General features: G+C 64.0%; 52 protein-coding genes (2 of these 52 running past the window's edge). 26 read left to right on the forward strand and 26 right to left on the reverse strand.

All coding sequences use genetic code 11. From position 1 onward, the window contains the following. The 4 genes in view from ACSQ3E_RS04065 to ACSQ3E_RS04080 are tightly spaced (at most 2 nt apart) and all read left to right on the forward strand, a layout consistent with a single transcriptional unit that may run on beyond the window. On the forward strand, positions 1-303 hold the 3' end of the coding sequence (locus ACSQ3E_RS04065; RefSeq protein ID WP_436121706.1) for an alpha-D-ribose 1-methylphosphonate 5-phosphate C-P-lyase PhnJ. 579 nt of this gene lie to the left of the window's left edge; only the last 303 of its 882 coding nucleotides appear in the window; the start codon falls outside the window, past its left edge; it ends in the stop codon at positions 301-303. Next, positions 300-1,076, forward strand: a complete 777-nt coding sequence (gene phnK / locus ACSQ3E_RS04070; protein WP_108607205.1) for a phosphonate C-P lyase system protein PhnK — start codon at positions 300-302, stop codon at positions 1,074-1,076. The genes ACSQ3E_RS04065 and phnK overlap by 4 nt, the downstream gene beginning before the upstream one ends. Positions 1,077-1,078: 2 nt before the next feature. Beyond that, positions 1,079-1,786, forward strand: a complete 708-nt coding sequence (gene phnL, locus ACSQ3E_RS04075) for a phosphonate C-P lyase system protein PhnL (protein ID WP_436121707.1) — start codon at positions 1,079-1,081, stop codon at positions 1,784-1,786. After that, positions 1,783-2,400: a DapH/DapD/GlmU-related protein gene (locus ACSQ3E_RS04080; RefSeq protein ID WP_436121708.1), complete on the forward strand. Its 618-nt coding sequence runs from the start codon at positions 1,783-1,785 to the stop codon at positions 2,398-2,400. The genes phnL and ACSQ3E_RS04080 overlap by 4 nt, the downstream gene beginning before the upstream one ends. A 7-nt stretch (positions 2,401-2,407) precedes the next feature. Here the strand turns inward: ACSQ3E_RS04080 and gltS are convergent, their stop codons facing one another. From gltS to ACSQ3E_RS04095, 3 genes are all read right to left on the reverse strand, one after another. After that, entirely contained in the window at positions 2,408-3,613 is a 1,206-nt protein-coding gene (gene gltS / locus ACSQ3E_RS04085) for a sodium/glutamate symporter (RefSeq protein WP_436121709.1), read from the reverse strand. Positions 3,614-3,894: 281 nt separating this feature from the next. Then, positions 3,895-4,944, reverse strand: coding sequence for a Tim44 domain-containing protein (locus ACSQ3E_RS04090; protein WP_436121710.1), 1,050 nt, complete (start codon positions 4,942-4,944; stop codon positions 3,895-3,897). A gap of 263 nt (positions 4,945-5,207) precedes the next feature. After that, on the reverse strand, positions 5,208-5,621 hold the full coding sequence (locus ACSQ3E_RS04095) for a GFA family protein (RefSeq protein ID WP_436121711.1): 414 nt from the start codon (positions 5,619-5,621) through the stop codon (positions 5,208-5,210). A 228-nt stretch (positions 5,622-5,849) separates the two neighbouring features. Here ACSQ3E_RS04095 and ACSQ3E_RS04100 point away from each other — a divergent pair, with 228 nt between their 5' ends. Next, entirely contained in the window at positions 5,850-6,188 is a 339-nt protein-coding gene (locus ACSQ3E_RS04100; protein ID WP_436121712.1) for a winged helix-turn-helix transcriptional regulator, read from the forward strand. A gap of 59 nt (positions 6,189-6,247) precedes the next feature. On the opposite strand, the gene ACSQ3E_RS04105 is transcribed toward ACSQ3E_RS04100, so the two are convergent. After that, positions 6,248-6,592 (reverse strand): GFA family protein, encoded by a 345-nt coding sequence (locus ACSQ3E_RS04105; RefSeq protein WP_395450396.1) that lies wholly within the window; start codon positions 6,590-6,592, stop codon positions 6,248-6,250. Positions 6,593-6,876: 284 nt separating this feature from the next. Between ACSQ3E_RS04105 and phnC the strand changes: the two genes are divergently transcribed. The 6 genes from phnC (at position 6,877) to ACSQ3E_RS04135 (ending at position 13,084) form a co-directional block, all read left to right on the forward strand. After that, positions 6,877-7,719, forward strand: coding sequence for a phosphonate ABC transporter ATP-binding protein (gene phnC / locus ACSQ3E_RS04110; protein ID WP_436121713.1), 843 nt, complete (start codon positions 6,877-6,879; stop codon positions 7,717-7,719). A 92-nt stretch (positions 7,720-7,811) separates the two neighbouring features. Beyond that, positions 7,812-8,723 carry a phosphonate ABC transporter substrate-binding protein gene (gene phnD / locus ACSQ3E_RS04115; protein ID WP_436121714.1) on the forward strand — a complete coding sequence of 304 codons (912 nt, stop codon included), beginning with the start codon at positions 7,812-7,814 and terminating at the stop codon, positions 8,721-8,723. 74 nt (positions 8,724-8,797) lie between these two features. Further along, a complete protein-coding gene (phnE, locus tag ACSQ3E_RS04120) occupies positions 8,798-9,751 on the forward strand; it encodes a phosphonate ABC transporter, permease protein PhnE (protein WP_436121715.1) in 954 nt (317 codons plus the stop codon). A gap of 2 nt (positions 9,752-9,753) precedes the next feature. Beyond that, a complete protein-coding gene (gene phnE / locus ACSQ3E_RS04125) occupies positions 9,754-11,139 on the forward strand; it encodes a phosphonate ABC transporter, permease protein PhnE (protein WP_310322051.1) in 1,386 nt (461 codons plus the stop codon). 99 nt (positions 11,140-11,238) lie between these two features. Beyond that, a complete protein-coding gene (locus ACSQ3E_RS04130) occupies positions 11,239-11,946 on the forward strand; it encodes a DUF1045 domain-containing protein (protein WP_436121716.1) in 708 nt (235 codons plus the stop codon). 1 nt (position 11,947) lies between these two features. Then, the gene (locus ACSQ3E_RS04135; RefSeq protein ID WP_436121717.1) at positions 11,948-13,084 is read left to right on the forward strand and encodes an alpha-D-ribose 1-methylphosphonate 5-triphosphate diphosphatase; all 1,137 of its coding nucleotides are present in this window, start codon (positions 11,948-11,950) and stop codon (positions 13,082-13,084) included. A gap of 47 nt (positions 13,085-13,131) precedes the next feature. Here ACSQ3E_RS04135 and ACSQ3E_RS04140 read toward each other — a convergent pair whose 3' ends face one another. Further along, positions 13,132-13,755: a helix-turn-helix domain-containing protein gene (locus tag ACSQ3E_RS04140; RefSeq protein ID WP_310322056.1), complete on the reverse strand. Its 624-nt coding sequence runs from the start codon at positions 13,753-13,755 to the stop codon at positions 13,132-13,134. Between the two features lie 120 nt (positions 13,756-13,875). Here ACSQ3E_RS04140 and ACSQ3E_RS04145 point away from each other — a divergent pair, with 120 nt between their 5' ends. The 3 genes from ACSQ3E_RS04145 to ACSQ3E_RS04155 all read left to right on the forward strand — a co-directional run bounded on the left by ACSQ3E_RS04145 (position 13,876) and on the right by ACSQ3E_RS04155 (position 17,822). After that, entirely contained in the window at positions 13,876-15,009 is a 1,134-nt protein-coding gene (locus ACSQ3E_RS04145) for an NAD(P)/FAD-dependent oxidoreductase (protein ID WP_436121718.1), read from the forward strand. Positions 15,010-15,092: 83 nt separating this feature from the next. Further along, positions 15,093-16,691: an ABC transporter substrate-binding protein gene (locus tag ACSQ3E_RS04150; protein WP_436121719.1), complete on the forward strand. Its 1,599-nt coding sequence runs from the start codon at positions 15,093-15,095 to the stop codon at positions 16,689-16,691. 27 nt (positions 16,692-16,718) lie between these two features. Then, on the forward strand, positions 16,719-17,822 hold the full coding sequence (locus tag ACSQ3E_RS04155) for a serine hydrolase domain-containing protein (RefSeq protein WP_436121720.1): 1,104 nt from the start codon (positions 16,719-16,721) through the stop codon (positions 17,820-17,822). 58 nt (positions 17,823-17,880) lie between these two features. Here ACSQ3E_RS04155 and ACSQ3E_RS04160 read toward each other — a convergent pair whose 3' ends face one another. Further along, a complete protein-coding gene (locus ACSQ3E_RS04160) occupies positions 17,881-18,489 on the reverse strand; it encodes a DUF6969 family protein (RefSeq protein WP_436121721.1) in 609 nt (202 codons plus the stop codon). A 21-nt stretch (positions 18,490-18,510) separates the two neighbouring features. Here ACSQ3E_RS04160 and ACSQ3E_RS04165 point away from each other — a divergent pair, with 21 nt between their 5' ends. Next, the gene (locus ACSQ3E_RS04165) at positions 18,511-18,831 is read left to right on the forward strand and encodes a hypothetical protein (RefSeq protein WP_436121722.1); all 321 of its coding nucleotides are present in this window, start codon (positions 18,511-18,513) and stop codon (positions 18,829-18,831) included. A 67-nt stretch (positions 18,832-18,898) separates the two neighbouring features. Here ACSQ3E_RS04165 and ACSQ3E_RS04170 read toward each other — a convergent pair whose 3' ends face one another. Both ACSQ3E_RS04170 and ACSQ3E_RS04175 read right to left on the reverse strand, forming a co-directional pair. Beyond that, positions 18,899-20,110, reverse strand: a complete 1,212-nt coding sequence (locus ACSQ3E_RS04170; protein WP_436121723.1) for a YeeE/YedE family protein — start codon at positions 20,108-20,110, stop codon at positions 18,899-18,901. Positions 20,111-20,220: 110 nt separating this feature from the next. Next, positions 20,221-21,144, reverse strand: coding sequence for a sulfurtransferase (locus ACSQ3E_RS04175; RefSeq protein ID WP_436121724.1), 924 nt, complete (start codon positions 21,142-21,144; stop codon positions 20,221-20,223). Positions 21,145-21,431: 287 nt separating this feature from the next. On the opposite strand from ACSQ3E_RS04175, the gene ACSQ3E_RS04180 reads away from it, so the two are divergent. Further along, on the forward strand, positions 21,432-23,018 hold the full coding sequence (locus tag ACSQ3E_RS04180; protein ID WP_436121725.1) for an ABC transporter substrate-binding protein: 1,587 nt from the start codon (positions 21,432-21,434) through the stop codon (positions 23,016-23,018). Positions 23,019-23,120: 102 nt separating this feature from the next. Here the strand turns inward: ACSQ3E_RS04180 and ACSQ3E_RS04185 are convergent, their stop codons facing one another. Continuing rightward, positions 23,121-23,618 (reverse strand): hypothetical protein, encoded by a 498-nt coding sequence (locus tag ACSQ3E_RS04185; RefSeq protein WP_436121726.1) that lies wholly within the window; start codon positions 23,616-23,618, stop codon positions 23,121-23,123. Between the two features lie 186 nt (positions 23,619-23,804). On the opposite strand from ACSQ3E_RS04185, the gene ACSQ3E_RS04190 reads away from it, so the two are divergent. Next, positions 23,805-24,362: a transglutaminase-like cysteine peptidase gene (locus tag ACSQ3E_RS04190; protein WP_310322075.1), complete on the forward strand. Its 558-nt coding sequence runs from the start codon at positions 23,805-23,807 to the stop codon at positions 24,360-24,362. A gap of 16 nt (positions 24,363-24,378) precedes the next feature. Here the strand turns inward: ACSQ3E_RS04190 and ACSQ3E_RS04195 are convergent, their stop codons facing one another. Then, positions 24,379-24,861, reverse strand: a complete 483-nt coding sequence (locus tag ACSQ3E_RS04195; RefSeq protein WP_310322076.1) for a hypothetical protein — start codon at positions 24,859-24,861, stop codon at positions 24,379-24,381. Positions 24,862-24,868: 7 nt separating this feature from the next. Continuing rightward, a complete protein-coding gene (locus ACSQ3E_RS04200; protein ID WP_310322077.1) occupies positions 24,869-25,690 on the reverse strand; it encodes a helix-turn-helix transcriptional regulator in 822 nt (273 codons plus the stop codon). 720 nt (positions 25,691-26,410) lie between these two features. Between ACSQ3E_RS04200 and ACSQ3E_RS04205 the strand changes: the two genes are divergently transcribed. The 5 genes from ACSQ3E_RS04205 to ACSQ3E_RS04225 all read left to right on the forward strand — a co-directional run bounded on the left by ACSQ3E_RS04205 (position 26,411) and on the right by ACSQ3E_RS04225 (position 36,013). Next, complete coding sequence (locus ACSQ3E_RS04205; RefSeq protein WP_310322078.1) at positions 26,411-28,228, forward strand: hypothetical protein; 1,818 nt, start codon at positions 26,411-26,413, stop codon at positions 28,226-28,228. Positions 28,229-28,368: 140 nt separating this feature from the next. Beyond that, on the forward strand, positions 28,369-30,399 hold the full coding sequence (locus tag ACSQ3E_RS04210; protein ID WP_436121727.1) for a type I secretion protein: 2,031 nt from the start codon (positions 28,369-28,371) through the stop codon (positions 30,397-30,399). Positions 30,400-30,845: 446 nt separating this feature from the next. After that, a complete protein-coding gene (locus tag ACSQ3E_RS04215) occupies positions 30,846-32,993 on the forward strand; it encodes a type I secretion system permease/ATPase (RefSeq protein WP_436121972.1) in 2,148 nt (715 codons plus the stop codon). Between the two features lie 15 nt (positions 32,994-33,008). Further along, on the forward strand, positions 33,009-34,352 hold the full coding sequence (locus ACSQ3E_RS04220) for an HlyD family type I secretion periplasmic adaptor subunit (RefSeq protein WP_310322081.1): 1,344 nt from the start codon (positions 33,009-33,011) through the stop codon (positions 34,350-34,352). 38 nt (positions 34,353-34,390) lie between these two features. Then, positions 34,391-36,013: a GNAT family N-acetyltransferase gene (locus ACSQ3E_RS04225; RefSeq protein ID WP_436121728.1), complete on the forward strand. Its 1,623-nt coding sequence runs from the start codon at positions 34,391-34,393 to the stop codon at positions 36,011-36,013. A gap of 37 nt (positions 36,014-36,050) precedes the next feature. Here ACSQ3E_RS04225 and ACSQ3E_RS04230 read toward each other — a convergent pair whose 3' ends face one another. The 12 genes from ACSQ3E_RS04230 to ACSQ3E_RS04285 all read right to left on the reverse strand — a co-directional run bounded on the left by ACSQ3E_RS04230 (position 36,051) and on the right by ACSQ3E_RS04285 (position 50,225). Further along, the gene (locus ACSQ3E_RS04230; RefSeq protein WP_436121729.1) at positions 36,051-36,857 is read right to left on the reverse strand and encodes a 3-methyl-2-oxobutanoate hydroxymethyltransferase; all 807 of its coding nucleotides are present in this window, start codon (positions 36,855-36,857) and stop codon (positions 36,051-36,053) included. Between the two features lie 44 nt (positions 36,858-36,901). Continuing rightward, positions 36,902-37,714, reverse strand: coding sequence for a 5-deoxy-glucuronate isomerase (gene iolB / locus ACSQ3E_RS04235; RefSeq protein ID WP_436121730.1), 813 nt, complete (start codon positions 37,712-37,714; stop codon positions 36,902-36,904). A 4-nt stretch (positions 37,715-37,718) separates the two neighbouring features. Next, positions 37,719-37,922 (reverse strand): DUF3329 domain-containing protein, encoded by a 204-nt coding sequence (locus tag ACSQ3E_RS04240; RefSeq protein ID WP_310322085.1) that lies wholly within the window; start codon positions 37,920-37,922, stop codon positions 37,719-37,721. Positions 37,923-37,982: 60 nt separating this feature from the next. Continuing rightward, on the reverse strand, positions 37,983-38,900 hold the full coding sequence (gene iolE / locus ACSQ3E_RS04245; protein WP_436121731.1) for a myo-inosose-2 dehydratase: 918 nt from the start codon (positions 38,898-38,900) through the stop codon (positions 37,983-37,985). 257 nt (positions 38,901-39,157) lie between these two features. Further along, the gene (iolD, locus tag ACSQ3E_RS04250; protein ID WP_436121732.1) at positions 39,158-41,008 is read right to left on the reverse strand and encodes a 3D-(3,5/4)-trihydroxycyclohexane-1,2-dione acylhydrolase (decyclizing); all 1,851 of its coding nucleotides are present in this window, start codon (positions 41,006-41,008) and stop codon (positions 39,158-39,160) included. A gap of 61 nt (positions 41,009-41,069) precedes the next feature. Beyond that, on the reverse strand, positions 41,070-42,998 hold the full coding sequence (locus ACSQ3E_RS04255; protein ID WP_436121733.1) for a bifunctional 5-dehydro-2-deoxygluconokinase/5-dehydro-2-deoxyphosphogluconate aldolase: 1,929 nt from the start codon (positions 42,996-42,998) through the stop codon (positions 41,070-41,072). A 171-nt stretch (positions 42,999-43,169) separates the two neighbouring features. Continuing rightward, positions 43,170-44,159: an inositol 2-dehydrogenase gene (gene iolG / locus ACSQ3E_RS04260; RefSeq protein WP_310322091.1), complete on the reverse strand. Its 990-nt coding sequence runs from the start codon at positions 44,157-44,159 to the stop codon at positions 43,170-43,172. A gap of 100 nt (positions 44,160-44,259) precedes the next feature. Next, positions 44,260-45,303: an ABC transporter permease gene (locus ACSQ3E_RS04265; protein ID WP_310322093.1), complete on the reverse strand. Its 1,044-nt coding sequence runs from the start codon at positions 45,301-45,303 to the stop codon at positions 44,260-44,262. Between the two features lie 31 nt (positions 45,304-45,334). After that, complete coding sequence (locus ACSQ3E_RS04270) at positions 45,335-46,873, reverse strand: sugar ABC transporter ATP-binding protein (RefSeq protein ID WP_436121734.1); 1,539 nt, start codon at positions 46,871-46,873, stop codon at positions 45,335-45,337. 96 nt (positions 46,874-46,969) lie between these two features. Next, positions 46,970-47,908 (reverse strand): substrate-binding domain-containing protein, encoded by a 939-nt coding sequence (locus ACSQ3E_RS04275; protein WP_436121735.1) that lies wholly within the window; start codon positions 47,906-47,908, stop codon positions 46,970-46,972. 321 nt (positions 47,909-48,229) lie between these two features. Then, positions 48,230-49,045, reverse strand: a complete 816-nt coding sequence (locus ACSQ3E_RS04280) for a TIM barrel protein (protein ID WP_436121736.1) — start codon at positions 49,043-49,045, stop codon at positions 48,230-48,232. Between the two features lie 148 nt (positions 49,046-49,193). Beyond that, positions 49,194-50,225, reverse strand: coding sequence for a LacI family DNA-binding transcriptional regulator (locus tag ACSQ3E_RS04285; protein WP_436121737.1), 1,032 nt, complete (start codon positions 50,223-50,225; stop codon positions 49,194-49,196). A gap of 161 nt (positions 50,226-50,386) precedes the next feature. Between ACSQ3E_RS04285 and ACSQ3E_RS04290 the strand changes: the two genes are divergently transcribed. From ACSQ3E_RS04290 to ACSQ3E_RS04305, 4 genes are all read left to right on the forward strand, one after another. Then, complete coding sequence (locus ACSQ3E_RS04290) at positions 50,387-51,475, forward strand: fatty acid desaturase family protein (RefSeq protein WP_436121738.1); 1,089 nt, start codon at positions 50,387-50,389, stop codon at positions 51,473-51,475. Positions 51,476-51,502: 27 nt separating this feature from the next. Beyond that, positions 51,503-51,817 (forward strand): MocE family 2Fe-2S type ferredoxin, encoded by a 315-nt coding sequence (locus ACSQ3E_RS04295; protein ID WP_436121739.1) that lies wholly within the window; start codon positions 51,503-51,505, stop codon positions 51,815-51,817. Positions 51,818-51,822: 5 nt separating this feature from the next. Next, positions 51,823-53,055, forward strand: coding sequence for an NAD(P)/FAD-dependent oxidoreductase (locus tag ACSQ3E_RS04300; RefSeq protein WP_436121740.1), 1,233 nt, complete (start codon positions 51,823-51,825; stop codon positions 53,053-53,055). Positions 53,056-53,173: 118 nt separating this feature from the next. Next, on the forward strand, positions 53,174-54,193 hold the full coding sequence (locus ACSQ3E_RS04305; protein ID WP_436121741.1) for an aldose epimerase family protein: 1,020 nt from the start codon (positions 53,174-53,176) through the stop codon (positions 54,191-54,193). Positions 54,194-54,195: 2 nt separating this feature from the next. Here the strand turns inward: ACSQ3E_RS04305 and ACSQ3E_RS04310 are convergent, their stop codons facing one another. The 3 genes from ACSQ3E_RS04310 to mmsB form a co-directional block, all read right to left on the reverse strand. Further along, positions 54,196-54,951, reverse strand: a complete 756-nt coding sequence (locus tag ACSQ3E_RS04310; RefSeq protein WP_436121742.1) for an SDR family NAD(P)-dependent oxidoreductase — start codon at positions 54,949-54,951, stop codon at positions 54,196-54,198. 22 nt (positions 54,952-54,973) lie between these two features. Further along, positions 54,974-55,969: an AraD1 family protein gene (gene araD1 / locus ACSQ3E_RS04315; RefSeq protein ID WP_436121743.1), complete on the reverse strand. Its 996-nt coding sequence runs from the start codon at positions 55,967-55,969 to the stop codon at positions 54,974-54,976. A 158-nt stretch (positions 55,970-56,127) separates the two neighbouring features. Beyond that, positions 56,128-56,415: the 3' portion of a multiple monosaccharide ABC transporter permease gene (gene mmsB / locus ACSQ3E_RS04320; protein WP_310322116.1), read on the reverse strand. Its footprint extends 927 nt past the window's final position; 288 of the gene's 1,215 nt are visible here — the last part of the coding sequence; its start codon lies beyond the right edge, outside the window; it ends in the stop codon at positions 56,128-56,130.

Raw genomic sequence — 56,415 nt, forward strand, 5'->3', positions numbered from 1 at the left:
CCGAAGATGCACATGTCGCCCGCGCTCCAGCTGTTCGGCGCCGGGCGCGAGAAGCGCATCTATGCCGTGCCGCCCTTCACCAAGGTGGTCAGCCTCGATTTCGAGGACCATCCGTTCGAGATCCAGACCTTCGACCAGCCCTGCGCGCTGTGCGGGGCCGAGCAAGTCTATCTCGACGAGGTCATCCTCGACGACAAGGGCGGGCACATGTTCGTCTGTTCCGACACCGACCATTGCGAGACGCGCCAGGCCTGCGGCCATCGCGGCCACCTCTCGCCCGATATCCTGGAGCCTGCCCAATGACCGACGAACCGCTTCTGCGCGTCACAGCACTATCCAAATATTACGGCTCGCGCATCGGCTGCGAGGACATCTCCTTCGACCTGTGGCCCGGCGAGGTGCTGGCCATCGTCGGTGAATCCGGCTCAGGCAAGACCACCTTGCTCAACTGCCTGTCGACGCGCCTGTTGCCGACGTCGGGCACCGCCAGCTACCGCATGCGCGATAACCAATGGCGCGACCTCTACCGCATGAGCGAGGCCGAGCGCCGCTTCCTGATGCGCACCGACTGGGGTTTTGTCCATCAGAACCCGGCCGACGGCCTGCGCATGACGGTATCCGCCGGCGCCAATGTCGGCGAACGACTGATGGCCATCGGCGACCGCCACTATGGCAACATCCGCGCCACCGCAGTCGACTGGCTCGGCCGCGTCGAGATCGACGAGGAGCGCATCGACGACGAGCCCCGCGCCTTCTCCGGCGGCATGCGCCAGCGCCTGCAGATCGCCCGCAACCTCGTCACCGGCCCGCGCCTGGTGTTCATGGACGAGCCGACCGGCGGCCTCGACGTGTCGGTACAAGCGCGCCTGCTCGACCTTTTGCGCGGGCTGGTCACCGACCTTGGGCTCGCGGCCATCGTCGTCACCCACGACCTCGCCGTGGCGCGGCTTCTATCGCAGCGCATGATGGTGATGAAGGACGGCCACGTCGTCGAAGCCGGTCTCACCGACCGCGTGCTCGACGATCCGCGCGCGCCCTACACCCAGCTTCTCGTCTCTTCGATTCTTCAGGTGTAACCATGGCCACTCCCCTCATCGTCTCGGAGGTCTCCAAGGCCTTCACCATGCACCTGCGCGGCGGCATCCGCCTGCCGGTGGTCGCCAATGTCTCGTTCTCGGTCAGGGCTGGCGAATGCGCCGTGCTCGGCGGCCCCTCGGGCGCCGGCAAGAGCTCGATCCTGAAGATGGTCTACGGCAATTACGGCGTCGACCAGGGCCAGATCATCGTCGATCACCACGGCCAGCTTGTCGACCTCGCCACCGCCAACCCGCGTACTGTGCTTTCGGTGCGCCGCGACACCATCGGCTATGTCAGCCAGTTCCTGCGCACCGTGCCGCGCGTCTCGGCACTTGATGTCGTCGCCGAGCCGCTGGTCGCCCGCGGCACCGAACGCTCCGAGGCCCATGCCCGCGCCTCGGAACTGCTCGGCCGGCTCAACCTGCCGGAGCGCCTGTGGAGCCTGCCGCCCGCCACCTTCTCCGGGGGCGAGCAGCAGCGCGTCAACATCGCCCGCGGCTTCATCACCGACCATCCGGTGCTGCTGCTCGACGAGCCGACGGCCTCGCTCGACGCCACCAACCGTGAAGTGGTGATCGGCCTGATCGAGGAGAAGAAGCTGAAGGGAGTTGCCCTGCTCGGCATCTTCCACGACGCCGACGTGCGCGAGGCGGTCGCCGATCGCATCATCGACGTCACCACATTTGCCGCCGGAAAGGCTGCCGCATGAGCCGCAAGCTGTCCGAACAGCCCTGGATCCATCCCAGCGCCGAGGTGACACAATCGACGCTTGGCCGCTGGACCGAGGTTTCAGAGCGCACCCGCATCAGCGAAAGTTCGCTCGGCGACTACTCCTACGTCATGCAGGACTGCAGCCTGTGGTGCACGACGGTCGGCAAATTCTCCAACATCGCGGCCGCCGTGCGCTGCAACGCCACCAACCACCCAACCTGGCGGCCGACGCTGCACCACTTCACCTACCGCGCCTCCGACTACTGGGAGGACGCGACACACGAGACCGAGTTCTTCGAGTGGCGCCGCTCCAACGCGGTGACCATCGGCCACGATACCTGGCTCGGCCACGGCTCGACGGTGCTGCCGGGCGTTACCGTCGGCGACGGTGCGGCGGTCGGCTCAGGCGCGGTCGTCACCAAGGACGTCGCGCCCTACACCATCGTTGCCGGCGTACCGGCCAAGCCGCTGCGCGAGCGCTTCGACCGCAAGACGGCGGACCGCTTCCAGGCGCTTGCCTGGTGGGACTGGGATCACGCCAAACTACGCGTCGCCCTCGACGACTTCCGCAACCTCTCGGCGGAAGAGTTCCTGGAAAAGCACGGAGGCTGAGGAGCCCTCACCCCGCCAGGAAGAACTGGATCGCGATCATGTTGACCAGGTCGACGAAGAACGCCGAGACCAGCGGCAGGATGACGAAGGCGTTCGGTGACGGTCCATAGTGCTTGGTCACCGCCGTCATCGACGCAATGGCGGTGGGCGTTGCGCCGAGCGAAAGGCCGGTGAAGCCGGCGCTCAGCACCGCCGCCTGATAGTCCCTGCCCAAAAGCGGAAACAGCACGACCAGGATGAAGACCACCGCGAGCATCGCCTGCATGGCGACGACGACCAGCAGCGGGCCGGCAACCCCGGCAAGTGTCCAGAGCTGCATGCTCATCAGCGACATGGCGAGGAAGGCCGAGAGCGAATAGTCCGAGATCAGCGACATTGCCGGCGAGCGCGCCGGCCATGGCATGCGCGGAAAGATGTAGGGGATCGTGTTCGACAATACGACACCCATGATCAGGCAAGGCACGAACAACGGCAGCTTCACACCCATCGCCGTGATCGGTCCGTGAACCAGATAGCCAAGCACCACGGCGACGTTGACCAAAAGAAGCGCCTGCATGAAGTTCGACTTGTCGATCGGCGCGGCCTCCGCCCGGGCGACAGCTGCTTCGCCCTCGGGGCCGCTCGCATTGGTTGTCAGCTTGCCGCGCTCGATGAGGAACTTCGCCACCGGTCCGCCGAGGACGCTGGCGACGATCAGCCCAAGCGTCGCCGCGGCGGTGCCGACTTCAAGGGCAGTGGGAAAGCCATGCTCGGCCGCGATCGCCGGCGCCCAGGCAATGGTGGTGCCATGGCCGCCGACAAAGGCAATCGACCCCATGATGACGCCTGCAGCAGAGGGCAGTCCGAACAGCCAGGCGCCGAGCGTGCCGACGCCATTTTGCAGGAAGACAAAAAGCACCGTCAGCACGCACAACACAATCAGCGCCCGCCCACCGACCAGCAAGTCGGCCAACCGCGCATTCACGCCGACGGTGGCAAAGAAGATGACCAGCAGCCTGTCGCGCGTGGTCATCTCGAAGACGATCTCCGTGCCCGACAGCTTGTAGAACGCCCAAACGGCCGCTGCCGCGAGAAACCCGCCGGTGACCGGCTCGGGAATGTTGTAGTTGCGCAGGAACGCAACGTGGCGGTTCAGCAGCACGCCGACGAAATAGACGATGATGCCGAGCGTGAGCGTCAGGAAATCGGGCGAAACGAGAATATTGTCGGCCATGGCCATCCGAGCTTCGCGTGGGCACCCGAACGAAGGTGCCGGATCGGACGATCCCGATCTCCCCTAGCCATCAACCTTGCCCGGAAAAATTCCGAGAGCAATCGGAATTACAGCTCGGCCCTGCCAGGTTATGCGCAATGGTCAGCGATCGTGAACTTGATCCCCCTCCCCCTTGTGGGGAGGGATTAGGGGTGGGGGTGCTGCCGAACACCAACCTTCGAGACAACAAAAAAAGGCCGCGCACAGCGCGGCCTTTTTCATTCCTTGAATGCGTCCTGCGATCAGGCTTCCTGGATCGCCGAGAGCTGCCAGTCGCCGCCGCTCTGGCGCACGAAGGTCCACAGCTCGGTCGTCTCGGTCGGCTCGTTTTCGTCGCCGTCCACCACTTCGCCGGTCGTGCGATTGCGCGTCACGTCGATCGACGAATAGTTCATCGCCGCCGTGGCGTAGTCGCGGTCGCCTTCGTTCCAGCTTTCGGCGATGTCGGCCTGCAGGAGCTGGACGTTGGTCACGTCGTTACGCACGCCGTTCTGCGCGTTGTCGGCCAACTCTTCCGAGAGGTAAGACACCATCTCCGGCGTCACCAGGCGGCGCAGCGCCTTGTGGTCCTCGCGGCCGAAGGCTTCCTGCACCTCGGTCAGCATGCGCTGGAAGGTGTCGAGGTCTTCACCGGATACGGTGATCTCCTGGGTGACAGGCTGCTGCGGCGCTGCGTTGGCACGGCTGCCGCCGATGCTCGGAATGCTGAACGAGCGGCTGCCGCCATTGGCCTTGCCGCCTTCATCGGACGGTGCCGCATCACGGTAGTTGAAGTTGCCGCCGCCCGAATTGAAGTTGCCGCCACCGGCGCCGGCGCCAGCCATGGCCGGGCCGGCGTTGGACGCCTGCCGCGAGCGGAAGAAGCGCAGAGCGAGCCAGATGGCGCCGCCGATCAAAAGCACCTGCATCAGCATGCCGAACATGCCGGCGAGGCCGCCAAAGCCCTGGCCCATCATCATGCCGAGCAGGCCGCCCATCAACAGGCCGCCGATCATCGCGCCGCCGAAGCCGCCGAAGAAGCCGGGGCGCTGCTGCGCGGCGGCACCCGGACGCGCGGCGTTGGTGGCGGCCGGATTGGCCGACTGGCCGGTGTTCGGGGTCATCGAGCGCTCGACCGGCGCGGTCGGCTGCGGTGCTGTGCGGGTCGGCGGTGCCGACTGGAAGGTGCGCGCTCCCCTGCTGCCGAAGCTGCCGCCGCGACGCGCATCGGCCTGGTCGACGGCCACCATGGAGAATGCAAGGAACAACCCTGCGAACAGTGTGGCAAAGCGGGTCGTTCTGGACATCGTCATCGGCGGTTCCTCGTAGAGCGGTAATGTCGATCCTCATATAATGACTAACAACTGTAGTGTCAGGGTTTGAACGTCAAGTTTTGGCAGATTCTTGCCGAAATCCGCCAAGACATTGATTTATAACAGTTTTAGTCGCAGCTCAGGCGATCATTTGCCGCCCTGCCGAGGCGCTTTGCGGCTACGCCGGTCAAACACAGGATGCGATCGAGTGCAGTGCCCTCTGCCGAGGGGGTGGCATCACGCGACCTTTGGCGATCCGCTTTTCAGGGGGTAACCGCTTCGCTAACGCCTTCCAGACAGAGCCATTTATGCTTGCTGTTCGGCCAGTGGAGCATGACCGGCGCCGGGAACTCCTGATCCTCCAGACAGCCGACCGAGACCGACAGTGCGGCCGTCAGCGCTTCTGCCCGCATGAAGACGACCGACCCGCAGGTGACGCAGAATGTCTGCTCCAACCATTGTCCAGACGAGCCGGCTCGCCGCCAGGATCTGGTTTCCCCTTCCTGGCTGACGACGGCGGCATCGGCATAGATGGCCCGATAGGAAAACGCAGCACCGGTGCATCGCTGGCACTCGGTGCAGCTACAGGCATAGACGCGTCGCGGCTCTCCAGCGAGGACGAGTTTCACGCTCCGGCATGAGCAGGTCGCAGTACGCCTCGTCTCGCCGTCATACATTCGGGTCGCCCCGGTCGAGCAGAGTTCGAACAATGGACGAGCCCATGCGGCCCGCGCCGAGCACGCAGACATTTGATTTCACGATGATTTCTCCGACAAGCGAATGCCCCTCGCAACGAGGGGCGGGTTTATGTTTGGCGCGCGCTTGGTCCGAACATATGTACTGTCACCGCGTTGAGAAGTACGCACCTTGAAGTAAGCTACTGATATCATGACAGGAGTTGCCAGATGAGGCGCAAGGAACCGGACAGTTGCGGTTTTGCCGCCGCGATGCAGGCCATCGGCGGCAAGTGGAAAACCTCGTTGCTGTGGGAATTGCACCTGCGGCCGCACCGCTTTGCTGAACTGCGTCGGCAACTGCCCGGCATCAGCGAGAAGGTGCTGACGCAGCAATTGCGGCAGATGGAGGCCGACGGGCTGATCAGCCGGCGCGCCTATGACGAGGTGCCGCCGCGCGTCGAATACTCCATCACGCCGCTCGGCTTGAGCCTGAACGACGCCGTGACCGCGATGTCGGCATGGGGCAAGCAGCACGAGAGCTGGAAAGATCAGCGCCAAGCGGCCTGACGCGGCCAAGCAGTGCACCTGCCAACGCTAGATCTCCGGGTGATTCTCCGCCGAGGCGTTCAGCGGCTGCGGCCGTCGAACGGGATGCGCTTGAGCGTCGTCAGATCGATCTCTTCAATGCAGCGTACATTGATCGCCGCCGTCTTCTCTCCACTCGGGCTGACACCCATGCCGAACGGCGCGCAGCCGCAGTTCGGGCAGAACATGTGGTCGATGACATGCTTGTTGAACTTGTAGGTCGCAAGCCGCTCCGGCGGCGTGGTGACGGTCAACTTGTCGCGCGGCACGAACCACAGCAGGTAGCCCTTGCGGCTGCAATGCGAGCAGTTGCATTCGATCGCACTTGCCGGCTCGCCCTCGACCTCGAACGAGACATTTCCGCAGTGGCAGCTTCCCTTGGCCATGAGCCATCTCCTCCTCGTGATTGACTTGCGCGCAAGGCTTAGCGCCCGTCCCATGGCCTGACAATCGCCACCGTCAAACGACCGCAACAGCAGCTCGCGCGACGCCGAATTGCGAGATGGGATTCCCGAAAAGAGTGAAATTCGCCCTGAAAAGCGGCGTTTTTCGCGCTCCGGCCTGTGCATCGTAACAAAACTGACATGGTCCCGACATTGCAGCTTCACGTCCCGGGTCTAGGCCCATCGCAGACAAGGGCGAAAAAGCCCGACGGGACAGGGAAGCCAAGATGCTCGAAATCCGCAACGTGACGCGCCGCTTCGGCAAGAATGTCGCCGTCAACGGCGTCAACCTCCAGATCCAGCAAGGCCAGATGGTCGGCATCATCGGCCGCTCCGGCGCCGGCAAGTCGACCCTGCTCAAGACCATCAACCGCCTGATCGACCCGAGCCAGGGCTCGATCGTCTTCGACGGCACCGAAGTGTCGTCGCTGCGTGGCACCCAGCTACGCCGATGGCAGCGCGACTGCGCCATGATCTTCCAGCAGTTCAACCTCGTGCCGCGCCTCGACGTGCTGACCAACGTCCTGCTCGGCCGCCTCAACCACCGTTCGACAGCGCTCAACCTGCTTTCGATCTTTTCGCGTGAAGAGCGCATCCGGGCGATCGCCGCGCTCGAGCGCCTCGACATCGCCCGCACCGCGCTCCAGCCGGCAGGTACGCTGTCGGGCGGCCAGCAGCAGCGCGTCGCCATCGCCCGTGCGCTGATGCAGGAGCCGAAGCTGATCCTCGCCGACGAGCCGATCGCCTCGCTCGACCCGCTCAACGCCAAGGTGGTGATGGACGCGCTGCGCGACATCAACCTGCGCGAAGGCATCACCGTCATCACCAACTTGCACACGCTCGACACCGCCCGCACCTACTGCAACCGTATCATCGGCATGCAGGGCGGCGCGGTCGTGTTCGACGGCGCGCCTGAAGACCTCACCATAGAGGCCGTCCGCCTCGTCTACGGTGCCGACGCCGACGGCACCGAGATTTCCGAAGCCATCACCTCGACCAGCATCCGCCCGGTCAAGGTCAGGGTTCCCGTATCCGCCGCACCCCTCGAACCGGCCTACGCCCCGGTCTGAGACTGCCCGCGTTCGTCTCGCCCGCGTCAAGGGCCAGCAATCAGCAACCCGCAATGACCCGGCATGCCGCCGGGCCGAACTGGAGACATGTCATGTTCAAGAAAGCACTTCTGGGTGCCGCTTCGCTCGCCGTGCTGGCGATCGGTTCGGCCAATGCTGCCGACCTCAAGGAATTCCGCATCGGCCTGATCGGCGGCGAGAACGAAGCCGACCGCCTGCGCAACTTCCAGTGCCTCGTCGACCAGCTGCCCAAGGCCATCGGCGTCGAGAAGGTGTCGCTGTTCCCGGCCGCCGACTATGACGGCACCATCCAGGGCCTGCTCGGCGGCACGCTCGATTACGCCGAGCTCGGCGCTTCGGGCTATGCCAAGATCTACCTGCAGAACAAGGACGCCGTCGAGCCGATCCTGACCACCGTCCAGACCGACGGCGCCACCGGCTACTATTCGATCATGGTCGCCAAGAAGGATTCGGGCATCACCAAGCTCGAAGACCTCAAGGGCAAGAAGCTCGGCTTCGCCGATCCGGACTCGACCTCGGGCTACCTGATCCCCGTCACCTCGCTGCCCAAGGACCTCGGCGGCACCGCCGTGAAGGACTATTTCGCCGAGACCGGCTTCGGCGGCGGCCATGAGAACCTCGTCCTCGAAGTGCTCAAGGGCACCTTCGACGCCGGCACGACCTTCGGTTCGGGCGTTGGCGAATTCAAGGACGGCTACACCTCAGGCAACCTGAAGAAGATGGTCGACAAGGGCATCCTCGACATGGACGACCTGGTCGAAGTCTGGAAGTCGCCGCTGATCCCGAACGGCCCGATCGTCGTCCGCACCTCGCTCGACGCCGACATCAAGACCAAGTTCAAGGACTACATGATCAACCTGCCGCAGACCGATCCGGCCTGCTTCTCGGCCATCCAGGGCGGCGACTTCAAGGGCTTCACCGAAGTGACCCCTGAGTTCTACCAGCCCGTGATCGACGCCCGTAAGGCGCAGATCGGCAGCTAAGCCCCAAGCCTCCCGGACGCGCCGCGAGAAACACGCGGCGCGTCCCTTTTTATCCGGGATCGGACGGAACCCTCATGACAATGCCCCTCTCGGAAGCCGGCCTCGCGGTCGAGCAGCACTGGCGCGAGCTCGCCGGCCGCCGCCGCCTCTACACGGCTGGCGGCCTGTTCTTCCTCTTCATCGCGCTGTCCGGATCGCTGTGGTTCGCCAATGACAGCAATGCCGGCAAGTTCTTCGACCGGCTGCCGCATTTCTTCGATTTCGTCGACCAGCTGATCCCGCGCGACGGCTTCGAGGTCTGGCGCGCCATGTTCGACCTGCCCTCACCCTATGCCGACGGAAGCCTGAAATTCGACTACCCCGAAGGCCGGATGTACCTGTTCGGCTCGTTCTACATGCCCGAATACGTCTACAAGATGCTGGAGACGATCAACATCGCGCTCGTCTCGACGCTGATCGGTTTCGCCTTCGGCTTCCTGCTCTGCTTCCTCGCGGCCTCCAATCTGGTGACCCAGCGCTGGCTGCGCTTCTTCGTTCGCCGGTTCCTCGAAATCCTGCGCGCCTTTCCCGAGATCGTCATCGCCGGCTTCTTCCTGGCGGTGCTCTCCATGGGCGCCATCCCGGCGATCATCGCCGTGTCGCTGCATACCGTCGGCGCACTTGGAAAACTGTTCTTCGAAGTGGTCGAGAACGCCGACATGAAGTCCGACGAAGGCCTGCGCGCCGTCGGCGGCAACTGGCCCGAGCGCGTCTGGTTCGGCATCGTGCCGCAGGTGATGCCCAACTTCCTGAGCTACGCCCTGCTGCGCCTCGAGATCAATGTGCGCGCCTCGACCATCATCGGCGCGGTCGGCGGCGGCGGCATCGGCGAAGCGCTGCGCCTGTCAATCAGCCGCAACCACGAAGCCAAAACCATCGCCATCATCCTCCTCCTGTTCTGCACCATCGTTGCGGTCGACCAGTTCTCGGCCTGGCTGCGCAAGAAGCTGGTCGGCGAACAGGCCTTCGCCTTCGGTCGCGGGGAATAATCATGACCACCCTTTCCATGACCGACATGCAGGCAATCGCCGACCGCCATCCCGGCGTCGTCACCGGCTCCTGGCGCAAGAGCCTGATCGGCTGGGCCGTAAGCTGCGGCATCGTCGCCTATCTCGCCTTCGCCTGGTGGTTCTTCGCCGTCGGCGCCGTGCTTTCGGCCGGCAACTGGGGCATCGCCGGAACCTATCTCGCCGACTGGGTCAGCTACGAGATCCGTCCGCAGGTCGAGTTCGAGGATGGCCGCCTCGATGTCAGCTATTCACGCTTCTCGTCCTATCGCGCCGACCGCCATCCCGACTGGCTCGACATCACCCAGCCGGCAGGTGCCACCATCGCCGGCAACAAGGCGCCGGCCAGCAGCGTCGTTGCCCATATCGGAACCGCTACGACGATCGACATCGCGCCCGAGCGGGTCGTGGTCAGCCATGGCGGCGAAACCCTCGACGTGACCATCGTGCCGGGCCAGAGCATTTCGGTCACCGGTTCCCTGCCAGCCTGGGCGACGCAGAAGGCGCCGGGCCAGAAGATCCTTGCCGATTTCGGCTTTGCCGGCGGCCTGCAGATCGACGAGGACGACGTCAAGATTCGCCACCGCTTCTTCGGCTGGGAGAACTTCGTCTTCGACGCCAACTCGCCCTTCTGGGGCAAGTCGACGAGCGAAGTGTTGACGTTGATCTCGTCGGGCGAACGCCTCGACCCCAACAGGTCGAACGCCGCCCTTGCCTGGGACAACATCGTCAACAACTCGGAATGGCAGCATGGCGACGTCTGGCTCAAGCTCGCCCAGACCATCGTCATGGCCTTCGTCGGCACGCTGTTCGCCAGCGTGATCGCGTTCCCGCTGGCATTCCTTGCGGCGCGCAACATCACCCGCAACCGCTTGGTCAACCAGGTCGCCAAGCGCTTCTTCGACTTCCTGCGTTCGGTCGACATGCTGATCTGGGCGCTGTTCTTCACCCGCGCCTTCGGGCCCGGGCCGATAGCCGGCATCTCGGCGATCTTCTTCACCGACACCGGCACCTTCGGCAAGCTCTACTCCGAGGCGCTGGAAAACATCGACGACAAGCAGCGCGAAGGCATGCGCTCTGTCGGCGCCTCGCCGGCATCGGTCCAGCGCTATGGGGTCGTGCCCCAGGTGCTGCCGGTGCTGATCAGCCAGTCGCTCTATTTCTGGGAGTCGAACACCCGCTCGGCCACCATCATCGGCGCCGTCGGCGCCGGCGGCATCGGCCTCAAGCTCTGGGAAGCGATGCGCACCAATTCGGACTGGGAAAACGTCGCCTACATGGTGCTGCTGATCCTCGTCGTGGTGTTCATCTTCGACAATATCTCGACCGCATTGCGCCAACGCCTGATCGGCAACAAGGCCAGCCACTGAACAAAAGTGGCCGACCCTTGCAAAGCCAAGAAAGTCGGCCACTACTTCGTCAAACTGTCACGCAAATCATCTATCGCACGGCCTTCCAGGAACCTTTCCATGCGCTACGCCATCTATTTCACGCCTGAGCACGATGATCCGCTGTGCCGCATCGCGGCCGGCTGGCTCGGGCGTGATGCATTTGGCGGCGCCGTCACCGCGGCAAAGCCGTTTGGCACGCTGTCGGCAGCGGAGGTTGCGTTCCATACGGCGGCGGCCCGCCGCTACGGCTTCCACGCCACGCTGAAGGCGCCGTTCCGTCTCGCCGACGGCATGACCGAGGCTGCGCTCATCGATGCGATCGACGCCTTTGCGAACGCGACCGTGCCGTTCGACATACCGCGCCTGAAGCTCGCCCAGATCGATGGCTTCTTTGCGCTCGTTCCCGCCGAGCCGCTGCCTGAGCTCGACCGCTTCGCTGGTGACGTGGTGACGGCATTCGAGCCATTCCGCGCGCCGTTGAGCGACGCCGAGATGGCCCGCCGCAACCCAGATGCGCTGTCGCCCAGGGAATGCCGCAACCTCAGCCAGTGGGGCTACCCTTACGTTTTCGACACCTTCCGTTTCCACATGACCCTGACCGGCCGCATCGCTGCCGAGGAAGCCCAGCGCGTCCGCGCCGCAATCGAGGAATGCCTGGGTGACACGCTCGACAAGCCGGTGCCGGTGGATGGCCTGGCGCTGTTCGTCGAGCCGTCGCCGGGCGCGCCGTTCGAGGTGCGGACCTATCGCGCACTGGGCAAGCAAGCTGAAAGAAAGACCGCCTGAGATGACCGACCTTGTCCTGAAGAATGCCCGCATCGTCCTTGCCGACGAGGTGATCGACGGCTCGATCGTCGTCCGTGACGGCAAGATATCAGAGATTTCGACCGGCCCGAGCGCCATCGGCGAAGACATGGGCGGCGACTACGTCATTCCCGGCCTCGTCGAACTGCACACCGACCATCTCGAAGGCCACTACGCGCCGCGCCCGCGCGTGCGCTGGAATCCGATCGCCGCAGTCCTCGCCCATGACGCGCAGGTGGCGTCGGCCGGCATCACCACCGTGTTCGACGCGCTGCGCGTCGGCATGGACGAGGATGCCGACATGACGGCAGCCGACATGCGCCTGCTTGCCGATGCGATCGAGGACAGCGTGCGCGCCGACCGCGTCCGCGCCGACCATTTCATCCACCTGCGCTGCGAAGTCTCAGCCGGCGACTGCCAGGACAGCTTCGCCGTCTTCGATGGCGACGACCGCGTCAAGCTGGCTTCTCTGATGGACCACGCGCCCGGCCAGCGCCAGTTCGTCAACCTCGAGACCTATGCCTATTATTACCAGCGCAAGCTCAAGCTGAACGACGTCGAGTTCCAGACCTTCTGCGACAAGCGCATGGGCGATTCCGCCCGCAATTCGGCACCCAACCGTGCGGCCATCTCGGCTGCCTGCCACGCACGTGGCATCGTGCTGGCGAGCCATGACGACGCCACCACGGCACATGTCGACGAAGCAATCGCCCAGGGGATCCGCGTTGCCGAGTTCCCGACCACGCTCGAAGCCGCAAACGCTTCGAAGGGTGCCGGTCTCGGCGTGCTGATGGGCGCGCCCAACGTCATGCGCGGCGCCTCGCATTCGGGCAACGTCTCGGCCCGTGCGCTTGCCGAGCACGGCCTGCTCGACATCCTGTCGTCCGATTACATCCCGTTCAGCCTGATCCAGTCGGCCTTCTTCCTCGGCGAAGTCGTCGACGGCATCTCGCTGCCGCAGGCCATGGCGATGGTATCGAAGAACCCGGCCGACGCCGTCGGCCTCACCGACCGCGGCGTCATCGAGGCCGGGCGCCGTGGCGATCTGGTACGGGTGCGTGTCGACGAACACGTGCCGGTGGTGCGCACCGTATGGCGCGAAGGCCGACGCGTCGCCTGATACAATTCAAGGAACGGAGCGTTTTCGCAATTCGAAGCGAAAATGCTCTAGGCCCCGACCTTCTCTTCCTCGTTGAGGCCGATCAGGGTCTGCTCCATGTCGGGCTCGTCGCCGGAGCAGACGCACAGCATCTCGGCATCGCCCTCGCCCACCGACAGGTAGGCGTGGCCCATGGTCGAGTCGATATAGACGCTTTCGCCTTCCTTGAGTCGCACTGGCGCATATTGCTCGGTGTGGACCTCGATCTCGCCCTTCAGCACGATCAGGAACTCCTCGCCGGCATGGCTTGTCAGCGGACCGAACTGCTCCAGCGTGCGCGCCCGGGCATTGGCCAGGATCGGCACCATGCGCTTTCGCACCAGATCGGTGGCGAGGTAGAAATAATCGTAATTGCGCGTCAGTTGGCGCAGCGTCGTCGTCTTTGACGTCACCGACCGGCGGGTGCGCGCGGTAGGCTTGTTGGAGTCGCCGCTCAACAGTTCGGTGACATGGATGCCGAGCCCGCCGCAGATCTGCAGCAGCTTGTCGTAGGTCAGCGACATCTGGTCGTTCTCGACCTTCGACAGCGTCGACACCGCCACGCCGGTGAGATGGCTGACATCCTGGAGGGTCCAGCCATGTTGCCGTCTCAGGTTGCGCAGGCAGTCGCCGAGATTCGGCTGTTCGGACATGCTCATCTCCATCACCCGTCTATGTTAGCTAGTCCAACTCCTTCCTTGTCGCAAGATTCACCCATATTTTTCCTATACGCTAAATATTGACCGCATCAGAAAATGATTTTACGAATGGCCATGCATTCCAAGTCCCACACCCCAAAAGTTATCGTCATCGGTGGCGGCATTGCCGGCCTTTCGCTCGCAGCCGCTGTCCAGCAATGGGCCGAGGTGACGGTGATCGAGCGCGAATCCCAGCTCGGCTATCATGCCAGCGGACGCTCCGCCGCCCTGTTCACCGAGACCTACGGCAACACGCTTGTACGCGCCCTTTCGGTGGCCAGCCGACAGGCCATCAACGATGGCGGCTTCATCGAGCATGTGCGTGGCGCCCTGCATTTCGGCGGCCCGGACGACGATGATGCCATCGACAAGCTCGCCGCCGAGTACCAGGCACTGGTGCCGTCGGTGCGACGGCTGTCACCCGAGGAAGTCTCCGAGCTGGTGCCGCTGATCGCGCCGGAGCGAACCTGCGGTGCCGTCTATGAACCGGGCGCCGTCGACATCGACACCGGCAAGATGGTCCAGGCCCAGGCCTCGGCGCTGAAGGCCGCCGGCGGCAAGATCTTCACCGGCGCCGACGTGCTCGAAATCAAGCGCTCGCCGGAAGGTTTTCGCGTCGTCACCTCGACCGGCATCCATGAGGGCGACATCGTTGTCAACGCTGCTGGCGCCTGGGTCGATGTCATCGCCGGCCGTGCCGGCCTGTCCGGCCTCGGCTTCGCACCCAAGCGGCGCACCGCCTTCCTGTTCGATCCGCCCGCCGGTGTCGACGTCCGCAAATGGCCGCTCGTCGTCGACCTGCACGAGCGCTTCTACTTCAAGCCGGACGCAAACCGCCTGATCGGCTCGCTCGCCGACGAGGCCGACACCGAACCTTGCGACGCCTATCCCGAGGATATCGACGTCGCCACCGCCGCCTACAACATCGAGGAAGCGACCGGCCTCGACGTCGGCCGGCCGTCGACGCCCTGGGCTGGCTTGCGCACCTTTGCGCCCGACCGCACGCCGGTCGTCGGCTTCGACCCGCGCCTGCCCGGCTTCTTCTGGCTCGGCGGCCAGGGCGGTTACGGCTTCCAGGTGTCGCTGACGCTCGCCCGCCTTGGCTCGGCGCTGATGCGCGGCGAACCGCTGCCGGATGACCTCGTCGAACTCGGAGTGACCTATGGCGCGCTCGCGCCGGACCGTTTCGTGCAGTCAGACAGCATGTAGACCACGCACAACAGGAATGCTGGCGCGACGGGAGGAGAACCGCTGCGCGTCATCATCGACAACAATAAAAGGGAGCGATAACAATGACTTTTTCAGGCATGATTCTGCGTTCGGCGCTTGTCGCCTCGACCATGCTTTTCGGCGGCCAGGCCTACGCCAAGACGCTTGTCTACTGCTCGGAGGCCAGCCCCGAGACCTTCAACCCGATGCTCACGGTTGCCGACTCCACAATGGATGCGGCCGCCAAGACGATCTTCAACCGCCTCGTCGAGTTCAAGCCCGGGACCACTGATGTCGGGCCGGCCCTGGCCGAAAAGTGGGACGTGTCGGAGGACGGCAAGGTCTACACCTTCCATCTCCGCAAGGGCGTGAAGTTCCACTCCAACGAGACCTTCACGCCGTCGCGCGACTTCAACGCCGACGACGTGCTCTACACCTTCAATCGCCAGCGCGACTCCAGCAACCCGTATTACAAGCTGGCCAACGCATCGTATGAGTATTTCAACGCCCTCGGCATGGCCTCGATGATCGCGAACATCGAGAAGGTCGACGACTACACGGTGCGCTTCACGCTGCCGACGGCGAACGTCACCTTCCTGCCCGGCATCGCGCTCGACTATCTCTCCATCCTGTCGCTCGAGCAGACCGAAAAGATGGTCGCCGCCGGCACGCCCGAGGTCATTGACCAGCGCCCGGTCGGCACCGGCCCGTTCATCCTGCAGGCCTATCAGCAGGATGCCCAGATTCGTTATGCCGCCAACAAGGATTACTGGAACGGCGCACCCAAGATCGACACGCTGATCTTTGCCATAACGCCGGAGCCGGTTGTCCGCGTTACCCGCGTCAAGGCCAATGAATGCCAGGTTGCCGCCCCGCCGCCGGCTGCCGCTCTTGCGGAGCTCAAGGACAACCCGGACGTCGATATCCTCAGCCAGCCCGGCCAGAACATCGGCTCGGTCGGCTTCAACACCCAGCACGCGCCGCTCGGCGACGTGCGCGTCCGCACCGCCCTTGCCAAGGCGATCAACCGCCAGGCGATCGTCGAGGCGGTCTACCAGGGCGCCGGCAGCCTTGCCGGCAGCGTGGTGCCGCCGATGCAGCTGGGCGCGGTCACCGACGCTGCCATCGACTACGATCCGGAAGGCGCCAAGAAGCTGCTTCAGGAGGCGGGCCTCGACGCCGGCACCAACATCAAGCTTTGGGCGATGCCGGTGTCGCGCCCCTACAACCCCAACGCCCGTCGCATGGCCGAGATGATCCAGGCCGACTGGGCGGCTGTCGGCGTCAAGTCGGAGGTCGTTACCTTCGAATGGGGTGAATACCTGACCCGCACCGGCAAGGGCGAGCACGACGCCTACCTGCTCGGCGGTTCGAGCGACAATGGCGATCCCGACAACATGCTCTCCTTCTCCTTTGCCTGCGACGGCGTGAAGGGTGGCTCGAACCGCTCGCGCTGGTGCAACGAGGCATTCGACAAGCTGCTCGAGGCTGGCCGCGTCACCGCCGACCCGGAGAAGCGCGCCGAGATCTATCGCCAGGCCCAGGCAATCCTGAAGGCCGAGGTGCCGGAAGCGCCAATCGCCCACTCGGTGGTCTCGATCCCGGTGCGCAAGAGCGTGCTCAACTATGTGATGGATCCGTTCGGCCGCCAGAACTTCGCCGCCGTCGACATCACCGAATAGGACCAACTGCGAGGAAGGCAGACAGTCATGATCGAAGACCTGAACCGTCTGCTTGAAACCTACCGCGCCGAGGGCGCGGTAGGTGCTTCCCTCGCCTTCACGCTCGGCGACGGCGAGGTCGTTGCCGTCACCGCGGGTGTGTCGGACAGGCCGCGCAACCTGCCCGTCACGTCGGACCAGCTGTTCAAGATCGGCAGCTGCACCAAGACCTTCGTCGCTGCGGCCCTGATGAAGCTCGCCGAAGACGGCAAGGTCGATCTCGGCGCTCCGATTTCAGCCTGGTTCCCCGACCTGCCCCGCGCCGGCGAGGTGTCCGTGTGCCAGCTGATCAACCATCGCGGCGGCCTGCCCGAGTTCGAATACGATATCCCAATGGACCCGAACCTGGTGTGGACGCCGACCCAGCTCGTCGACCTCGCCTTCAGCGTCGGCAACCAGACCGCACCGGGCGGTGCCGCGGTTTACAACAACACCGGCTACGTGCTGGCCGGCATGCTGATCGAGGCGGCATCGGGGCTTTCGCTCGGCGCCTATGTGCGTGAAAAAGTGCTCGAACCGCTCGGCCTCAAGGACACCTGGTCGCCGGCGACCGAAAACTTCCCGACTGAGCGCATGGTGCGCGGCTACTACCACCGCCCGAAACCTGCCTCGGATGCCGCGACCGGCATTGCCGACGGCGGCGAGATGTGGCGCATGGACGGCGTGCTGCCCTACTCCGACGAATTGCAGGATTCCTCCGACAGCTTCCCCTTCTCCGGCGCTTATGGCTGCGGCGACATGGTGTCGACGCCGAGCGACATGGTCGTTTTCATGCGCGCGCTGTTTACCGGCAGCCTATTGCCGGCACCGCTGTTCCGCGAAATGAGCGAAAACCGCGCCGCGGTCAGCTTCCCCGGAACCCGCATGCGTGAGACAGGCGCCGGCCTGTTCCAGAGCAGCTACGCAGACCGCCTGTTTTACGGCCATCAGGGCGGTATTCCGGGCTACGTCACCGTCATGCAGCACGAGCCCAGGTCGGGCCTGACAGTCGCCATGACCTGCAATGCCGGCTCGGGCAACCGCCTGTCGTTCTACGCCAGCAGCATGCACCCGGTGTTCGACCAGGCGATCAGGACGATCCTGCGGGGATAATAGCGACCCGAAAATCGGAGCCGATTTTCGGGAAGCACGTATCGCAGATTCAACAAGTTCAGACGCCCAGGCCGGCGGCCATCTGGCGAAGGTCAACGCCGAGTTCGGACGTCACCTCCAGCGCGCGGTCGTCGCGCGCTGGAGTGCTATTTGCCGGCCGATGCGCCGCCAGCACGCGGTCGCGCTCGCGGATCAGCGTCTTGATCTCATCGGCATAGAGCGAAACCACCGCACTCAGCCAGCGATTGACCAGGTAGGACGGCCGGGCGAAATGCAGGTCGAAGCGCGGCAACAGCGCGATCGTCGCCTCCGCCTCCAGCCAGTTGTCGCCGACGACCCATTGGTTGACGGTGAACAGGCGCAGCTGCCGGCCGTATGCATCGACGCCGACCGCCACGACGTGGTGGATCGGCCCGTTCGCGCCGTCCGGCCTGACGAAGCAGTGGAAATGGCCGTGCTCGGCCTGCCCCTCCTGCTGCGGGTGGCTGTGGTAATACCACTGCGCCCCGGTCTCGGGATCGAACACGTCGCCTTGGGGAAAATGCTCCCAGGCAGCGACCGACTTGGCCTCGCGCAGCGTCTCCAGCAGCACGTTACTGCCTGATTTCGCCAGCACCTGTTCGCAGAACAGTGCCTGCCGCGCCGCCTCTGCTTTCGTCTCGTCCATCCTTGGCCTCCAGATCGCAGCTTGGCCTATTGCGGCTGGGCCGCGCAAGGCGAAGCCGCGGGTGCGGCAGCACATGGAGACGCTGCAGGTGCGGGAGCCGCTGCGCATGGCGAGGCGGCGGCGCACGGAGCAACCGCCGCCGGCGCCGGTGCGGCCGCGCAAGGCGAAGCTGCCGCGCAGGGGGATGCCGCAGCACACAGAGCTGCAGCGGCGCATGGTGAAGCCGCCGAGCATGGTGACGCCGCAGCACAGGGCGAACCTGCAGCACACGGATTGCCGGCAGCGCAAGGCGTCGCCGGTGCGGCAGCTACGGGTGCTGCCTTGGGCGCGGCAAAGCGGTAGTGATCGACGGCGACCGCCGAGGTGGCGGCTAGGAAGGCCGTCCCGAACAGGAGTGTGTTGCGCGCGCTCATTTCTTGAACCCATCGAGTCCGAACAGCGGACGCAGCGCGACACCGCCGATGCTGCCGACGAAGGCCGAGGCGAACCACAGCCAGCCATGCACGCTGCCCGAGGCGATGCCGGAAAACAGAGCGCCGACATTGCAGCCGAAGGACAGCCGCGCGCCGTAACCCATCAGCACGCCACCGATGGCGGCAGCGAGGAAGGAGGCAAAGGGTACGTGCACCTTGGGCGCGAACTTGCCGGCGAGGCCGGCAGCCAGTGCCGCCCCAAGAATGATGCCGAAATTCATCACTGAGGTGACGTCGGCGAGAACGCTCGAGCCCAGCGCCTTGGCTGGCCCGGGCCAGTTCCAGAACGCCCAGCTCTCGACGGGCACGCCAACCGCCTGCGCCACCTTGGCGCCCCACAGGCCGAAGCCGAAGGTCACCGACCAAGGATGGCCGGCGGTGACGAGCGTTGCGATGTTGAGGCCGGCGAGCAACAGCCCTGCCCCGATCAGCGGCCAGGGACCGTGCAACAGGCGGGCTATGCCCTTTCGCGGTGCGGGTTTTGCCCTCTCGATGGCGCCATGGGCGCGGCGCTCGACCAGCACGGTGAGGCCGGCTACGCCTGCCAGGCCAACGAGCGTGACGATCACGCCGCCCGGCACGCCAAGCGTCTTGCCCAGGCTGATCTCCGGCAGCGCCGGCAGCGCCAGCCACCATGGCAGGTGCGCGGTGCCGATGACCGCGCCGACAATGAAGAAGATCAGCGTCACCAGCATGCGCGAGCTGCCGCCACCGACGGTGAACAGCGTGCCCGAACCGCAGCCGCCGCCGAGCTGCATGCCCAAGCCGAACATCGCAGCACCAATCAGCACCGACACGCCGACTGGCGCGAAGGCGCCAACAAGCGCTTGGCCGTTGAAGCTGCCGAGCGACAGAAGCGGGATGAAGACGACGGCCGCAACCGCGATCATCAGCATCTGGGCGCGGATGGCGTTGCCACGCTTTTCGACCACGAAACGGCGCCAGCCGCCGGTGAAGCCGAAGGAGGCGTGGTAGAGCGTCAGGCCAAGCAGGCCGCCGATGGCAAACAGCACCGCCTGGCGCGTGTCGATCGCCTGGCTGATGGCGAGCGCGCCAAGGATCAAGGCAAGCCCGACAAAGACGACAGGGCCCTTGTCGAGGTTGACGCCAACGACAGGCGCCGGCGCGGTGGCATTTATCTCAGTCATTTCAGGTCAGTCCGGGGAACTCTGGAAGTGTAAGCGTGGCCGCTTCAAACGACGATGTCCAGGATCGCTCCTGGACATCGTTCGTCACGTCGGTCCTGCCCTTGTGGCGATCAGTTGCCGGGCTGCACGGGACGTGCCGGATCGGCGGCCCACTCGGCCATCGAGCCGTCATACATCTTGGTGTTCTTGTTACCCTCGACCTCGCTCAGCCCGAACCACACGACGGACGCCCAGTGGCCGGTGTTGCAGAAGGCGATGTTCTGCTCGTCCTTGGCGAGGCCAACGGACTGCGACAGGCTTCCGACCGCTTCCTTCGAGGCGAAGGATGCCTTTTCGGCATCGTAGAGCTTGCTGTTTTCGAGGTTCTTCGAGCCGGGGATAGTGCCGGCGACGCGGACGACCGGGCTCTTGGCCTCGCCCTTGAACTGGGCTGCCGGACGGCCGTCGATCAGCTTGATGCCGTCGGCACGGGCCTTCTCGACATCGGCGGTGGTGGCCAGCAGTTCCTTCTTCAGCTCGCCCTTGAAGGCGACCGCTGCGGGCTTGGCGACATCGGTCGCGAGCGCGCCGCCGGCAGCCTCCCAGGCACGCGCACCACCGTCGAGGATCGAGACGGCGTCGTGACCCAGAACCTTGAAGGTCCAGTAGACGCGGGTGGCGCCGCCGAACTCGGAGGAGTCGGTGCCGTTCGGGACGATGACGACATGGCTGTCATTGCTGACGCCGAGGTCGCCGATGGTCTTGGTGATGGTCTCAAGCGGCGGCAGCATGCCGGGAACGCCGTTCACCTCGGCGCGCCAGCCGGCCGTCGCATAAGGCGCGCTGACGGCGCCCGGCACATGGCCCTTGGTGTAGGGATTGGCGCCATCCTTGGCGGCGTCGCGCACGTCGATCACGACGAGGCTCTTGTTGCCGAGGTTGGACTTCAGCCAGGCGGCGTCGACAAGCGGCTTGTCGGTCAGGCGTTCGGCCTGCGCGCCGGTGGCAAAAGCCAAGCCGGCAGTAATGACGGCAGCCAACAGAGAAAAGCGCATCGGACAACTCCAGGGAAAAAGATTCTAAAAACGAGCGTTGTGCACATTAGTAATCCGGAATCGAGCCGCCAACACGGTACCGGAGACCCTAATCGACGGCCCTACCGAAACGAATTACGGAGAATGTGGAGAAAAATAGAATTTCATTCCTTAAATCAAGTTGCATGTTCATATGCGGAATAAAGAATATAACCCCTTCACAAATCGGTCTATTACGACGACTTTCTGATCAACGCCGCCGAGCCGATGATTTGGGCCGCAGCAAAGGCTCATGAGGGGACAGAGGCATGCGTTTGCTCAAGGCAATGGTTGCAGCGATGTTCGGGATGGCTTTCGCCGTCTCGATTGCGTTTGCCCATACGCCTGACGATACGCTGGTCGTTGCCGATGCCATCGACGACGTCGTAACCCTCGATCCGGGCGAGGTCGGCGAAGTCGGCGGCGTGCTGACCAGCAGCCAGATCTACCAGTCGCTGCTCACATTCGACGTCAACGACCCGACCCGCATCAAAGGCCTGCTCGCCGAAAGTTGGACGATTTCGCCCGACGGCAAGACCTTCACCTTCAAGATGAACCCGAAGGCACGCTTTGCCTCGGGCAATCCGGTGACAGCATGGGACGCCGAATTCTCGCTCCGGCGGGTCATTCACCTCAAGTCACGCTCAGCCTTCATCATCGGCCAGTTCGGCTTCTCGCCCGACAATGTCGACGACCGCATCAAGGCACTCGACGCTCAGACCCTGGTCATCAGGATCGCCGACACCTATTCGCCGAGTTTCCTGTTTTACTGCCTGTCATCTTACATGGGCGCCATCGTCGACAGCAAAATCGTCAAGGCGCATGAAGTCGACGGCGACTACGGCAATGGCTGGCTGAAGGCCCAGAATTCCGCCGGGTCAGGTCCGTTTGTACTTAGCAAATGGCAGCCCAGGGAATCGATCCTGCTGACCCGCAACGACAACTACTGGGGCGAGCCGGCCAAGGTCGAGCACGTGCTCATCCGCCATGTCGCCGAAAGCTCGGCCCAGCGCTGGCTGCTCGAAACCGACGAGATCGACATCGCCAACCGGCTCGGGCCCAACGATTTCGACACCCTGACCAACAACCCGAAGCTGGCCATCATGCACGGCCGCTCGGGCAACATCTATTACATGGGCCTCAACGTCCGGAACCAGTATCTCGCCAATCCCAAGGTGGTAGAGGCGATGAAATACCTTGTCGACTACCAGGGCATCGTCGACACCATTTCGCGCGGTACCATGGAAGTGCACCAGACACTGGTACCCAACGGCTTCCTCGGCGCCATCGCCTACAAGCCGTTCAGCTTCGACGTCGAGAAGGCGAAGGAGCTGCTGGCCGAAGGTGGGGTCAGCGGCGAGTTCTCGCTCGACATGGTGGTGTGGGACACCCAACCCTTCACCGATTTTGCCAAGGCGATTCAGGCGACCATGGCGCAGGCCGGCGTCCATCTCAATCTGCAAATCATCGGGGGCCGCGAATGGCTCGAGCGCTACCGCAACCACGACCTCGACATCTGGCTTGGCCTGTGGGGGCCCGACTACCCCGACCCACACTCCAACGCCAAGGCCTTCGCGGTCAACAAGCAGGACGCGCCCGACGGCTCTGACAGCTTGGCCGACCGCTTCGGCTGGAACGCCGGCACCCTTTCGCCTGACGCAATGGCCGCCGTGCGCGAACAGGACACCGCCAAGCGCAAGGCCATGTACGAGGCGATCCAGAAGGTGCACACGGACACCTCTCCCTTCATCATGATGTTCCAGGAAGTGCGCAAGGTCGGCGTCAGCGCACGGATCAAGGGCCTGATGATGGGCACGACTTTCGCCGACGACCGCTATTGGGCGGTGTCCAAGTAGGCGCCTTCAGGTAACGCGGAGACAGACGCCATTCAACAAGATGCCGGGCGGCAGTTGCCGCCCGGCAGATATCGCGTGTTGCCCAATCAGGTTCGGCTAGGCTCAGTCGTCACTACCCCCGCCGCCGCCGCCGCCGCCGCCACCGCCGCCACCGCCACCGCCGTGGTCACCGTCGTCGCCGTCGTCGCCGTCGTCGCCGTCATCGCCGTCGTCGCCATCATCGCCGTCGTCGCCGTCGTCGCCATCATCACCATCGTCGCCATCATCACCATCGTCACCGTCGTCGCCACTATCGCCGTCGTCTCCGGTGCCTTCGTCATCGCCATCATTCTCGCTACCGGCCAATGCGGCCGCGATCAGCGACGTTGTCAGTGGCGGGCATTGTGCCAACGCGTCAGCCGACATGATGCTGCTGCGGTTGAGTGCGATGCAGCACATTTCATAATTGCCTTGGGAGAGTGGCTGACATTGCGCCGCCGTCATGAGCGGCCGGACGTTGCTCTGGGCAGAAGCGGGGAAAACAAAGCTGACTGCCGCAAGAGCAGAGGAAACCAGCAGAATCGTGTGAATCCTGCGCACGCAGGTTGGGTACGTCGTCATTTCTTCCTCCTGAGGGAAAAAACGCGCCCGTCCCCAAACTGGCGCTATGATCACGTGTTCCGATCATCGGAAACACTTTGTTAATCATACAACCTTTTGAAATCGGTGCAAAGATCGCTCTCATGGGTTGATTTATCTAGCTCTAATATGCTGTCTGCTAGTACCCATTGAGAGGGGGAACAGCACATGCATAAGTTCGCGGCGCTCGTTGCGATCGCCTTGCTTTCTGCTGGTTGCAGCCAGTCTGCCACCTCAGGATCAAGCATGAGCACGGTCGGCTATGCCTTTGCCCCGCCGGCGGCAAACACCTTTTGCACTAGACAACCGGGACTATGCAGCACCGCCGGCAAGGCCAAGGTGATGGCGCTGACCGAAGCGCGCATGCGCGACCTCAAGCGGGTCAATGCCTCGGTCAACCAGCGCATCCAGCAACGTGAGGATATCGCCACCACCGGGCGCGACGACGACTGGCGGCTGCCGACATCAGTGGGCGATTGCGAAGACATCGCCATCCTCAAGAAGAACGAGTTGCGAAAGCTCGGCTGGCCGGCTTCCACCCTGCTGTTGACCGTCGCCACCTATGGCGGCACCGGACACACCGTGCTGACGGTTCGCACCGACAGCGGCGATCTCATCCTGGACAACCGCACCGGCGCCATCAGGAACTGGAAAAGCACGCCCTATCGCTACTTTGCGCGGCAGTCGCAGTCGGAGAGCGGAAGGTGGACGCGTATCGGCGCTTGAGAAGCCCCGTTTCCGCTCAGTGCGGAAACGAGTTCTCCTCGACGATCTTCCAGATCTGCCGGTTGATGTCCCTGATCGCCTCGATCGAGGCCGAGATGCGATGCATCTCGTTGTCGTCGAGTTCCTCGTTCTTGCCGTAGCGGACGCTGTCCTTGCTGTCGAAGATGCGCATCAGCTGGGTGCTTGCACGCGTGCCGGTCTCGTCGAACGAATAGATGCAGTGGCTGTACTTGTTGCGCAGCTTGCCCTGGTGCGTCAGCTGGTCGGCGACTGAAAGCACTGAGTCCCTGCAGGCCTGCGGGGTCTTCGCCATCTTGGCGAGCCGCTCGACGAGGTCGAGGCGCGCACGTGTCGTGTTCAATGTCAGGAAGATGATGATCGCCGTTTCCTTGTCGATCTTGGCAAGACCGGCGATCAAATAGATGAGCAGGCTTTCGGTGTTGGTCCACGTGTAATTGAGCTGGCCAACGGTAAGCAGCACGTCCTGGAAACGCGGCATCTTGCTCTCATGACAACGTTTGCTGCGCATGAAGCAGAGCGACATCGCCGATACGCCGCTCGCCGCCGCTGTCCCGCCGCTTGTGAAAGACCGCGGCAGCTTCGGTGCGGTTGTGGGCACCGAGCTTGGTGATGATGTTGTGCAGATGGATCTTCACCGTATGCTCGGAAAGGCCGAGGGCGGCGGCGATCAGCTTGTTCTGCAGGCCACGGGCGACCATGGCCAGGATTTGCAACTCACGCTCTGTAAGTTCGTCGAAGTCGTCCCCTTCATTGTCTGGCGCGACTTGTGCCTTCTTTGGAGCGTCGAAACCGACTAAAGGTCCGGTAACGCCGGCACGTCGCCGCTCGATGATCGGCTCGAACAGTGACAACGGGAAGTATTCGCCGCCGCGCAACACCAGGCGGACAACCGACAGCCACACGTCAAGCTTGAGATTCATCGGCAGAACGCCGCGCACATTGCGCGCGGTAACCACGTCGCGGATCGAAACCTCCTGCCGCCCCTCTTCCTGGATCAGCATGATTTGCGCCGACGGATGCAGAAGCGCCAGCCGGTCGGACTGGGCTGCAACCTGAGGCAGCTGTCTGGCCTCCACGAGGATCAGCGACACAGGGGCATCAAAGCCCACACAGGCATCGGCAAGGGTCGGCACCTGATCGACGGTGATCCAGTGGAACTCGCGTTCGATCGCAAAGATCAGGCTCTCCGACACGAAATCGGCCGGAGCAACAATCAGCAAAGTCTTGCAAGTCTTCTGCGCGGAGCCATCGGCTCCGTTGGCGCGGCGTGCGCTGGGAATTGCCACTCGGTACATGAGGTCACCCACCCAATGTTCACAAATGCGCGTCTTTTTTCCCCCAGTTGCCGCCTCTTGGGGAGTATTATCCAGATACCATATACCGCTTGTTAACGGTTCGGTATATGCAAGATGAGCTAGCGGCTGCCCCGGCATAGCCCTTCCGGACAATTGGGCGCTCTTGCGAGCTAGCCCTTCGGCCTATTTCGGCTAGCCCAACCATACGATCATCGGCATGGACTTTTTTGCCCGATGCAAGCAGCCGGAACTTGGGCAATTCTCCTGCAAGTGACTTGCAATCGTAGATTATTGGCAAGAGGTCAATATTTCTGACCGATCATCGACAGCAATAGCTAGATCAGCGCCGCGACTTCTTGGCGTATTGACCCAAACAGCCTAGCGCGAACTGTCAGCTTACAATTTCACGGCCTCGGCCACAGACTTTGTTGGTTCCGCCAGCATGGGCGTGGCGTTTCCGGGGCTTCAAAGTTGAACATCCAATGCCGTTCATAAACGGCGTAACGTTCACGGCATTGTGAAGACTCCGAGCATCGCCCCCACACTCAACAAGGGAGGTATCGGCCAGTCAACAACGATGCGGGATCAATGGCCATCAGTCCCCTCGGCCTGTCGATCCCCTCAAATCCATCTGAATACAGTGGAAAATAGACAACAGCCCGCGTGACCCCAAGACCGTGTGAAAGATGAGAACGGTCCAGCGATCGCGGTCCTAACTTTAAGGGCAAGACGATGTCTGATCGTAACAGCAACAATCTCAATGCGTTTGGCCTGCAGTTCGTCGGCAACGAAATCGAGCTGGGCGGCGACAGCGAGAACGAAAACAAGAACGAAAACGAGAATAAGAACGAGTCTGAAAACGAGAATAAGAACGAGAACGAATCCAAGAACGAGAACGAGAACAAGTCCGAGAACGAAAACGAGAATAAGAACGAGAACGAATCCAAGAACGAGAACGAGAACAAGTCCGAGAACGAAAACGAGAATAAGAACGAATCCAAGAACGAGAATACCAACGAGAACAAGAACGAGACCAAGGTCGACGTCGACGTCGACGTCGATGTCGACGTCGAGGGCCGTCTCGGCGACTACAAGGAAGACAACGACTTCGCCGACATCGACACTGGTGGTGGCGACATCAAGGGTGACGTGCTCTTCAGCAAGGACGGCGACGTCAATTACGACCCGGGCGACGACATCAACTTCAAGGACATCTTGAACGGCTCGATGGGCGCCAACAGCAACGCCTTCCTCATCAATCAAACCGCCGACATGGTCGACAACGACAAGCTTGAAGAAGCAACCGTCAAGAACGACGGCGACTTCAAGCAGGAATTCGACAACAAGGGTGGCCACGCTTCCGCTGAAGAAGGCATCAATGCCGGCGGCGGCGGCGGCGACGGTGGCGAAGCCAAGGGCGGCGAAGCCGATGGCGGCGACGGTGGCAATGCCAAGGGCGGCGAAGCCGACGGCGGCAAGGGCGAAGGTGGCCTGGCGCTGAGCGCTGCATTGGGCGGCGACGCCAAGGGCGACACCAAGGCCGAAGGTGGCGACAGCAAGGGCGGCAGCGCCGATACCGACGCTGACGGCGGCAAGGGCGACGGCGGCAGGGGTGGCGACGGTGGCACCGGTCTCGGTCTCGGCCTCGGTCTCGGCCTCGGTGCCGGACTTGGTCTGGGCGCGGGCGAAGGTGACTCGGGCGATGCCAAGGGCGATGGCGGCAATGCCAAGGCCGACAGCGGCGACGCCGATGCCGATTCCGGCAAGGCCGACGCCGGTAGCGGTGGCGACAGCGGCGACACCGAAGGTGGTGACGCCAAGGGCGATGGCGGCGACGGCATCGACGCATTCGTACCGGTCATCCCGGTGCTGAACTTCGGTGAAGGCGGCGATGCCAAGGGCGACGGCGGCGACGCTGATTCCGACACCGGCCGCGGCGGCGACGCCGATTCCGGCGATGCAGACGCCGACAGCGGCGACGCCAAGGCGAACGCCGGCGATGCCAATGGCGATACCGGTGATGCTCTCGGCTTCGGCCTCGGCGCAGGCGTCGGATATGGCGAAGGCAATGGCGACGGCGAAGGCAATGGCGGCGGCGGCGGCGGCGGCGGCGCAGGCACCGGTGGATCCGCAACGGCAGGTGCCGCAACTGGCGGCGCAAGCACTAGCGGTAGCGCCTGGGCATATGGCGACGGCGACGGCGGCAACGCACTGAGCGGCGCCTGGGCTGACGGCACGGGTGGCAACGCCACTGGTGGCGGGGCCTGGGCTGGCGGCGGCGGCGGCGGCGGCACGGTCGGCGAAGCCTGGGCTGGCGCCGGTGGTGCAGGCGGCGAAGGCGGCATGTGGGGCTCGCAGAACGGCGACGACGGCTATGTCACCGGCGAGAGCCATGCGAGCGCCGATGCCATCATCGACACCAGTGCCTTCAACCAGCAGATCGTGATGGGTGCCAACCTGCAAGGCAATACGGTCGACATGACCGTAGTGGGCGGCAACTTCCACGAGACGCTTACGGGCGAAGACTCCAACGACCACAGCACGCTCTAAGCCATCGGCATGAGAGTTCCGCCTCGCGGAACCAATGAGCCGGACTGCGCGGGGTAACCCCGCGCAGTCCATCTTGGCCGGTGGAGCATGTGCAGCCTCACCGTGCCTGAACTCCGGGCGGAGGCACCGTGATGTATGCCGTGTATTTTGATAGGATCACCGAGACGATCGCGCACTTCGTCGGCCTGTTCGACACGGCCAGCGAGGAGGCACGCCTCAAGCAGGCCTATGACGAATTCCGGGCAAAGCAGGAAGCCGAAGAGCAACTGCCCGAGCACCAGACGGCCGCCATCAAGGTCGACACCTCCCATTCCCTCGAGGATTTCGATCCGAGCCTGAAGTACATCGGCGTAAGGCCCGAAATCGAAGAACTCACGGTCTGGTCGAAGGTCACGTTCACCCCGCCGGATGTCGACGTCCCCGACGGACCATTCCTGCGCAATTTCGCTCATTCTCCCGATCCCACGACGGTCGGGTCGGGCGGCGTCGTCCTGCCTCAAATCGAGCCGCCGGGCGATTTGGCCGTCATCATCAATCAGGAGATCCGGCTTTCCGACAACGACTATGTTGGCTTTGGCGGCAGCGGGCTGAAGTTCACCCCACCACCAGTCGATGACACCCCGATGACCGATCTGCAACAGGCCGCGGCCGACCTGTCGCCAATCGACGACCTGACCCTTCCAGGCACCACCGAAGAGATGGCGAGCTTCGTCACGACAGCCATCGCGCGGTTCGACAGCTTCGATGCCGACGACCATGGCAACGCGGACGTCTTCACCACCAAGGGCGAGACGATCGAAGGCACCTACATGAATGGTCAGTTGGTCGACGAGGCCGACGTTCCGAAGATGGAAGACCACGTCAACTTCCTGAAGGAAGAGGACGAGGACGCCAAGGGACCGGACGCACCGCTCGACACCAGCGTTTCCCCGGAATCAAGCGACTTCATGGACGGCTGGGGCGACGGCACGGCAAACCCGAGCGTCGAGATCAGCACGGGTGGCAACACCGTCATCAACAACGCCGTGGTCGTCAACGAATGGGTCTCGGCCGAAGTCGTGGCCGTCATGGGTGACCATTTCTCGGTCAACGCGATCGTCCAGATCAACGCCTCCTGCGACGCCGACAGCATTGGCGCGGCAGTCGGTGGCTGGCCTTTCGATCCGGGTGGCCAGGACCAGAGCTTCAACATCGCGATGTTCAAGCACATCGATCCCTCGGCAGGAGAAGTAGACGCACCCTCTGAGGCGCCGCCCAGCTTCCCCGCCTACTACGTGGTCACCGAGATTTCGGGCGACCTGATCATGATGAACTGGATCAACCAGTACGCATTCATCACCGACAACGATGTCTGCATCGCCTCCTCGTCCGGCGTGCAGTCGGTCGTCTCGACCGGCGACAATGTCGCCTTCAACGGCGTCAGCCTGAACGAACTGGGCAACTACTACGATCTGATCATCATCGGCGGCAACATCTACGACGCCAGCATCATCCACCAGCTCAACCTTTTGATCGACAACGACATGATCGGCGCGGTCGATGGCTTCTCGACATCAGGTGAAGGCTCAGCCTCGACGACCGGCAACCTGCTTTGGAACCAGGCCAGCATCATCAATGTCGGCAATGGCAACGACGACGAGCATTTGCCCGGCTACTACAAGAAGGCGGCCGACAATCTGGCGAGCGGCAACGACGAGTTGCCGAACGCGGTCTTGCATGACAGTGCCTTTGACGGCATCGGCGTGCTGCGCGTGCTCTACATCTCGGGCGACGTCTACAATCTGCAGTACATCAAGCAGACGACCGTGGTGGGCGACAGCGACCAGGTCGCGCTCGCCATGAACCAGATGACCGCCAACCCCGACACGGAATGGACGATCACCACCGGCGGCAACCAGTTGGTCAATGATGCGACCATCGTCGACGTCGATGGCTACTCCAAGATCTACGTCGGCGGCGACAGCTATTCCGACGAAATACTGATCCAGGCAAACCTGGTCTCCAGCGATCCGGATCTGGGTGAGCAGAACCCCGACATACTCGTCACCGAAGCCGTCGCTTTTCTCGACGACGGAGGCGACGACACGGGTGATGCCGCCCTTGCCAATCCGATCGTACCGCAACCCGCAGATTCCGCGTCGGCTGACGTCATGCAGCACATGCTGGGCTAGTCGACCAAGAGGGGCATAAGATGACCGACGACCGTGAAGGCTGGAGTGGTTTTCAGAACGTGCCGGACGACGGCGACAGTCAGGACAGCCCGCAAGCGCGTCCACGGTCATCGGAGCCCAGGCCCTTGCCACAGGCGCGGCTGTCGAACGCGGTAGCTCCCCAGGAGCAGGCGCTGGACAGGCTGGAGCGGTACATCGAAAACGTGGTGGGCGAGTTGCGCGACGTCGCTGGCGACAAGCCGGAAGCCAAGGCCACCCCGGCAGGACGGGCGTCGCCGGAGGCCCGGGCGCCCGCTCCGCAATCTCCCCAGGCCCATGCCAATGCGGCACCCACTCCCCAAGCTCCTCAAGCGGATGCCAAGGCGACAGTCGCGCCGCAATCTCCACAGCCGAGCACCAAGCCGGCGTACACTGATCAGCCATCCGAGAGGCGGTCTGAGCCCTCGATCATACCTCCGGAGCGGAGCGCTACGGCTCAACGCCCCCAAGCGTCTGCCCCCGCCGAAGCAGCACCGGGCACGCGGCCTCAACCGGCCACACGTGCAACTCCGGAGGAACCCATTGCTGCGCCCCAACGCCAGGCTGCGGCCCCTCAAGCGAGGCCAGAGTCCAGAGAGGCGTCTCAGCCGGCCGCAGCGGCTGCATCGGCTCCCCCTCGCCCCGCGATGCGGGTAAGCGAACCGCAGGGACCGGCAAAGACCGAGATGAAAGACACCTCGATGCCAGTCGGCAAGGTGATCGACGCTGACAGCGGCCCGATCAAGGCGAAAGAAAAGCTGCCTGAAGCCAAGGGTCCGAACGGCGGCGACGTCGATGGCGGTGGCGGCGGGGGTGGCGGCGGAGGCGGTGGTGGTGGCGTCTTCCACAAGCGCCTCGGCCCGATCGACTTCTCGGCCTCGCTCAAGACCGGCCTGAAGGTTGTCAAGCGCAACCTTCTCATCGTCATGCTGTTCACGCTGGCCAGCAACGTGCTGGTGCTGGCGATCCCGCTCTACCTGTTCCAGATTTCCGATCGCGTGCTGACCAGCCGGTCCGTCGACACGCTGGTCATGTTGACGGTCGTGATCGTCGGCGCTGTAGTCCTGCAGACCATCTTCGACGCCATTCGCCGCCTCATCCTGATGCGGACGGCCGTCGAGGTCGCTGCCCAATTGGGCGCGCCGATCCTGAGTGCCGCGGCACGCGCCGCGCTGCACAGCAACGGCCGAGAGTACCAGACCCTGAGCGACCTGCAGCAGCTGCGCTCATTCCTGGTATCGGGCACGCTGCTGACGCTGCTCGATGCACCATTGGCGCCGCTCTTCGTGCTCGCCGTATTCCTCGTCCATCCGCATCTCGGCTTCATCGTGGTCACCACCTCGCTGATCCTGCTGGTCATCACCATCATCAACCAGCGCTCGACCGCGGCCCCATTTGGCGAGGCCAACACCTTCCAGAGCAAAGCCAATCTGCATCTCGACTCGATGTCGCGGAACTCGCAGATCATCAACGCGCTCGCCATGATCCCGGAAGCCGTACGCATCTGGGGCAAGGACACCGCGAGCTCGCTGCGCGCCCAGGTCATTGCCCAGGATCGCAACATCGCCTTTGCCGCGACATCCAAGGCAACCCGCCTGCTCACCCAGGTCGCCATGCTCGGCTGGGGCGCCCATCTTGCGCTCGACGGCCACCTCAGTGGCGGCATGGTAATTGCCGCGTCGATCATCGCCAGCCGCGCGCTGGGCCCGATCGAAGGCGCCATTGAAGGCTGGAACCAGGTCATCCAGTCACGCGCCGCCTATGGCCGCATCGCCAGCCTGCTGCAGACGTCGCCGCTCAATTTCGAACGGCTCAACCTGCCGCGCCCGGAAGGCCGGCTCGACGTCGAGCGCCTGTTGTTCGTGCCCCAGGGCACCAAGCGCGTCGTGCTCAACGGCATCACCTTCGCGCTCGCTCCCGGCGACTCGCTTGCCGTCATCGGCAATTCGGGCGCCGGCAAGACGACGCTCGGCAAGATGCTTGTCGGATCGATCCTGCCGACATCGGGCAATGTGCGCCTCGACCTGATGGACCTGCGCAATTGGGACCAGCGCCAGTTCGGCGAAAACATCGGCTACCTGCCGCAAGATGTGCAGCTGTTCCCTGCCACGATTAAGGCCAACATCGCCCGCATGCGGGAAGATGTCAGCGACGCCGAGATCTACCAGGCGGCGATGCTTGCCGACGTGCATGAGATGATCGCCACCTTGCCACACGGCTACGAAACCTTTGTCGCCGCCGATGGCGCCCCCCTCTCCGGCGGCCAGAAGCAGCGCATCGCGCTTGCCCGCGCCTTCTTCGGCAACCCCCGAATGGTCGTGCTCGACGAGCCGAATTCCAACCTTGACGCCGCCGGCGACGTGGCACTTGCCCGCGCGCTCCAGCACGCCAAGGAAAACAAGATCACCGTCATCACCATCACGCAGCGACCGGCGCTGTTGCAGAGCGTCGACAAGATCCTGCTGCTGGTCAACGGCACGGTGGCCTTGTTCGGCCAGCGTCAGGACGTGCTCCAGGCGCTTGCGCAGCGTGGGCTGAGCATCGAGGGCGGCTCGTTCGGCCATCAGATTCCGTAAGTAGGGGGCAATGTCATGAGCGACACGGCAATCGTAAAGGTCCACGACCTCGAATGGTACGCCGACGTGCCGCGTTCGATCGGCAAGCAGACCAAGGTCGGCCTGCTCCTCATAGCGCTCACCTTCGGCGGCTTCGGCACATGGGCCTTCACCGCCCCACTTGCCGCCGCGATCATCGCCCAGGGCTCGTTTGTCGCCGCAGGTCAGAACAAGATCGTCCAGCATCTCGAAGGCGGCATCATCAAGGAGCTTTTGGTCAGCGAGGGCGACCGTGTTCGCTACGACCAGCCGCTGGTACGTCTCGACGAGACGGCAGCACAGGCAGCCGAGCGGCAGCTCTTCCTGCGCCAGGTACGCCTTGACGCCATCGCCGCCCGGCTGAATGCCGAGATCAGCGGCGCCCCCAGCATCACCTTCCCCGGCAACGTCAGCGACAACATCAACGATCCGGAGATCAAGCCGATCGTCGAAGGCCAGCAGCTGAACTTCACCGCCGCGCGCGGCAAGCTGCAGAGCGAGATCGGCCTGCTCAAGCAGAACATCGCCGCCTACCGCTACCGCGCCGACGGCTATCAGCAACAGCATGACGCCGTGCAACGGCAGCTGGCGTTGATGAAGGAAGAGTATGCCGGCAAGAAGTCGCTGCTCGACAAAGGCCTGCTGCGGGCAACCGAAATCAAGGCGATCCAGCGCGCAATGGCCGATGCCGAAGGGCAGATCGGCCGCCTCGCCGCCGAGGTCTCCGAGATCGGCTCGGAAACGATCAAGCTCGAACAGCAGATCAAGCAGGCCGAGGAAGCCTACAGGCAGGCAGCCCTCGAGCAGTTGCAGAACCTCGAAGGCGATCTCGACACGATCCGCGAACAGCTGCGCCAGGCGCAGAGTGTGCTCAACCGCGTGACGATCAACGCGCCGGTCGCCGGCACCATCGTGCGCATGTACTACCACACATCGGGTGGCGTCATCGAAAGCGGCAAGCCGATCGTCGAGATCCTGCCGTCCGACGTTCCACTGGTCATCGAGACACTGATCTCGCGCACCGACATCGACAACGTCCGTGTCGGCCAGTTGGCCACAGTGCGGCTCACGGCGCTCAACCGGCGCACCACGCCGGTGCTCGACGGCCAGGTGATCTACGTCTCCGCCGACGCCTTGCCTGACACTTCGGGTCCGGTGGCGCGCGAAGTCTATGTCGCCCGCGTCAGCCTGTCGGCGGACCAGATCTCGCGCGTTCACGGCTTCTCGCCGACGCCCGGCATGCCTGCCGAGGTGCTGGTCCAGACCGAGGAGCGGACATTCTTCAGGTATCTGACCAAGCCGATCGCCGACAGCATGTCGCGCGCATTCATGGAGCGTTGAGCGAGGGGGGAGAAGCCATGTCGTTGAGGGGGACACAAATGCAGGTCGACGTCATTAGCGATCTTGAAGCGCTGGCTAAGCTGCAACAGGACTGGGAGCGCCTGTACAAGGCCGACCCGGAGGCGCAGTTCTTCGTCTCGTGGGCATGGCTGGTGCCTTACATGCGCTTCTACAAGGGCGCCTGGTTCGTGCTTGCCGCGCGGCTTGGCGATCCGGGATCGCCTTATGTCGCGCTGATGCCCCTGCGCATGCGCACCCGCATGAGCGGCGCCACCGGGCTGTTCTTCAACGAGATCAGCATGGCAGGCAACAATGCCGCCGACTACACCGGCGCCATCTGTGATCCCGGCCATGCCGAAATGGCGTTGAAGGCCTTCGGCCGCCACGTCGCCCAGATGGGCTGGGCGCGGCTCAATCTCGAAAACCTGCGCATGTCGCGGGAGCGTGTCTTCGCCTTCATCGGCCAGTTCTCGCGCGACATCTTTGCCATGCGCGAATTCAGCCGCGTCAATGCGGCCGACAATGTCGACAACTGCCGCTGCTTCGCGGCCGCCCTGCCCGACACTTTCGACGGCTATCTCGAAAACGTGCTGAGCACCAACACCAGGCAGAAGCTGCGGCGCTTCCTGCGCAAGGTCGATGCTGGCGAGCTGCGCATCACCCGCGCAGATGCCGACACCTACGAGCGCGACATCGATACGCTGCTCGAACTCTGGCGGATAAAATGGGGCGCCCGCAAGGGCGACCGGCTGGCCTCCATCCTGCACAACAATCGCCGCGTGCTGCGCGACAGTTTCCGCAATGGCACGCTGTTCCTGCCGGTCCTGTGGCAGGGCGACCGGCCGCTGGGCGCGCTCGCCATCTTCGTCGACCCGGTCAAGAAGGCATTGCTCTTCTTCATGGCCGGCCGCGACGAGACCGTGACCTCCATTCCCGCCGGCCTGATCCTGCATGGCCACTGCATTAAGCTGGCCATCGAGAACGGCCTCACCACCTATGACTTCCTGCGCGGCGACGAGCCCTACAAATTCGCCTTCGGCGTGACCGAGAGCAAGATCAACTGCGCCCAGATCTACACCAAGAGCGGGCGCAATGTCGGCGACCGCCTCGATCCACGTTCGCTCAACGGCATCTTCGCCGAGGTCACGCGCTTCCACCAGCAAGGGCAACTGGCAAAAGCGGAGAACGGCTACCGCCAGATCATCGCCAGTGACGCCACCCATTCCCGCGCGCTGTATGGCATCGGCCAGTTACTGTCGGCCAAGGGCGAGCACCGTGAGGCGCTGGCGCACTACCAGACGCTCGCCAATTCAGTGCCGACATCAACCAAGGCATGGCTCAGGTTGGGCATCGAATTGCAGGCGCTGTCGCGGCACATCGAGGCAGCGGAGGCGTTCCGCAATGTGCTGTCGCTCGCACCCGATTTCGCCGGAGCCGAGTTCTCGCTGGCCAAGAGCCTGGCAGCACTCGACCGCATCGAGGACGCGATCGAAACGCTGGAGGCATTGGAGCACAAGCTCGAGGCCGCATCGCGCGACGACACGCTGCTGGCCAAGACCAGGATCATGCTCAAGCGGCTGAAACTGGAAAGCCGGCCGAGCTACATCATGCTCAATCCGGATCGGAAGTCGGTGACGCGGGTTCTGAGTACGGCGCTCTAGACGCTGGTATGCGAACCGCCTTCCGGAGCGGGCAGGCCTAGGCCTGCCCGCTCAGAAAATCCTCGAACTTGCGCATCTCGTCGGCGTCGATGCCGACCATGTGGCTGGCTGCGGGATAAGCACCGCTGGCGATGTCGCCGGCATATTCGCCAAAGGCTGCAATCCGCTCCTGCTGGATGCGGTCATATTCCGCGGCAAGGTTACGATAGACCTTGGCGTGGCGCGGATAGTGGCCGCGATTGAGCCCGAGCACATCTTCGGCAAACAGATATTGCGCGTCGCAGCCCGCACCTGCCCCCATGGAGATCAGCACCATCGAGGTGCGCTTCGAGATCGCGCTCGCCACTTCGGCGGGCACCACTTCGATTTCGGCGGCGAAGGCCCCGGCGTCCTCGAGATCCTTAACCTGCTTCCACACCAGCGCCGCCGTCTCGGCCGTCTTGCCGACGGCCTTGAAGCCACCTGTCCAGGTCGAATGCGTCGGGATCAGCCCGACATGACCGCAGACCGGTATGTGCTCGTCGCGCAACCGGCGGATCGTCTTGAGGCCCGCCGAGCAGTAGACGGCATCGGCGCTCGCCGCCTTGAGCTTCACCGCCGTGCGCAGGATCTCGCCCGTCGTCGCACCCATCATGCCGTACTCGTCGCCTGGCACCGCAAAGCAGGTCGGTGCCGCATCGCGGAAGCGCGGATCAAGCATCAGCCCGTAGGTAACGGACAGAAGATCGATGCCGGCGCGCTCGGCGGCCTCCGCCTCTTCCAGCGTCGTCACCCTGAGCTTCGACAGCTGCCTCTTGCCTTTCAACGCGCGCAGATCCGCGACCGTTGGCCTGTTGCGTGCCATCGTTTCGTCCTCGCTCTTGGAATGTGTTGCGCTCTCTGAGGCTGTCAGGCCTTCAGCAGCCACTCATGCTCTTTGGCGTTGTGGAACTTCCAGGTCCGCTTCGGCCCCGCCATGACATTGAGATAATAGAGGTCGTAGCCGTGGCAGGCAGCGCAGGGGTGATAGCCCTTCGGCACCAGCGTCACGTCGCCATCCTCCACCGCCATTGCCTCGTCGATCTCGCGATGGCCAGCATCGTTGAACTCGGTGTAGACGCGCTGGAAGGCAAAACCCTGCGGCGGGTTGAGCCGGTGGTAGTAGGTTTCCTCCAGCAGCGATTCAGCGGGAAGATTGTCCTCGTCGTGCTTGTGCGGCGGATAGCTCGAGGTGTGGCCACCGGGCGTGATGACCTCGACCACCAGCAGCGAATCCGCCGGCTCGCCTTCCGGAAGGATGTTTGTGACGTATCGCGTGTTGGTGCCCTTGCCCCGCGTCTCCTGCTTGACGTCATCGGGGCCGATCACCCGCACCGGCAGGTTGCCGCCGAGGCCCGGAGCCGTGCAGACTGCGAGTTCGACATTGGTTTCCGCCCGCACCGACCAGTCGCCGCCGGCCGGCACATAGACCGACCACGGCTTGCCTTCGAAGGGCGACATGCGCTCGCCGAGCGTGCCGAGATCGTCCTCTCCGACGCGTACATGCGCCTTGCCCGAAACGAGCACCAGGCAGGTCTCGCGGTCTGCCGTCCAGTCGCCGAAGGTGTCGCCGGGTTCCAGCTTGTGCAGGTCGAAACCGACATAGGTCCAGCCCGCAGTCTCGGGCGTGACGTGGGTGACGCGTCCGGTGCCGTGCTTGGGCTTGATCAGCAGTTTCGACATCTCGTCACTCCTTGTCGGTGGCGGCGTCGTCGCCGGGCTTGTAGGCGATGAGGAACTGATAGGTGCCGAGCGCAGCCATGCCGCCCGCGAGCGTGCCCCAGAATGCGGATCCGGTGGCGAACTCGAAGATCGACCAGGCAGCGCAGAAGCCGACCAGCGCTATGCGCCTCCACAACGGGCGAAGGAACGGATGGTTCTGGTCGTTCATCAATTACTCGCTGTCTCGACGATCAACACCAGTGGATCGTAGCTGGAGCCAGCACCCGGCTCAAGCATTCGGAAAGCCCTGCGTTTCCACGGTGTAGCCAGCCGCCGTCATCGCCCGCATCAATTCGGCATGGCCGACCTGCGCCATCTTCAGCGGCGGGTTCTTCCTCGGATCCTGCTCGGCCTCGACGACGAACCAGCCCTCATAACCATAGTCCGCGAATTTCTGCACGATCGCACCAAAGTCGAGCGAACCGTCGCCGGGCACGGTGAAGGCGCCAAGCGCCACCGCGTCGAGGAACGACTGCTTCGTCCAGTCGAGCCCCTTGATCACGTCCAGACGCACGTCCTTCACATGCACGTGGTTGATGCGCTTGTGGTGGTTGTCGATGGCGCGCAGAACGTCGCCGCCGGCAAAGGCGAGATGGCCGGCGTCGAGCAAAAGCGGGATGCCCTCGCCAGAATACTTCATGAAGGCGTCGAGCTCGTGTTCGAACTGCACCACCGCCGCCATGTGGTGATGGTAGGACAAAGGCATACCCTGTTCGGCGCACCATTCGCCAAACGCGGTCAGCTTGCGGGCATAGGCCTTCATCTCGTCGTCTGACAGCACGGCCTTGCCGGCAAGCGGCTTGGAGCGGTCGCCTTGGATCGAGCGACCGACCTCGCCATAGACGATGCACGGCGCATCGACTGCCTTGAACAGCTCGATCATCGGCTGGATGCGGTCCTTGTTGGCCGAAAGCTCCTCATTGACCAGCGTGCCGGAGAACCAGCCACCGCACAAAGTCACGTCGGCCTGCTTCAGGATCGGCAGCATCTCCTCAGGCGTGCTAGGAAACCGGCGCCCCTGCTCCATGCCGGTGAAGCCTGCCGAACGCGATTGCCGCAGGCACTCCTCCAGTGACACGTCATCGCTCAGTTCGGCAAGATCGTCGTTCCACCACGCGATGGGGGACATGCCCAGTTTGGCTTTCACTTTCTCACTCCAGTCTCAGTTCTGTTCCAGCGCCGCCTCGGTGGCATCGCGTGTTCGTCGTCGTCAGCGCCGCCCCTCACTGTCCTGCCGTACATCTCTCCCCGTAGACGGGGAGAGAGCGGCTGGCATCACCGTATCGCCAATCGTCAACAGTGGCGTTTGGCAGCGGCGTCGCGGTTGGCGTCTCTCTCCCCGTTTACGGGGAGAGATGTCCGCCAGGACAGTGAGGGGCAGCGCCAACCTCACAAATCCGGCCCTCAGTCCCCAACCCGCTGCAGCTTGAGCTTCTCCTCATACCCCTTGCGGGCTGCATTGACCTCGGCACGGGCGCTCACCTCGGGCACGGCAACATCCCACCAGTGGCCGCCTTCGCCCGTCGAGATCAGCGGGTCCGTGTCGATCAAAACGACAGTCGTCCGGTCGCTCTTCCGCGCCCGGTCGAGCGCCGCTTCGAAATCGGCGATCGACGCCGCCTTCTCGGCATTGGCGCCCAGGCTTTTCGCATGCGCGACGAAGTCGATGTCGGGCAGCACCTCGTGTCGACTGTCGCGCAGTAGGTTGTTGAAGTTGGCGCCGCCGGTCGCCATCTGCAGCCGGTTGATGCAGCCATAGCCCCTGTTGTCGAGCAGCACGATGGTGAGCTTGAGACCGAGCATGACCGACGTCGCGATCTCCGAGTTCAGCATCAGATAGGAGCCGTCGCCGATCATGATGACGACCTCCTTGTCCGGTCGCGCCATCTTGGCACCCAGCCCACCGGCGATCTCGTAGCCCATGCAGGAGAAGCCGTATTCGGAATGGTAGGAGCCGGGTCCACCCGCCTGCCACAGCTTGTGCATCTCGCCCGGCAGGCCACCGGCCGCATGCAGCACGATGATGTCGCTGCCCAACGTCCGCTGCACCGCGCCGATCACCTGCGCATCCGAAGGAAGCGCTGCGTTGGTCGCCGCCGTCACCTTGGCGGCTGCCTTGCGCCATTCGGCCTTTCCGGTTCTGGCGTTTTCGGTCCAGACTGCAGGCGCCTTGTAACCGGCGATCGCCGCACCGAGCTCGGCGAGCCCTTCCCGGGCATCAGCCACCAGCGGCAGTGCCCGGTGCTTGCCGGCGTCGAACGGTTGCACGTTGAGCCCGATAATGGTCTTGCCCGAATTCTTGAACAGTGACCACGACCCCGTGGTGAAGTCCTGCAGCCGCGTGCCGACCACCAGCACCACATCCGCTTCCTCGGCCAGGCGATTGGCGGCCCCAGTGCCGGTCACGCCGACCGCCGCCATGTTGAGCCCATGATCGTCGGTCAGCGCCGACTTGCCGCCCTGTGTCTCGCAGACAGGAATGCCGGTGGCCTCAACGAAGCGGTCGAGTTCTTCCGACGCGCCGGAATAGAGCACGCCTCCACCCGCCACGATCAGCGGTTTCTTCGCCGCCTTCAGCACCTCGGCCGCGGTCGCGAGTTCGTCGCGGTCCGGACGCGGCCGGCGCGGCGTCCACACACGCTCGGCAAAAAAGCTCTCGGGATAATCATAGGCCTCGGCCTGGACGTCCTGGCACAGCGACAGGGTTACAGGACCGCATTCGGCCGGATCGGTCAGCACCTGCATGGCGCGCGCCAGCGCCGGGATGATCTGCTCGGGCCGGGTTATGCGGTCGAAGTAGCGCGACACCGGACGGAAGCAGTCATTGGCAGACACCGTGCCATCGCCGAAATCCTCGACCTGCTGCAGGACAGGATCGGGCACGCGGTTGGCGAACACGTCGCCGGGCAAAAGCAACACTGGCAGGCGATTGACATGGGCGAGTGCCGCCGCTGTCACCATGTTGACTGCGCCCGGGCCGATGGAACTCGTCGCGGCCATTATCCGCTGGCGGAAATTGGCCTTGGCGAAGGCAATCGCCGCATGCGCCATCGCCTGCTCGTTGTGCGCGCGATAGGTCGGCAGCTCCTCGCGCACTTGGTAGAGCGCCTCGCCGAGACCGGCGACGTTGCCGTGGCCGAAGATCGCCCAGACGCCACCGAACAGCGGTACCATCTTACCGTCGATCACACTCATCTGCCGCGTCAGGTAGCGCGTCAGCGCCTGCGCCATGGTCAGGCGAACGGTCTTGGTCATCGTCTTCTCCTCCCGCTTCAGCGGCGCATCCAAAGATGCCGGCCTCGCTTCAGCTGTCTGTTTATGCCGCCCGACGGTCGCGCGCCGCAAGCCATGCCTTGGTCAGCTGTTCGAAACGCTGGGCCATATCGTCGACCGCCGCCTGGTCGTTCATGCGGCCGGCCATCCATTCTTCCGCCGCATGGGCAAAGATGCTGCGGCCAACCGCGAAGCCCTTGACGACGGATGCGTCCGACGTCGCGGCGAAGGCCACTTCCAGTTCGGCCAAAGGCGCCTCGAGCCCGAGCAATACAACGCCACGGCAATAGGGATCATTGGTGTTGATGACCGCCTCGATCTTCTTCCAGGCGGCCGCCGACGCCTGCGGCTCAAGCTTCCACCAGTCCGGCTTGATGCCGAGCGCGTAGAGCTCCTCCAGCGCGCGCGGAATGGTGTTTTCGTCGAGCTTGCCGTGCTTGCCGGCGATGATCTCGATTAGCAGTTCGCGGCCGACCTTGCGCGCCGCCTCGAAGAGTGTGCGCAGCTTCTGCTGCTGCTCGGCCTTGAGTTCGGCCGGATCGTCGGGGTGATAGAAGCACAGGCACTTGATGCAGTGCTCGACCGGCCACTCCACCAGTTGCGAGCCGATGTCCTGCGAGAACTCGAAACGCAGCGGCCGCGAGCCCGGCAGTTCCACCGGCCGGCCCAGCCAGGAGAATGGATGGCGGGCGAATTCGAACATCGCATCGCGGCCGAACTTCTCGTCGATCAGCATGCCGTAGCCGTCGCGGCCGTCGGCCACCTTGGCCGCAGCCTTCACCGCCAGCACCTTGAAGTCGCGGACGCGCGCCGGATCGGCGCCCGTGCGGCTGGCGATGTCTTCCAGCTGGATGCGGTGGTCGCAGGCGAGTGCCATCATCGATGGAATCTCGTGCCGGCGCGTCGTTGCCCAGTGCACGTGGTTGATCGCTTCGTCCTTGCGCAGCGCCCGTTCCTTGCTGCCGTTCTTGAGGAAGAACTGCAGCTCGTCGAATGTCGGAATTTCGGGCGAGCAAAGCAGGCGCGACACGGCAAAGGCACCGCAGGCATTTGCCCAGGTGGCCGAGGTGGCAAGGCTCTCGCCGCCCAGCCAGCCGCGCAGGAAGCCGGACATGAAGGCATCCCCCGCGCCGAGCACGTTGTAGACCTCGATCGGGAAACCCTTGCCGACGATGCCGGCTTCGAGATCATCCGAAATCGCCCCGTCATAGACGATGCAGCCCATCGGACCGCGCTTGAGCACGATTGTCGCCTTGGACAGCGAGCGGATGGTCTTCAGCGCGTCGAGCAACTCGCTCTCGCCGGAAGCGATCATCACCTCTTCTTCGGTGCCGACGATCAGGTCGCAGTCACCCAACACACCCTTGATGTGGTTCGACACCTTGTCGGAGGCGATGTAGCGGCTTTCGCCCGCCGCATGCCCGGCCAGGCCCCAGAGGTTCGGGCGGTAGTCGATGTCGAACACCACCTTGCCGCCGGCTTCCTTGATCAGCTTCATCGCCTTGCGCTGGGCGGAATCGGTGTTGGGCCGCGAGAAATGCGTGCCGGTGACGACGATGGCCCGCGCCGACTTGATGAAAGCCGGGTCGATGTCGGCTTCCGACAGCGCCATGTCGGCGCAGTTCTCGCGATAGAAGATCAGCGGAAACGTCTTGTCGTTTTCGACCGACAAAAGCACCAGCGCCGTCAGCCGCTCCTTGTCGGTGGCGATGCCACCGTCGGACACCCCCTCGCGCAGCATCTGCTCGCGGATGTAGCGGCCCATGTGCTCGTCGCCGACGCGGGTCAGCAGCGCCGACCGCAGGCCGAGCCGTGCCGTGCCGATGGCGATGTTGGCGGGGCAGCCGCCGACGGACTTGGCGAAGGACGCCACGTCCTCCAGCCGCGATCCGGTCTGCTGGCCGTAGAGATCGACCGACGCGCGCCCGATGGTGATAACGTCGAGTGTAGGCTGGTTCTTGGGGTCGGTCATTCTGTCCTCCCGGTCGCTCCGCCGCGCCGGCCTGCCCGCTCGTTCAGTTAGCAGGCCACACAATGCAATTTCAATTCCAATTATCAGTCATCAGGAATTTTTATTCCATCGACCGATTGTGACTGTGCGCCCCGAGGCCAGTTGCCCCGAGGCGACTGTCCGCCCGTTGGCCTAGAGCCGTACGGTCTTGCCTTCCTTGGCCGACTTCAGCGCCGCATCCGCCAGCTTCAGCGCGATCAGGCCATCCTTGCCGTCGGGCGAGATCTTGGCGCCCTTGGTCACCGAGGCGACGAAGGCGGCGATTTCGGCGGCATAGGCTTCGGTGTAGCGGGTCATGAAGAAGTCGTGCAGCGGCGGGCGCGTATAGCCCTTGCCGTTGGCAACCTCGATCGACACGGCGCGCTGGTTCTCAGCCGCTACCATGCCGTCCGAACCATGCACCTCGATGCGCTGGTCGTAGCCATAGGTGGCGCGGCGCGAATTGGTGATGACGCATTGCTGGCCGGCCGCGGTCTCCAGGATGACGCTGACGCTGTCGAAATCGCCAAGCTCGCCGATCTTCTTGTCGACCAGCACCGAGGCGGTTGCCGTCACCGCCACCGGCTCGGCGCCGAGCAGGAAGCGCGCCATGTCGAAATCATGGATGGTCATGTCGCGGAAGATGCCGCCCGAACGCGTGATGTATTCCGCCGGCGGCGCGCCGGGATCGCGCGAGGTGATCACCACCTGCTCGACCTTGCCGATGGCGCCGTCGTCGATCGCCTTGCGCACGGCGGCGAAATGCGGGTCGAAGCGCCTGTTGAAGCCGACCATCAGCGTGCCGCCAGCCTTCTCGACCACGGCCAGGCACTGCTCGACACGCTTGGCGTCGAGGTCGATCGGCTTTTCGCAGAACACCGCCTTGCCGGCGAGCACGAAGCGCTCGATCAGGTCGGCATGGGTGTCGGTCGGCGTGCAGATCACCACCGCGTCGATGTCGGACGCTTCCTCGATCTGCTCGATCGAACGCACGTCGCAGCCATAGGCGGCGGCGAGATCGTTTGCCGCCTTTTCGAAGGCGTCGGCCACCGCAACGAGCTTGGCCGAAGCGTTCGAGGCCACGGCCTTGGCGTGAACCTTGCCGATGCGGCCTGCGCCAAGGACACCGAACCGAACTGTCATGACAACCTCATTTCCTTGGCCCGCGCCGTCCGGGCCTGCAATCTTGATCTCTGGGGATGGAGCCGCCCGCTGACGGGATGCCGGGCGGCCCAATTCGAATTTATGTCTTCTTGCGCTTGTTCTGGCGGTGCTGGTCGATGATCACGGCCGCAACGATGATGATGCCCTTGATGATTTCCTGATAGTAGGCGCCGACCTTGAGGAAGGTGAAGCCCGAAGTCAGAACGCCCAGGATGATGGTGCCGATCACGGTGCCGGTGATGCGCCCGACACCGCCCGAGAGCGAGGTGCCACCGATGACCGCCGCAGCGATCGCGTCGAGTTCATAGGCCACGCCCATGCCCGGCTGGCCGGAGGCCGCACGCGCCGCCGTCATCACCCCTGCCAGGCCCGACAGCAGGCCGGCGATGGCATAGACCTTGATCAGGTGGCCACCGATGTTGATACCCGAAACGCGTGCCGCCTGCGGGTTGGCGCCGATGGCATAGGTGAACTTGCCGTAGCGTGTGTAGCCCAGCGCGATGTGGAAGATGACGGCGACGAGCAGGAACACGATGACCGGCAGCGGCAGCGGAAAGCCGAAGATGTTGAAGCTCTTGCCGAACCAGGTGAAGCTGTCGTCGAGCAGCGCCACCGGCTGGCCGAGCGTGTACCATTTGGCCAGGCCGCGTGCCGACACCATCATGCCGAGCGTGGCGATGAAGGGCGGTATCTTGGTTCGGGCGATCAGCGAGCCGTTGACGATGCCGGCAAGCAGGCCGACGCCGAGGCCGGCCAGGATCGCCCAGATCGGCGACATGTCGGTCAGTGCGGGATAGACGGCGCGCGGGTTGGCCGATGTCTGCGCCAGGCTTGCCGCCACCATGGCGGCGAGGCCGACGACCGATCCAGAGGACAGGTCGACGCCGGCGGTGATGATCACCTGGGTCACACCGACCGCGATGATGCCGATCACCGACACCTGCAGGATGATGATCGACAGGCGCTGCTTGTTGGCGAGGAAGCTGTCGCCGACGAAAATCCAGCCGAGAATCTCGAAGACGATGGCGATGCCGATCAGCACGCCGAGGATGGACACCTCAGGCGGCAGGCGCTTCTTGCTTCCGATGACGTTTGCGGGACCCGCAATCTCGTTGGTCGACATGGTTCTTCCACCCTTGATCTCGTTGGCGCCGTCAGTGCGACGCGAGTTCCATGATTTTCACCTGATTGGCCTCGGACCGGTCGAGGAAGCCGGTGACCCGGCCCTCATGCACCACCATGATGCGGTCGCTCATGCCCAGCACCTCGGGCATCTCCGACGAGATCATGATGACCGCCACGCCCTGCCCCGCGAGCTTCGAGATCAGCCTGTGGATCTCGGCCTTGGCGCCGACGTCGATGCCGCGTGTCGGCTCGTCGAGGATCAGGATTTTCGGCTTGGTCAAAAGCCAGCGCGCGATCAGCACCTTCTGCTGGTTGCCGCCTGACAGGTTGATAATCGGTTCGGCCATGTCGGGCGTCTTGACCCTGAGTGCCTGGCTGATCTCGACCGAATCCTTGCCGAGCTGCTTCTGTTGCACGAAGCCGTTCTTGACGTAGCCAGCCTGCAGCACCGCCATCTGGGTGTTTTCCTGGATGTCGAGCAGGAGGAAACAGCCTGTTTCCTTGCGATCCTCGGTCAGGAAAGCCATGCCGTGCTTCATGGCCGCGGCCGGGCTGTCGATGCGTACGGTCTTGCCGAACAGCTCGATCGTGCCGGCGTCGGCCGGCGTCACGCCGAAGATCGTCTCGGCGATGTTCGAGCGGCCGGAGCCGACAAGGCCGGCGATGCCGAGGATTTCGCCCGAGCGCACGTCGAACGAAACGTCCGAGAATACGCCCTTGAGCGTCAGCCCCTTGGCCGACAAAACGACGTCGCCGATCGGCACCTCTTCCTTGGGGAACATCTGGGTGATCTCGCGGCCCACCATCATGCGGATGATGTCGTCGCGGGTCACCTCGGTCGAAGCCTTGGTGGCGATGTACTTGCCGTCACGGAACACCGAAAACTCATCGGCGATTTCGAACAGCTCATTCATCTTGTGGGTGATGTAGATGATGCCTTTGCCCTGTTCGCGCAGGGCGCGGATGATGGTGAACAGGTGATCGACCTCGCGCTCGGTCAACGCCGAAGTCGGCTCGTCCATGATCAGCACATCGGATTCGTAGGACACCGCCTTGGCGATCTCGACCATCTGGCGGTTCGCCACACTCAGCGTGCCAACCTGGATGTCGGGGTCGATGTCGATGTTGAGGCGCTTGAACAGGGCTGCCGTCTTGCGCCGCATCTCGCCATGGTCGATGAAGCCGAACCGGCTTGTCGGCTCGCGCCGGATCCAGATGTTCTCGGCCACCGTCATCGGCGCCATCAGGTTCAGTTCCTGATGGATCATGGCGATGCCGTGTTCGAGCGCATCGAGCGGCCCACGCAGCTTGATGTCTTCGCCGCGCAATTTGAAGCTGCCGGAATCGGGCGTGTAGATGCCGGCCACGATCTTCATCAGCGTCGACTTGCCAGCACCATTCTCGCCCATCAGCGCATGCACGCTGCCGCGCTTGAGGCGAAGCTGGACATTGTCGAGGGCGACAACACCAGGAAATTCCTTGCGGACGCTCTCGACCTCGAGAAGATAGCCGCCGTCCACCGCGGCCCCGCCCGCAGGCGCCGCTTCCATCGTACCAGTGCCTTGCATGATTGGTCCTCCCAGGCCGGCCCGGCTTTTCGTGCGGGCGTGGTCCTTGTGGGGAAAATGCGCCGCCGTTTCCGACGGCGCATTGGTCAGATCATATCAGTTCTTGGTGGTGTACTGGTCCATATTCGCCGGGGTCACCAGCTCGAACGGCACCCACACAGGCGACGTCACTGCTTCGCCCTTGGCGAGCTTCATCGCCGTGTCGACTGCACCGCCGCCCTGGGCAGCCGCGTTCTGGAACACGGTGACGTCAAGGTCGCCGGCCTTCATATAGGCGAGCGCTTCCTGGGTGGCGTCAACGCCGGCCACGATCACGCTCTTCATGTCCCAACCGGCAGCCTTCATGGCGTTGATGGCGCCGATGGCCATGTTGTCGTTGTTCGAGATGACGGCATCCGGCTTGTGGCCGGCGGCGATCCAGTTGGTCATCAGGTCCTGTGCCTTGACCGGATCCCAGCCGGCGGTCTGCTCGTCGATGACGTTCAGCTTGACGCCGCATTCGCTGCCGGCGTTCACGTCATGGATGTCCTTGGTGCGCATCACGGCGGCCTGGTTGGCGAGGTCGCCGACCATGATCAGGATGCCTGCCTCGGTCTTGCCGGCTTCCTTGAGGATGCGGCAGACTTCCTTGGTCTCCAGCGTACCGGAATCGACTTCGTTCGAGCCGACGAAGGCACCCTTGGCGCCCAGCGCGCCGACGTCGATCGGCTCGCGATTGACATAAACGATTGGAATGCCGGCGTCGTTGGCGAGCTTGGTCATCGGCCCGGTGGCCGAAGTATCGACCGGGTTGACGATGATGGCGTCAACCTTGGCGGCGATGAAGTTCTGGACCTGGCTGAGCTGCTTGTTGACGTCGTCGTCGGCGATTTCGATGACGACCGGCTGGCTGGCATCGGCAGCGGACTTCTCGATGCCCTTGCGCAGGACAGTCAGGAAGGTGTCCGAATTGGCCATGCTGACGCCGATGTCGCCGGCAAACGCAGAGCTGGCCATCAGCGCGGAAATGGCAGCGCCGAGCAAATACTTCTTCATGATTACTCTCCTCCACGAATGGTGCCCGGCTGCACCCCGTTGTGCCGGAAGCCCGCGGCCACGCCTTAGGCTCATATCCACGGGCGCCACCATCGCTCCTCTGCGATGTCGGTGCCGCCCGCCTCCCGATGGTGCCGACCCTGATTTCAGAATATTCGGGCCGTGTTTTTTCTATATGAAATGTTTATTCCATATTAAGGCCAAACGTCAAGAGACATTCCATCGCTGCCCCCTCAATCTTGGGAGAACAATGAAGTGCGCCGCCCGGTCGGCCGGACGGCGCTGGATCGGATAGCGATTTGGCTGGCAGAGGCCCTGATGTCAGACTCGCGAGCGGATAAACTCGATGCTCTCCGCAAGTGCTGCGCGCGGCTCGGCAAGCTTCTGCACGACAGGCGAAAACGGCTCGAAGGACAGCAGCCCCTGATAGCCGCCCGACACCAGCGCGCGAATCTGACCGACATTGTCGAGCCGGTCGCCTGCGTCGACCAAAACACGGTGCGGGTCGCGCATGTCGGATACCGTAACAGCGGGATCGTCGACGCCGGAAATATGCACCAGGCCGGTCATGCCAGGAAAGATGTCAGGTTCGCCGGCGAGATGGTGGTGGAACGTATCGTGCACCATGCGGAACGTGGTCGCGCCGCCAACGTCCTCGATGGCTTCGGCCGCCTCGCGCTTGGAGCGCAGCGAGCAGATCTCGAAGCCGAGCGGCTCGACAAGGCCGCGCACGCCACGGTCGCCGAGGATGGACCTCAGTGCCGTCAGCGCCGTCCTGAGATTGCGCTGGCGCTCGCCGTCGGCCTGCCCCGTGCCGTCATTGACCGGCACCAGCACCAGCGCCTTCGCACCCACGTTGCGGGCATAGTCGGCGAGTTCGATCGCCTCGGCCTCACGCACGGCATTCCATTCGTTGAAGCGCTGCAACGCGTTGATGGTTGCAATGGATATTCCATTTTCCGCAGCCTGCGCCTTGATGGCGGGGGCCGACGTGCCGTCGATGATGGCGTTGCCGGCGAGGTCGTTGCGAATTTCGACGTCGCTCAGGCCGAGTTCGCGGCACAATGCGAAGAACGCCGCTGGCTTCAGCCCGGGAGCCACCATGTGGTTCAGCGCGAAAGTGAGCTTGCTGGTCATGCCGAATTTCTCCTCCAGTAACGCGGGCGACGCGCGTCGATATTTCCGTTCCAATCTACCCATAAATTGGAACAGTCAATCCGAAAGATGATGCGAATCTATCATTTGGTGATAGATTCGCATGGCCAGCGAACCATGAAAGCGCCGCTCAGATGTTCTCCGGCAGGAAGATGTCGAACGGCAGGAAGGTCTGGCCGGGCGCATTGGCCGCCCCCTCCTCGATCGCATGCGCCATCAGCCCGACAAGCTCGCGGCACAACGACGCCAGCGGCGTCGCGATCACCATCACCGCCAGATTGTCGGCGAGCGCCGCGCGCGTATCCACGGTGATCTCGTTGCAGATCAGCACCGGCAGCGGATCGGGCTTGGCCTGGCGCAGCGCCGAGATCGCGCCTTCGATGCCACCGCCGGCGACATAGCAACCAACGAGGTCGTCATGCTTACGGAGCAAATCGCCAACGACCTCGTGGGTGGTCTGCCAGGACTCGTTGTTGACGATGGTCTCAAGCAGCGTGAATTCGGGCGCGTGTTCGCGGAAGAAGGCGCGAAAACCGATCTCGCGCAGCTCGTGGCCATGAAAGCGGTGGCTGCCGACAAACAGCGCCACCTTGCCCGGCCTGCGCGCGCATTTCGAGATCATCCACGCGGCCGTGCGTCCGACCTTGAGGTTGTCGATGCCGACATAACCCTCACGAATGCCTGACGCGAAGTCCGACAACAGCGAGAAGACGGGAACGCCGCGCTCCTTCAGCTCCGCCACGGCCGCCGTCACTGACGGATGGTCCGGGCTGACCAGCGCCACGGCATCGCAGTTTGCCGCCAGCCGGCGCAGCCGTTCCAGAATCTCCTCCGGCGCGAGCGTGTCGGCAAATTCGATGACACCAGTGCCGCGAAAGCCGGGCGCCTGGGCGATTGCCTTTTCCAGTTCACCGGCGAAAGCGCAATAGAACACGTCCTTCGGCCGCAGCAGCACGAAGCCCAGCCGATACACCGGCAGCTCCTTGCGCATGCGCTGCGCGATCAGCCCGGCGGCGTGATAGCCGATCGATGTCGCCGCCTCATAGACGCGACGCTGCGTTTCCTCACGCACCGGCAGGCGCCCGTTGAGCACCCGGTCGACAGTCGCAACGCTGACGCCCGAGGCCTGGGCGAGATCTGTGATGGTCGGGCGCTTGCTCATGTCCAATCCCTGGATTTACGCCCAGCTTAACCCATTATGATAGAAAATGATAGAAACTATCATGTCATGATTGAAAATATCGCATCTTGAGTTAGCATTCTACCAGCGAACGATGTCCAGCGCCCATCGCGGACCTGTTTCCGACTTCCTGGGAGAGAGCCATGACCGTGACGCCCTCGGCGCGCGACTACAGCCTTGTGGGAGAAAGCGCGCGCCGCGCCGTCGAAAGCGGCCTCGCCGCCGCCGAGTGGTATCACACCGACATTCCGCGCAAGCAGATGAAGGAACTGATGCAGCGCTCGGACGGCCCGGCTATCCGCGACACGGCAATCTGGCTCGGCCTGCTCATCGCCTTCGGCGCGGCCGGCGCAGCACTCTGGGGCAGCTGGTGGTGCGTGCCGTTTTTCCTCTGCTACGGCGTGCTCTACGGTTCGGCAACCGACTCGCGCTGGCACGAATGCGGCCACGGCACCGCCTTCAAGACGCCGTGGATGAACGACGCGGTCTACCAGATCGCCTGCTTCATGATCATGCGCAATCCGGTGACCTGGCGCTGGAGCCACACTCGCCACCACACCGACACCGTCATCGTCGGCCGCGATCCGGAGATCGCCGTCATGCGCCCGCCTGACCTTCTGCGCGTGGTGCTCAATTTCTTCGGCCTGCTCGACGCCTGGCACGCCATGGTCGACATGGTCCGCAACGCCGCCGGTATCATCAGCAAGGAAGAGAAGACCTTTATCCCCGATAGCGAGCAGCCCCGCGCCATCCGCATCGCCCGCATCTGGCTTGCCATCTATGTGGCCACCGTCACGCTCGCGCTTTATCTCGGCTCATGGCTGCCGCTGATGTTGGTCGGCCTGCCCCGCCTCTACGGCGCCTGGCATCATGTGCTGACCGGCCTGCTGCAGCATGGCGGCCTCGCCGACAACGTCATCGACCACCGGCTCAACAGCCGCACCGTACTGATGAACCCCATCAGCCGCTTCATCTATTGGAACATGAACTACCACGTCGAACATCACATGTTCCCGATGGTGCCTTATCACGCGCTGCCGAAGCTGCACGAGATGATCAGGCACGACCTGCCGGCGCCGTCCCAGTCCATGTGGGACGGCTACCGCGAGATGCTGCCGGCCTTCGTCCGCCAGCTCCGCAACGAGGACTACTTCGTCAAGCGCGAGCTGCCGCCGACGGCCCGGCCCTACCGCGAGGAATTCCACAGCGAGACGGCACTCGCCGCCGAATAGATTTTCGAACCCCAGGGAGAGAGAGACATGAGCGACTGGATCGAGGCCTGCGCGACCGGGGACATCGACGAGGAAGACGTTCTCCGCTTCGACCATGCCGGGCGCACCTTTGCGCTGTACCGCAGCCCGGAGGACGAGTTCTTCGCCACCGACGGCCTGTGCACCCACGAGCAGATCCACCTGTCGCAGGGGCTGGTCATGGGCGACATCATCGAATGCCCCAAGCATAATGGCCGCTTCAACTACAAGACCGGTGCTGCCCGCGGCGCGCCCGTCTGCGTCAACCTCAGGACCTATCCGGTGAAAGTCGACGCCGGCAAGGTCTTCATTCAGCTGAGTTGACCGAGATGACGGCGGGAATGGTCATTATCGGCGCTGGCGAGTGCGGCACGCGCGCTGCCTTCGCCCTGCGCGAAACCGGATACGACGGCACCATCACGCTTGTCGGTGCGGAGACGCATCTGCCCTATGAGCGGCCGCCGCTGTCCAAGGAGGCGATGATCTCGACGGATGCGCCCGCCATCAAGGCGATCGCCGATGCCACCCGCCTCGCCGAGCTCCGCATCGACCTGCTCGGCGCCACCTCCACGACCTCGATCGACCGCGCCAACCGCTCCGTTCGCCTGAGCGATGGCTCCGACCTCGACTACGACAAGCTGTTGATCGCCACCGGTGCCGTGCCGCGCAAGCTTCCGTTTGCAGGGCTCGGCTCGTACTGCGTCTATCTCCGGACATTCGACGATGCGCTGGCCATCCGCGCGCATCTCGGCCCCGGCCGCCGGATTGCCATCATTGGCGGCGGCTTCATCGGCCTCGAGCTCGCCGCATCCGCCCGCAAACTCGCCGCGGACGTCACTGTCATCGAAGCGCAATCCCGCATCCTGATGCGCGGCGTGCCGGAGGAAATCGCTACCGTCATCCACGAGGCGCATGCAGCCGAAGGCGTCGACATCATCTGCGGCGACGGCATCGCGACAATTGACGACAGGACCGACGGCGTGCGCATTACGCTTGCCAGTGGCCTGCAGATCACCGCCGATCTCGCCATCATCGGTATCGGCGCCGTGCCCGTCACGGCACTCGCCGAATCCGCCGGCCTCACCCTCAACAACGGCATCGCTGTCGACGCGCAGCTGCGCACCAGCGATCCCGACATCTTCGCTGCCGGCGACTGCTGCTCCTTCCCGCTCGCCGTCTATGGCGGCCGCCGCGTCCGCCTCGAGGCCTGGCGCAGCGCCCAGGAGCACGGCGCGCTCGCCGCGCGCAACATGCTGGGATCAGAGGAAGGCCATGCATGCGTCCCCTGGTTCTGGTCCGATCAGTACGGGCTCAGCCTGCAGATCGCCGGCCTGCCGGACGAAGGCGAGCGCACGGTGCGCCGTGACCTCGACGACGGCGCTTTCATCCTGTTCCACCTCAAGCAGGACGGCCGGCTCGTCGCCGCCAGCGGCATCGGCCAGGGCAATGCGGTCGCGCGCGACATCCGCCTCGCCGAGATGCTGATCGCGAAATCCGTCCACCCCGACATCGGCGCGCTTGCCGCGCCCTCGGTCAAGCTCAAGAGCCTGCTCGCCGCCTGACACCTGGCCGCGCCGCGCGTCTATTCGGGCGCGCGAAGGGCTTGGCAAAAGCCGCTTGAGAATCGTGCCGGTTTGCAGGACTCTGCGCTGGGCGCGAGGGCGTGCGGAGCGAACGACAATGCCGATCAGCGAATTCGGTCGAATGCCCGACGGCACGGTGGTGCAGGCGATCAACATCGCCGCCGAGGGAATAGAGGCCAGGATCCTCACCTTCGGTGCGACACTTGCCGACCTTATCGTCGCCACGCCTGACGGCACGCGCTCGGTCATCCTCGGCTTCGACGATCTCGACGGCTACCTCAGCCATGGCGGCTATTTCGGCGCCATCGCCGGGCGTTGCGCCAACCGCATCGCCGGCGGCAGCTTCGAGCTCGACGGACAGACGTTCCAGCTCGATCTCAACGAGGCTGGCCACACGCATCTCCATGGCGGCAGCGACGGGTTCTTTCGCCGCAACTGGCTCGTCGTCGACGCCAACGACAGTTCGGTGCTGCTGGCGCTGATCTCGCAGGCAGGCGATCAGGGTTATCCCGGCAAGGTCATCGCCACCTGCCGCTATGCGCTCGACCAGGGCCGCCTCAGCATCGCGCTCGGCGCCCGCGCCGATGCCCCGACGCTGGTCAACCTCGCCACCCACGCCTATTTCAATCTCGACGGTGGCGGTTCGATCCTCGACCACCGGCTCAAGATCGCCGCCGAGGCCTACACGCCGGTCGACGAGCACAATATCCCGACCGGCGAGGTGCCAGCCCTCGACGGCACGCCCTTCGATTTCCGCGAGCTTCGCCCGGTCCGCAACGCGGCGGATGAGGCGCACAGCCCCTATGACCACAACTGGGTACTCGCCATGCAACCGGCACCGGAGCCGTGGCACGCCGCCCGTCTCGAGGGCCCGCTGTCCGGCATCCGGCTCGACCTCTGGACCACCGAGCCCGGGCTGCAACTCTATGACGGTGCCTTTCTGCCGGTTGCCCCGCCCTTGCGCGGCGGCATCGCACCCGTGCGCCACGGCGCGCTGTGCCTGGAGCCGCAGCGCTTCCCCGACGCCATTCACCATCCGCATTTTCCAAGTGCGGTGCTGCGGCCGGACGAGATCTACTCGCAGGTCACCGAATATCGCTTCTCGATGGTCGAGTAGCCCTACACCCAGCCGCCATCGACGACGAAGTTCTGCGCCGTGCACATCCTGGAATCGTCGGCCGCAAGGAACAGTGCCATGCGCGCGATGTCGTCGGGCAGGACGCGCCCAGCCAGGCACTGGCCCTTGTCGATCTCGGCATTGGCCGCATCGTCGACCCAGAGCTCGAGCTGGCGCTTGGTCATCACCCAGCCCGGCACCAGCGTGTTTACCCGGATGCCATGCTTGCCGAGATCGCGGGCGAAGGATCGCGTCATGCCATGCACGGCCGCCTTCGACGTCGCATAGGCAGGATAACCGCCCGACGCCTTCATCCAGCCGATCGAACCGAGATTGACGATGGCGCCGCCACCGGCGGCGATCATGCCGGGCGCCACCGCCTGGATGGCGAAGAACGAGTGCCGCAGATTGACCGCGACACGGGCATCGAAATACTCCGGCGTCACCTCGCGCCAGTCGTGGCGGGTGTCGTTGGCGGCATTGTTGACCAGCGCCAAGGTCCGGCCGTGCAATGCCTCGATCCCCGCGATCGCGGCGCGATAGGCGGCGATATCGGTGATGTCGCAGGCACGGAAGGCAACGGAAGCGCCGGTGCCCGCCAGCTCCTCGGCAAGCGCCCTGCCCTCGGCTTCGGCCAAGTCGACAAATCCGACCTTCGCGCCCTGTGCGGCGAAGCTGCGCACCAGCGCCTCGCCGATCCCTGTCGCACCGCCGGACACAAGCACCGGCCGCCCGGCCAGGCTCGGATATGTCGCCATGCCATCACTCATCGCCATCACCTCACAATGTCCTGACCGCAACCGGTGCCACCGCCCGCGCCTGTTTCAGCGGATTGCGCAGCGCCAGCCCGAACTCCGCCGCCTCGATCTCGAACACGTCGCCTGGCTCGGCCTTCACCCCGTCGGCGAAGGACAGCGTGGCGGTGCCGAACATGTGCACATGTACGTCGCCCGGCTGGCGGAACATGCCATATTTGAAATGGTGGTGTTCGAGATTGGCGATGGTGTGGGACATGTTGGCCTCGCCCGACAGGAATGGCTTTTCCCAGATCGTCTTGCCGGCGCGGATGATGCGCGACGTTCCCTTGATGTCGGCAGGGAGTTCGCCGACCAGGATCTCCGGGCCGAACGAGGCGTTCCTCAGCTTCGAATGGGCGAGATAGAGGTAGTTGATCCGCTCGGTCACATGATCGGAGAACTCGTTGGCGAGCGCAAAGCCGATGCGGTAGGGCGTGCCATCATCACCGACGAGATAGATGCCGGCGATCTCCGGCTCCTCGCCGGCATCGAGCGCGAAATGCGGCGATACCAGCGGCTTGCCGGGATCGACCACCATGTTGCCATTGCCCTTGTAGAACCATTCAGGCTGCACGCCTGCCTGCCCGCGCGCCGGCCTGCCGCCGTCCAGCCCCATCCGGAACATCTTCATGGAATCGGTCAGCGTCTCCTCGCCGCTGGCATCCAGCTTCTTGTGCATGCTGTCGCGCGTCGCCGCCGAGCCGAGATGGGTAAGCCCGGTGCCAGTCAGGTGCAGATGCGCCGGATCGGGATGCCTGACCGGCGACAGCACCTGGCCGGCGCGGATTGCTGCCTCGAGATCGACAGTTTCGCCGGGGCCACGGTCGGAGACGATCGCCGCAAGCGTGGTTCCGGCGCGTACAGCCTCCAGCGCCAGCGCGTAGATCGACTTGGCATCATTGACCAGCCGCGCGGTCCCGCCTTCCCGCACCGCCACCCGGCTCTTGCCGTCGGCGAGCACTATCTGGGACATCAACATTCCTGCACTCCTTCCGTCTCGCCCCGGCCGGCCTCGTTTCCGGCGCCCGGCAAAACCTTTCCCGTCGCGCCACGCACACGCGCCGCACGCCTTGCTTGTTGTCTTCGAGATTGCGGGCCCACTCCTCCAGGCGCCGCAGCCGGTCGCTCCCCCGCGGCCTAGGCCTTCTTCTTGTTGTAGAGGTCGAAGGCGACAGCGCCGAGCAGCACCAGGCCCTTGATCACCTGCTGCCAGTCGATGTTGATGCCCATGATCGACATGCCGTTGTTCATCACGCCCATGATGAAGGCGCCGATGACGGCACCTGCCACCTGGCCGACGCCACCCAGCGCCGAAGCACCACCGATGAACACCGCGGCAATGACGTCGAGCTCCATGCCGGCACCGGCCTTGGGCGTCGCCATGTTGAGGCGGGCGGCGAAGATCAGTCCGGCAAGGGCTGCCAA

The sequence above is a fragment of the Aminobacter sp. LjRoot7 genome (assembly GCF_964252895.1).
GTDB lineage: Bacteria > Pseudomonadota > Alphaproteobacteria > Rhizobiales > Rhizobiaceae > Aminobacter > Aminobacter aminovorans_B.

What these genes read in the sequence shown, in the direction of transcription:
- ACSQ3E_RS04100 (WP_436121712.1), top strand. Translation starts at nt 5,850, where the DNA reads ATGAGGCGCAAGGAACCGGACAGTTGCGGTTTTGCCGCCGCGATGCAG.
- ACSQ3E_RS04080 (WP_436121708.1), top strand. Translation starts at nt 1,783, where the DNA reads ATGAGCCGCAAGCTGTCCGAACAGCCCTGGATCCATCCCAGCGCCGAG.
- ACSQ3E_RS04255 (WP_436121733.1), bottom strand. Translation starts at nt 42,998, where the DNA reads ATGACCGACCCCAAGAACCAGCCTACACTCGACGTTATCACCATCGGG.
- ACSQ3E_RS04105 (WP_395450396.1), bottom strand. Translation starts at nt 6,592, where the DNA reads ATGGCCAAGGGAAGCTGCCACTGCGGAAATGTCTCGTTCGAGGTCGAG.
- phnE (WP_310322051.1), top strand. Translation starts at nt 9,754, where the DNA reads ATGACCACCCTTTCCATGACCGACATGCAGGCAATCGCCGACCGCCAT.
- ACSQ3E_RS04195 (WP_310322076.1), bottom strand. Translation starts at nt 24,861, where the DNA reads ATGCCGCGTTTCCAGGACGTGCTGCTTACCGTTGGCCAGCTCAATTAC.
- ACSQ3E_RS04220 (WP_310322081.1), top strand. Translation starts at nt 33,009, where the DNA reads ATGAGCGACACGGCAATCGTAAAGGTCCACGACCTCGAATGGTACGCC.
- gltS (WP_436121709.1), bottom strand. Translation starts at nt 3,613, where the DNA reads ATGGCCGACAATATTCTCGTTTCGCCCGATTTCCTGACGCTCACGCTC.
- ACSQ3E_RS04175 (WP_436121724.1), bottom strand. Translation starts at nt 21,144, where the DNA reads ATGCGCTTTTCTCTGTTGGCTGCCGTCATTACTGCCGGCTTGGCTTTT.
- ACSQ3E_RS04310 (WP_436121742.1), bottom strand. Translation starts at nt 54,951, where the DNA reads ATGGCGACATATCCGAGCCTGGCCGGGCGGCCGGTGCTTGTGTCCGGC.
- ACSQ3E_RS04170 (WP_436121723.1), bottom strand. Translation starts at nt 20,110, where the DNA reads ATGACTGAGATAAATGCCACCGCGCCGGCGCCTGTCGTTGGCGTCAAC.
- ACSQ3E_RS04295 (WP_436121739.1), top strand. Translation starts at nt 51,503, where the DNA reads ATGAGCGACTGGATCGAGGCCTGCGCGACCGGGGACATCGACGAGGAA.
- phnC (WP_436121713.1), top strand. Translation starts at nt 6,877, where the DNA reads ATGCTCGAAATCCGCAACGTGACGCGCCGCTTCGGCAAGAATGTCGCC.
- ACSQ3E_RS04265 (WP_310322093.1), bottom strand. Translation starts at nt 45,303, where the DNA reads ATGTCGACCAACGAGATTGCGGGTCCCGCAAACGTCATCGGAAGCAAG.
- ACSQ3E_RS04090 (WP_436121710.1), bottom strand. Translation starts at nt 4,944, where the DNA reads ATGACGATGTCCAGAACGACCCGCTTTGCCACACTGTTCGCAGGGTTG.
- ACSQ3E_RS04155 (WP_436121720.1), top strand. Translation starts at nt 16,719, where the DNA reads ATGATCGAAGACCTGAACCGTCTGCTTGAAACCTACCGCGCCGAGGGC.
- ACSQ3E_RS04285 (WP_436121737.1), bottom strand. Translation starts at nt 50,225, where the DNA reads ATGAGCAAGCGCCCGACCATCACAGATCTCGCCCAGGCCTCGGGCGTC.
- phnE (WP_436121715.1), top strand. Translation starts at nt 8,798, where the DNA reads ATGACAATGCCCCTCTCGGAAGCCGGCCTCGCGGTCGAGCAGCACTGG.
- phnL (WP_436121707.1), top strand. Translation starts at nt 1,079, where the DNA reads ATGGCCACTCCCCTCATCGTCTCGGAGGTCTCCAAGGCCTTCACCATG.
- araD1 (WP_436121743.1), bottom strand. Translation starts at nt 55,969, where the DNA reads ATGTTGATGTCCCAGATAGTGCTCGCCGACGGCAAGAGCCGGGTGGCG.
- iolB (WP_436121730.1), bottom strand. Translation starts at nt 37,714, where the DNA reads ATGTCGAAACTGCTGATCAAGCCCAAGCACGGCACCGGACGCGTCACC.
- ACSQ3E_RS04225 (WP_436121728.1), top strand. Translation starts at nt 34,391, where the DNA reads ATGCAGGTCGACGTCATTAGCGATCTTGAAGCGCTGGCTAAGCTGCAA.
- ACSQ3E_RS04185 (WP_436121726.1), bottom strand. Translation starts at nt 23,618, where the DNA reads ATGACGACGTACCCAACCTGCGTGCGCAGGATTCACACGATTCTGCTG.
- ACSQ3E_RS04280 (WP_436121736.1), bottom strand. Translation starts at nt 49,045, where the DNA reads ATGACCAGCAAGCTCACTTTCGCGCTGAACCACATGGTGGCTCCCGGG.
- ACSQ3E_RS04270 (WP_436121734.1), bottom strand. Translation starts at nt 46,873, where the DNA reads ATGCAAGGCACTGGTACGATGGAAGCGGCGCCTGCGGGCGGGGCCGCG.
- ACSQ3E_RS04190 (WP_310322075.1), top strand. Translation starts at nt 23,805, where the DNA reads ATGCATAAGTTCGCGGCGCTCGTTGCGATCGCCTTGCTTTCTGCTGGT.
- ACSQ3E_RS04160 (WP_436121721.1), bottom strand. Translation starts at nt 18,489, where the DNA reads ATGGACGAGACGAAAGCAGAGGCGGCGCGGCAGGCACTGTTCTGCGAA.
- iolD (WP_436121732.1), bottom strand. Translation starts at nt 41,008, where the DNA reads ATGACCAAGACCGTTCGCCTGACCATGGCGCAGGCGCTGACGCGCTAC.
- ACSQ3E_RS04205 (WP_310322078.1), top strand. Translation starts at nt 26,411, where the DNA reads ATGTCTGATCGTAACAGCAACAATCTCAATGCGTTTGGCCTGCAGTTC.
- ACSQ3E_RS04230 (WP_436121729.1), bottom strand. Translation starts at nt 36,857, where the DNA reads ATGGCACGCAACAGGCCAACGGTCGCGGATCTGCGCGCGTTGAAAGGC.
- phnD (WP_436121714.1), top strand. Translation starts at nt 7,812, where the DNA reads ATGTTCAAGAAAGCACTTCTGGGTGCCGCTTCGCTCGCCGTGCTGGCG.
- ACSQ3E_RS04130 (WP_436121716.1), top strand. Translation starts at nt 11,239, where the DNA reads ATGCGCTACGCCATCTATTTCACGCCTGAGCACGATGATCCGCTGTGC.
- ACSQ3E_RS04135 (WP_436121717.1), top strand. Translation starts at nt 11,948, where the DNA reads ATGACCGACCTTGTCCTGAAGAATGCCCGCATCGTCCTTGCCGACGAG.
- iolG (WP_310322091.1), bottom strand. Translation starts at nt 44,159, where the DNA reads ATGACAGTTCGGTTCGGTGTCCTTGGCGCAGGCCGCATCGGCAAGGTT.
- ACSQ3E_RS04300 (WP_436121740.1), top strand. Translation starts at nt 51,823, where the DNA reads ATGACGGCGGGAATGGTCATTATCGGCGCTGGCGAGTGCGGCACGCGC.
- ACSQ3E_RS04095 (WP_436121711.1), bottom strand. Translation starts at nt 5,621, where the DNA reads ATGTATGACGGCGAGACGAGGCGTACTGCGACCTGCTCATGCCGGAGC.
- ACSQ3E_RS04150 (WP_436121719.1), top strand. Translation starts at nt 15,093, where the DNA reads ATGACTTTTTCAGGCATGATTCTGCGTTCGGCGCTTGTCGCCTCGACC.
- phnK (WP_108607205.1), top strand. Translation starts at nt 300, where the DNA reads ATGACCGACGAACCGCTTCTGCGCGTCACAGCACTATCCAAATATTAC.
- ACSQ3E_RS04305 (WP_436121741.1), top strand. Translation starts at nt 53,174, where the DNA reads ATGCCGATCAGCGAATTCGGTCGAATGCCCGACGGCACGGTGGTGCAG.
- ACSQ3E_RS04275 (WP_436121735.1), bottom strand. Translation starts at nt 47,908, where the DNA reads ATGAAGAAGTATTTGCTCGGCGCTGCCATTTCCGCGCTGATGGCCAGC.
- ACSQ3E_RS04145 (WP_436121718.1), top strand. Translation starts at nt 13,876, where the DNA reads ATGCATTCCAAGTCCCACACCCCAAAAGTTATCGTCATCGGTGGCGGC.
- ACSQ3E_RS04290 (WP_436121738.1), top strand. Translation starts at nt 50,387, where the DNA reads ATGACCGTGACGCCCTCGGCGCGCGACTACAGCCTTGTGGGAGAAAGC.
- ACSQ3E_RS04140 (WP_310322056.1), bottom strand. Translation starts at nt 13,755, where the DNA reads ATGTCCGAACAGCCGAATCTCGGCGACTGCCTGCGCAACCTGAGACGG.
- ACSQ3E_RS04240 (WP_310322085.1), bottom strand. Translation starts at nt 37,922, where the DNA reads ATGAACGACCAGAACCATCCGTTCCTTCGCCCGTTGTGGAGGCGCATA.
- ACSQ3E_RS04180 (WP_436121725.1), top strand. Translation starts at nt 21,432, where the DNA reads ATGCGTTTGCTCAAGGCAATGGTTGCAGCGATGTTCGGGATGGCTTTC.